This is a genomic window from Hazenella coriacea, from assembly GCF_004341825.1.
Taxonomy (GTDB): domain Bacteria; phylum Bacillota; class Bacilli; order Thermoactinomycetales; family Thermoactinomycetaceae; genus Hazenella; species Hazenella coriacea.
In genome coordinates, this window is sequence record NZ_SMAG01000003.1 from 230,687 (window position 1) to 288,357 (window position 57,671).

Genomic DNA, 57,671 nt, shown 5'->3' on the forward strand with positions numbered 1-57,671 from the left:
ACAAGTAAATAAATCAATAGAAATTAAGTAAGCTAATTGTTCTGTAGTCAAACCTAACTCTGCTCCAACAATTAAAGGCACAATCACAGCACCTGCGTACATCGCCAACACATGTTGAAGTCCTAGAAATCCCACTTTCCATTTTCCTAATTGATTCATTTTCGTTCCCCTCCTTTAAAAAATAATCATAGATCACTGTAATCAACTGAATTCTTAGCGAAATACATAATAAAAAACGAACGATATAAACATAATAAAAGATATCGTTCGGATACAATGAATAATTTAAGCTCTATTGTATATCATCATTAAGATTTTTTAAACATGTTTTTATTGGGAATCTATTTTCTTTATAAAAACAAAAAATCTGAACCCAACCTGAGTTGGAGAACAGATTTATGTCACTTTAATCGGAGAGATGTTTCCTCTGCTTCACTCTCGTAGCGTGTTCGCAAAAGTCGTTTACCCGAGAAACATCTCCCCACCTTTTTGATTTTGCTTAAATCGAGTTTAAAATTAAGATTGGATTAAATCACGAACCTCCATTAACACTTTACCTAACAGATTTAAACCTCTCCATTTAGTAGGGTCTTCAACATCAGGATCGTTTTCTCCCATACCAATTCCCCAGATTCGATCAAATGGGCTTGCTTCAACTAAGTGCTTTTCTCTTGTTGCTATTATCTGCATCTTTAAAGATGGAAGAGAAAATTTATCAAGCAAGACTTCTCGATAGACCAACTCCCTATGTTCTTTCCACACACTTTCGGAAAAAGGGATTTCCCTACTCCTCCCCAGCGCTTTACACTCTTTGGGTGTACTTGCCATCAATATTTTTTCTGCAATCTGATCTGCTCCAAATAACTTTGCTTTTCGATACATAATCGCTTGTTCAGACCACTGAAACATCCTACCTTGATGTTTAAATGGAGAATAGTAGAAGTTAGAATAAATATCATTATTTCCCCAAAAGAATATAAATTGATCTGTTTCTCTCATATGATCACCTAATTTAATTTTAAATAATTGATCTGAGTCCTTTTCGACACATGAAACCAAATCTGGTTAGGTCCTCATTTCTCTGCTCGTTCTATAGCTTGTTCACAAAAGTTGTTCGTTAGTGAAACTCTTTCCTCCTAGGTGGATTGGATAAAAAATATTCCAATTACTCCTTACATCGTCTGACGGATCAAAATCACCCTAAAAACCTTGATCTAATTCTTATTTCTTAGATCAAGGTTTTTAGGGCTGCAAATCTAATCTAAAAGTTAAAGTTGTCTGGATCTGGACCGAATCGTTGATTTCGATTTAGGCTATCCAACAGTTCCATATCCTGTGTCGTTAACTCAAAGTCAAATACATCCGCATTCTCTTTGATCCGATGCTCTTTGATCGATTTCGGAATGGTGACAACCCCATGTTGTAAATCCCAGCGGATCACAATTTGCGCTGGTGTTTTCCCATACTTTTCAGCCAATTGGACAATCGTTGGTTCCTCTACCACTTTTCCTTGCATCAATGGACTCCAAGCTTCCAATTGAATTTGTTGTTGCTGGCAATAATCCCGAAGCTCTTTTTGGATCAAGTAAGGATGAAATTCCACTTGGTTCACCATCGGCTTCCATTCGCTATCTTCGATCAGATCTTGAAGATGATGAACTTGAAAGTTACTTACACCAATCGCCCGAACCCATCCCTCTTTATATAATTTTTCAAGAGCTTTCCACGTCTCTTTATACTTTCCTCTCACTGGCCAATGAACTAAGTAAAGATCGATTATCTCAACATCTAACTTTTTTCGACTCTCTTCAAAAGCAGCTAATGTAGATTCAAATCCTTGCTCTGCATTCCACACTTTTGTAGTGAGAAAAATCTCCTCACGAGGAATCTCAGAATTTTGGATTGCTTTACCTACGCCGACTTCATTCCCATAAATCGCCGCTGTATCAATACTCCGGTAACCAGCATGAAGCGCTGATCGAACCGCTTGCTCCACTTCTGCGCCATCCTCAGCCTTCCAGACACCCAGTCCAAGCCATGGCATCTTTACTCCATTCGCAAGTATTGTACAATCAGATCGATGTTGAGCCACTAGTAAAACCTCCTTTAATCATCGCCATTTCCTTTACCCAATAGCCTTGTTAAATAAACATATCTCCCAGTAGCGACTTAAAGACTTTTCCATCTCTTATCCAATCTCCATGAGAAAGAGGCACTCTTATATTTCTCAGTTATACATATACCCATCCAAGCTTACAATCGGGACTAGATATTTTCGGAGTCTTCCAAAATTTATCGTTCCATTTCTACCTCTTTTCCTTGATCGATCAGCTTATTCAAATCTGATGAGTTAAACCCGAACTCTTTACCATTATGTAAATCCATCTTTCCCCCAGTTAAATGATTATGTTTCATTATATCGATCGCTGTTTTACTCGTACTCAGATAAAACGGCTTTAATTGAACATCAGAGTACTGCTTTTAAAACTCAGCTTGCACCTTTTTGTTGAAGTCTTGAAGTTTTTCGTTCAGTCTTTGATTGATCTCCGTTCCACCTAACGGATCAATCTGTTTCCGCAAATGGGTGAGTTTCTCATGTGCCTGCTCCAACGTTTCAATCAACTTCCTCTCACGGGACAACGGTGGAGGGAGAATCGTTTCATGTATCTTAATTTCTCTGTAATAATTTTTGTATGAGCCTTTTAACTCCTCTTGATTTATATATTTTTCTAGATCTTTAAAACCTTTTTCTTTTAGATATTGAGGAAGGTACTCTTTAAAGTCGTTAAATACGACCTCTTTTCGATGGGTTTTATGAACAAAATCCTCAACTGGATCATTTAAGTAACGAATTTGTTTTTCAGGGAATTCTTTTGCGACCTCTTGCATAAGTACATACTTTTTATAAACTTTATCTTCAACAGTTTGTAAGTAGTTTTTGCCGTAACCCAACCTTAACATATAATTAGTCATCTTAAGCTTTCTATCCGATATTTTTTTATACTTTTTATATCCTGAATTCTTCCCATAAATTGATTCCAATTGACTATATACCTTTTCTGTTTCAGATAAAGCATAACTAAATGCATCCCTTTCAGTTGGTTGCATAAAGTAATCTAGACCTTGTCTTAAGTAACCCCCATTCAAGTTTATTTTCCATTTATTTAAGTCATCATGAGAAATAGAGGATACTTTTTGTTCTAAATTATTACTTATAGAGTGATCTTGAAAAGCATGTCTACTTTCGTGAAGGACTGTATCTACCGCTTCATAACAAGCATTATCTTCTAATAATTTATCGTAATTTAAATATATTTTTCCTTGTTTATAATAACCAAAGGAATTATCACCCATTTTTTTGATTCTTCAAACCCACAAGTGATTCTTCCTTGCAGTTGAGCATAATGCCGTTCTAATAGTAAGAGTGCTTCTGCTCTTAAAAGCTTTGGAGTCTTATTCCAATTATTAACATGGAGCTTTTCGAAAAAAGAGTCCATCTAGTCAACTCCTTATTTTCTAGCTGTAAAATAAAAAGGATCTCTTAAAAAATCCTTAGCTATTTCTTCATCTTCCGCAAACATCTCCATACAAATTAATGCACTAAGAATATCATTTACCTCATAAAGTTTATATATCATATCCAAAGAAACACCATTAATCTTCTGATTGGGTATCATTCCATCTTTAAGCCACTGATCTAACAATGGTTGTAAGCTGTCATCTAGTTCTAACAGTATGTCAATTCCACGTTCTATTTTATCCTCGGCAAATCCATATTCCTTATGTAATTTTTCACGAACTTCATCTTTGTTAAATTTCAACATGACAACGCCTCCTTTTAATATTTACAACGATTCTAGAATAGTTTAAGACATTTGTCGAGTAATATTGAAAAACATAAATTTTGTTTAGAAGTTTAAACTATTGATGATTGAGGGCTAAAAAAACAGCCAAAGCCAACAATGAAGGTTCTTATAGACGAATAGGATTGATTGAAAGAAGTTACAAAACCACAAACTACTCTTTTTCTTATCATAAATGATATTCTAACGATTGAAGAGCTTCCAGTCTCAAATCTTTAGAGAGTTTGTTCCATTGTATGATATGTAATCTTTCCATTATAAACTCTCTCCTAGAGCCTACCTACGCCTACTAATTTATATGGATTTTCCAAAAACCTTTTAGCCATTCCTTCATTTTCTGCGAACCCATCAATATAAATCAATGCACCAATAAAATCTTTTGCCTCATAATATTTATACATCATATCCAAAGACACACCATTAATCTTCTGATCTGAAATTGTTCGATCTTTAAGCCACTGATCTAACAACGGCTGTAAGCTATCGTTGAATTTTGAAAGTAGTTCAATAGAACGCTCAGTTACATCTTCTGCCAAGCCTTCTTCCTCCAGCAATATTTTACGAACTTCGTCTTTGTTAAATTTCAACATACGTATGTCTCCCTGTTATATATTTCATGAGGAATCTATATTTAAGCATAAAAGGAAAGGAGCGATTAGAATTTTCCAAACGCTCCGATAAATAGATGATAGATTTACAATCAATATCTTCAACCCTTATCAAGGAATTCAATCTGTATCATTCAGGTAAATCTATATATTAAGTACAACTACTAAATTCTAAGACTTATAGATAGTGGTTTCTAAGTTATCGTTCCATTTCCATCTCTTTTCCTTGGTCGATCAGCTTATTCAAATCTGATGATTTAAATCCGAACTCTTTACCATTATGTAAATCCATCTTTTCCCCAGTTAAATGATTATGTTTCATTATATCGATCGCTGTTTTACTCGTACTCAGATAAAACGGCTTTAATTGAACATCAGGGTACTGCTTTTGAAACTCAGCTTGCACCTTTTTGTTGAAGTCTTGAAGTTTTTCGTTCTGTCTTTGATTGATCTCCGTTCCACCTAACGGATCAATCTGTTTCCACAAATGGGTGAGTTTCTCATGTGCTTGCTCCAACTTTTCAATCAACTTCCCCTCACGGGACAACGGCGGAGGGAGAATCGTTTCATGTAACTCAAACTCTCCGTAAAATTCAGGTAAGTTTGGAGACTTGTTCTCTTCCTGATTCAAATACTCATGAAGCATTGTGTATCCTTTTTCTTGAAGATATGTTGGGAGATAGGCACTAAAGTCTTTATATAAGATCTCTTTGGGATAAGTCTGATGAACATATTGTTCAGCTGGATCATGCAACCGATAAGCTTTGTCTCCAAAATGACGTAAGGCTGTTTGCATAAGTATATACTTTTTATGAACCTTGTCTTCGATTGTTTGTAAGTAGTTTTTGCCATAAGTTCTTAATAATTTGTTCTCTTCAATCATAAAATTTATTTCTAGATCTTTTTTATATTCCTTATATCCATTATTTTTCCCATGAAGAGGTTCCAATTGACTATAAATCTTCTCCATTTCAGTTAAAGCATAATCATTTGCATCTTTTTCGACCGGTTGAAACCAGTAATCTGGCTGTTGTTTTAAATATCCCCCAGACTTACTTACTCTCCAAGTATATATTTCTTTATCAGAAATAGGGGCTAATCTATTATTTGCAGATAGGTCAATTGTCTGAGATTGAAAAGCATGTCTGCCTTCATGTAGAACAGTAAATACTGCTTCATAACAATTATCATTCAGCAAAAGGTCATGGTTTAGATATATTTTTCCTTGTTTATAACGGCCGAAATGTTCCTTATCTTTCATCCCTTCAAACTTACAAGCGTCCCTTCCTTGTAATTGAGCATAATGACGTTCTAACGATTGAAGAGCTTCTAGTCTGGAATCTTTAGAGAGTTTATTCCATTGTGTGATATGTAGTTTTTCAAAAAAAGAGTCCATATAACTTCTCTCCTCAACGCCTTCCTACTAGTCTATATGGATTTTCTAAAAACCTTTTAGCCACTCCTTCATTTTCCGCAAACGCATCAATACAAATCAATGCCTCAATAAAATCTTTTGCCTTATAATATTTATACATCATATCCAAAGACACACCATTGATCTTTTGATCTGAAATTGTTCGATCTTTAAGCCACTGGTCTAATAATGGCTGTAAACTATCATTAAATTTTAAAAGCAGATCAATTGAACGTTCAGTGACATCTTCTACCAAGCCTTCCTCCTCTATCAATATTTTACGTACTTCGTCTTTGTTAAATTTCAACATGTAAACGCCTCCTTTTTATATTTACAACGATTTTAGAATAGTTTAAGACATTTGTCGAGTAATATTGATACACAAGGGTTTTGTTTAGAAGTTTAAGCTAATAGTAATTGAGAGTTAAAAATAACCGAAGTGAACAAAGGAGGTTAATAATGAAGAATAGGATTGATTGAAAAAAAGCTAAACTGCTATTAACTCTTTTTCTTATCATAATTGATGTTCTAATGATCGAAGTGCCTCTAATCTTGAATCTTTAGAGAGTTTGTTCCATTGTGTGATATGTAGTCTTTCCATTATAAATTCTCTCCTTAGCGCCTACCCACTAGAAGATATGGATCTTCCAAAAACGTTTCAGCCATTCCTTTGCCTTCATCTCCCGTAAACATTCCTATATAGATTAATGCTCCTATAAAATCTCTTGCTTCAAAATATTTATACATCATTTCCAAAGAAACACCATTAATCTTGTGATCTGATATAGATCTATCTTTAAGCCACTGATCTAGCAAAGGTTGTAAGCCCTCATCAAGTTCTAAAAGTAGTTCAATAGAACGCTCAGTTACATCTTCTGCCAAACCTTCCTCCTCTATCAATATTTTACGAACTTCATCTTTGTCAAATTTCAACATGTAAACGCCTCCTTTTTGTATTTACAACTTTGTATTTACAACGATTTTAGAATAGTTTGAGACATTTGTCGAGTAATTATATCATCCTATGTGATGACATAGTGCCTAACTGCTCGCAGTTAGGAGTCAACCTTACACATGAATTAACTTTATCCCGCTCCTAAACGGAGCCCTTCAATGAAGGAAATACAAGATTAACTCTTTTTTAAGATTCTTCAACCTTTCCCCATTCCCAAATCGAAGGGCGGAGCGAACTTCTCCTTTTGTCACAAATCATAAGCTTAAATAAAATAAACATTAAGCCCTTCAAACTTCAATAAAGCAGAATTTTTGTCCCATCGCTACAACTGATAACTCTCCACTCATAAATTCCCCGAGTTCGTATATTCATCACTCACAACGTAAAAATGATTCATTCGGATCTGTAACGATTTTAAATGTCCCTTGGGATAGATGAATGAAATGTTCTATGGGTTCTAAAGTAGGTTCTTGTTCTTTCACGTCGTAGTATGAGTGAAATTTCCTTTCGATACTATTGATGTAATTAAATAGTTTGGTACTTAAAATGATCGTTTCTGGATCTTTCCCCATCACTTTTTTATAGAAATAAACGGTATATTCCAGAAATTGAATATACTCTTCCCGGTCTTTAAAGATGGTTCCCCGAAACTCTGAATCTCTTGCTAGTTTTTCTAAAAACTCCATACTTACGCCTCCTTTAGAATTCACCTTAGATCTCTCCAATCCTTAGCAAGTTTTATTCAAATCACTTCATTTGCTATTCTCTAATTCATCTATTCTACCACAGCTATGTCGATTTACCAGGAGTTAGGAGTTAGTGTTTTGTATGAATGGATTTAGAGCTTCTGTATTAGAGGTGAATCCCCCCTTTTGTCGAAGTAGAACAAGAACTATTTATATCTAATAGAGTTTGTTGCATAAATAGAGTTTAATTTAAACACAATCGCATCAAATAATCCGGTTTGGATTTGCGGGAACCTTGTATGCACCAAGCTCTATCATGACTAGGAGGGGCATGATGAGTTTTCATTCTGACTTGATTCATTTAGGTGCAAAAGTAGCTGAAAGAAAGCCTCATATTGTAAACGAAGAGATGACTAAACAATCTTTAATCATCCCTCTTTTACAACAACTGGGGTATGATGTCTTTGATCCTTTAGAAGTTAGACCGGAATACGTAGCTGACTTCAGCTTTAAAAAAGGTGAAAAAGTGGACTATGCTATTTTCCAAGATGGCTCGCCAATTATTTTTATCGAGGCGAAAGCAGCAACTGAAGATCTGGGAAAGCATAGTGGACAATTGGCTCGTTATTTTAATGCTACTCCAGAAGTAAAAGTAGGAATCTTGACGAATGGCGTAGAGTATAAGTTTTACACAGATCTTACTCAGGATAACATTATGGACTATGATCCTTTTTTTAGCTTCCAAATGGAATCGATCTCCCATCAAGAGATTGAGACCTTAGAACAATTTACAAAAGAAAACTTTGATTCAGAGCGAATTGTCAATTATGCCGAAGAGTTATCATATATGTCGCATCTTGATAAGACTTTAAAGGAACTAGTTACGAACCCTTCTGATGAATTCTTACGTTTTTTAATTAAAGATTTTATTAACATTCGCATTACATCAGCTGTTTTGGATCGCTTTCGTCCTTTGGTTAAAAAGGCAGTGCACAACACTCTATTGGATCTGATCCGTGAAGGGCTAGACGCCAAAGAGTTTAAAGAATTAAAAGAGTTGCAAGTAGCTGTTTCGACAGAACCTACTACAGAACCCAGTCCCAAGAGCGGAACTTCACAGAAAAAGGGGATTGTGACTACTGAAGAAGAGCTCATGAGTTTCGAGCTGGTCAAAGGAGCGTTGATGAGAACAAGTCGTGATATCTCTGAGCTCCAATATAAAGACACCATGAGTTATTTTACCATCTACAATGAAACGATCACCAAATGGCTATTCCGCTTAAAATTAGATGGTTCCAATCCTTGTATCATCACTCGGCTCCCCATGGAGACTTGTATCGAACTTTGTCCTGGATTTACAGTCGAACCTGCTCCTAAAAGCATCGGAGAGACACGGATTCGGATCGAAGATTTGATGCAAATCAGCCAATTAACTGAGTTGATTACTACTTGTTATGATAACACCCTTTAAGATTCCTTCCCCGAGATCATCATCTTGGGGATTTTATTTTTGTACAAACCTCTGATTAATTAATTTGGATATGTTTATTCTCATCGTTTTTGTTCTTGTCATAAAACTGAATCATCTCCGTCAATGTCTCTTTGAAACTAGGGCAAATGATACCTGAGTCCTTTAGATCCGTTTGTGCTTGTGTGCAATCGTATTGAGCTAGGCAATTAAAATAATCAAGAGCCTCCTTTTCTACTCGTAGCCATTTGCGAATCATCGGGATCGATAAAAAGCCTTTTGCTAAGGGAATGGGAATGGTACCTACGGGTTCTTTTTTTATATAATTTTTCATCACTACCTGATACACTTCTTTCATTGGTTCAGGATGTGGGTCTGTCAGGTGGTAGGTTTTCCCCACCCCTTTTTCTGAATGGGCTAAGTAGAGGGTAGCCTCTATAATATAGTCTACGGGGACAAAGTTCCCTTCTGCTTCTCCTCGACCCAGATACGGAATAAACGGCAGAAAACGCAATCGGTCGAAAAAGTTGAGCATAAAATAGGGACCATCAAATTTAGTCGTTTCACCTGTGACTGAATGACCTCTCACGATCCCAGGGCGAATAATCGTTGTTGGTGCCTGTTTTGCCAACTCTTGAACTAAAAGTTCAGCCTCATATTTGGTTTGTTCATAGTCATTCTTAAATGTCTGGTTCATCGCTAACTCTGTCTCAAAGATTCGCCCACTTCGAGTCCCAGATACATAAGCTGTACTAAAATAAACATACCTCACTAAACGAGGAAGTGAACGTACCCATTGATTAACATGGTTCGTCCCCTTCACATTAACACGATATGCAATTTCCTTAGATACAGCTAAGTCATAAATCGCTGCGAGATGAAATACATGGGTAACCTGACTTCTTAATATCGCTTGTACTTCATCGTTTAAATTCATATAGGGTTGTGTAAGATCCCCTTGTAAAATCGAGATCCTCTGAAATTGGGTAGTGCTTTCGATTTTGGCTATCTCTTTTTCTGCTTGTCTCCTCATACTTGGTAGAACCAGCACATAAATTCTCTCCACCTGAATACTCGATTGAATTAGTTGACGAAGAATCGATGTGGCAAGAAAACCAGGAAATCCAGTAAAAAAATACGTGCTCCCCATGTAATCTCACTCCTCTACAAATATCAATATACTATTTGTACACTATTAAATAATTCTCTGACTTCTTTCCTTCCCCTCTAAATCTGTACTTCATAAACCAATAAATAACCACTTCCTTTCACCCTCACGACAAGACTGTAAGATTCATAGATTAATAGAGAATACAGTCGAAGGGAGGGTAATCACTTGAAAAGGGAAAAAAATTTAGAATCATTAGTCGGCCAGTTTGTAGTTGTTCGCACACGGTTAAGAACATTTATCGGATGTTTAGTTCAAGTCACCCCCAAACGAATAGTTCTACGTATTTGGAATGGACGATCTTTTGTGCTGATTCGAATCCCTCGCATAACCATTAAAGAAGTTTTCAGATTTCCTTGTGGACCGCTAGGTGCAAGATTTGTGGTTGTAAAACTAAAAAATGGCATCTCTCTTGTTGGATGTCAGATCATTACAGCACCAAGCCGCACCATTTTATTAACTGTTTTTGTTAGAGGTAGATTCGTAACCATTAGAATTCGAAAGAGTGCTATTAGAAGTATCATTCCATTTCCATGTCCCTAATAAGAATTAAATAAAAATAAGCCAGCCTTTCCTTTGATGGAAAGGCTGGCTTATTCTATTTCGATGACCCATTACTTACCTTTGGTTTCTTTCATCAAACTTTCTTCAATCTTTCCATTTACTATTTATATCAAACGGAAAGAATCAAGAACCTTCATTCTCACAACTCTTTTACCTAGTACCATTGATTCTTATGAGGAGGAGAAATCATGTTTAAGCAAAAACGGGTTTCGATGAGTATTATTTTGTTGTTAGGATTATCTGCCTGTACCCCACTAAATGAATCAATTGATGAAAATAAAGAAGTCCAACTACCTGAAAAAACTTATACTCAAAAAATCGTTCACTCCCCACAAGTGAAAGAAAATGGAATTTTTTATGAGATTACAGCACAACAGTCTGAGCTAGAAGTGGCTCCAGGTGTAAAAATACCTGTTTATACTTACAACAACCAAGTCCCAGGACAAGAAATCCGCGTCAAACAAGGTCAAATAGTAAACATTCGCTTAAAAAATCAGTTACCTGAACCCGTTACCATTCATTGGCATGGTTATCCTGTTCCCAATGCCATGGACGGTGTTCCTGGAATGACACAAAACAGTATTCAACCCAGTGAATATTTTACGTATCAATTTAAAGCAACAGTTCCAGGAACTTATTGGTACCATTCTCATCATAAAAGCGCTGAACAGGTAGATAAAGGGTTATATGGAGCATTAATTGTAGAAGGTAACCAAGAAGAGAAAGCAGACCGTGACTACACGATGATTTTAGATGAAATGAAAAGTGATGGATCTCATGGTGGTCATGGTATGGGTGGAGGACACATGGGTGGCATGGATTACGATTTATTTACGGTTAATGGTCAATCTGGTAAGCAAATACCTGCTTATATCATGAAAACGGGGGAAAAAGTTCGGCTCCGTTTGATCAATGCTGGTTACTTTACTCATTATATCAACTTCGGTTCATTAGATTATAAAGTCGTGGCTTTAGATGGACAGAAACTTACCAAGCCCCTGTCTGGGAAAGATGAACTCCTTCCCATTGGTCCTGGAGAACGATATGAGATTGAGTTTACAGCTCCAGACCAAAGTTTGATCGCTAAAGATCAATTGGATCATTCCGCAGCCTCAGGACTGCAGATCCCCTTAAAAAACTTATCTTCGAAAAAAGTAGAACAACCGATAAAATGGAACAAAATCTTTACCATTGGGGAAAAAACAACACAAACCAAACGCTCTTCTCTGAAAAAAGAACGTTATGACAAAGAATATGTAATGTCTCTTAACCACGGTATGAGTCAAAATGGAGTTGTATATACCATCAATGGTAAAACTTATCCCAATACAGATCCCTTAACAGTAAAAAAGGGAGATTTGGTTAAAGTTACTCTCCAAAATGATGATCCTATGCATGACCATCCCATGCATTTACACGGGCATGAGTTCCAAATATTAAGTAAGGATGGGAAAGATTTAGCCGATCAGTCCATCTATAAAGACACATTATTACTGAAACCAAGGGAAAAATATGAGGTGGCCTTTATTGCAAACAATACTGGAGATTGGATGTTCCATTGTCATGAACTTCATCATGCTGCAAGTGGAATGACAACCACAGTTCACTATGAAGGCTACCAAATACCGTCTGGAATTGATCCAAACGTTCAAGCTGAGTAAATTATCAAAAAGGGGAACAAAGATATGATGCATTATGGATTTGGTGGTTTCGGGATGTTTCTATGGATGATCCTTCAATGGGGCATTCTTCTTGGTGGTATTTATCTTATCATTCGTTGGGTACGAGCAGAGTCTCCGCATTCGAAAAAAAAAGAGAAAGCCATTGAAATTATTCGTGAACGATATGCCAAAGGAGAACTTTCCGAAGAAGAATACCTAAAGATGCATGACATTTTAAGTAAAGGGATGGATCATGAAAAATAATGTACGAATATTAATCGTAGATGATGAAGAACCGATGCGGCGTCTTCTATCCTATCATCTTCAACAAGCGGGCTATGAAACCGAAGAAGCTGATTCAGGAAAAGAAGCCATCTTAAAAGTTAGTCAACATCAATATCAATGTATTCTTTTAGATATTATGATGCCTGTCATTGATGGCTGGCAAACATGTTATCAAATTAGAGAAATTTCTTCAGTTCCTGTCATTATGCTGACAGCAAGAGACCATCTTACTGACAAGGTGAAAGGTCTACAAATCGGGGCAGATGATTATATTACCAAGCCTTTTAATAAAGAAGAACTATTAGCGAGGGTCCATGCCGTACTTCGCCGTAATCAACAAGTGCTGACTGCTCACATTGAGAGCCAAACGGGGGTTCTTTCTCATCGCGGAATCCACTTACACCCTAAGCAGCGTGAGGTATTTTTTCAAGAACAATTGCTGATGTTAACTCGTACTGAATATGAGATGTTACATCTTTTTTTGAAACACCCTGGACGAGTATTTAGTCGTGAGGATCTACTTGCCCTTATTTGGTCAGACCTTGAGATTGAAGATTTTAGAACCGTAGACTCTCATATCAAAAATTTACGTGAAAAATTACGAATTGCAGGGGCTCTCGCTCACGATATTATTAAAACTATTTGGGGAGTAGGGTATAAACTGCAATGAAGAAAATATCTTTACTAAAGCGTTTGAGAACACGGGTTTCTTTCCAACTGGGGCTCTTATTAATTTCTGTTTTTACCCTAGTTCTATTTTCCATCGGAAATATTATATACTCATTGTTCCTCAATTTTTATCTATCTCATATCACCACTGAGTTACTCAAACAAAGTCATAATCATGCCTTTGTTCTTAGTGATCATTTTACAACAACGACCATTGATCATGTGATATTGATGGAAAAAGATGCAAAGAATATGGTAGTTGTTTTAGACCACCAAGGGAACATTTTAGGTACTTCAAAAGAAGTCACACCTGTACACCAAAACTACTTGACTACAGCCCAACAAAAAGGGAATGAAGAGCAAACACTAGAGACAAATTGGGATAAAGAACCTTTCTTAGTGGTGAGCTCTCCAATTTTACAAAAAGACCAACGTCTAGGAACTGTCATGATGTTTAGCCCGACTGAACCGATTCGAGAGGCAGTTCTCATTTTACGCTGGATGTTGTTGGTGACTGGGATCATCACCTTATTACTAGTAGCTGGAATTTTAGGGATCATTTCTCGTATGATTGTTCGTCCGTTAATTGAAATGAAGCAAATGACTGAGGAAATCGCTCAAGGAAATTACTCGAGAAATTTACCTGTAAAGGGACAAGATGAAGTAGCACAACTCGCTCGATCCATTAACCATATGTCGCGTGAAATTCAATATTATCAGCAGCAACGGAATGAGTTTCTTGCAGATATCAGTCATGAACTCCGCACCCCTTTAACCTATTTAAAAGGGTATTCTGAGATTCTACTTCATCCCATGAAGTCTGAGAGTGAACGACATCAATATGCTCAAATTATCTTTGAGCAAACTAACCGTCTGCAACGATTGGTTCAAGACTTATTTGATTTAGCTCGTATTGAGCGTGGAGATTTTTCACTACACCTTGAAAAAATTCAGCTTGTAGATGTCATGACTCAAACATTATCTTTGGTTGAGATTTCTATGGAAGACAAAGAGATTCAACTAAATTTCTATCTTTCTAATTCTGAGGAGTCCATCTATATCAAAGGTGATCAGGAACGATTGGGTCAAGTTTTTCTTAACATTTTAGAAAATGCTCGTAAATATACTCCTAGAGGCGGGAAAATTTCGGTCTATATCAAACGACAGAATGGGCATGCAGTTGTAGAAATTGCGGATACAGGCCCAGGCATTCCACAAGCGGACCTTCCTCGTTTAACAGAACGATTATATCGAGTAGAAAAATCACGCTCCCTCAAAACAGGTGGAACCGGATTGGGTTTAACAATCGTTAAAGAAATAGTGACATTGCATCAAGGTACATTTCAAATTCACAGCATAGAAGGAGAGGGAAGTGTATTCACTATACAATTTCCCATCCTCGATTCTTAACTGTAATCTCTTTGAAAGACGGTGAATGCCGAATTTCAAAGAGACTTTCTTTTTTCTTTAGATACTTCCGATCTGCTTGATCTGGAGCTAATTTTCATCCTATATATACTATCCTATCCGGTTATTAGGGACATACCTAACTGGTATACCATACAGCAATCTTCTCCATCATTTCTCCATATTCAATCTTTATTCTAATCATAAGCTTGACTAATACAAATAGACTTCATCATGGAGTCCACACTGGATATAATCACTGATCTGAAAGGAGATATTATGCAAGATCTCACTATTTTCTTTGCTTTTGCAGCGGGTCTCATCTCCTTTTTTTCACCTTGTATTTTTCCCCTCATCCCTGTCTATGTCTCGCAATTGACAGGTGGGGAGTTCTCTGAAGGTAAAATCAATGTTGAAAAAAAGGTTATACTTAGCCGCTCCATATTTTTCGTTCTCGGATTTAGCTTCATCTTTATCCTACTAGGTGCTTCTGCAAGTGCAATGGGACAATTTTTATCCAATCAACGTGAGGTGATCGAAAAGTTCGGGGGAATTCTCGTCATCATCTTCGGATTACAAATGACAGGATTGATTCAACTTCGCTTTTTGATGAAAGAAAAGCGCTGGCTTCCCCAAATGAAACAAAAAGGGGGAATCACTTCTCTTCTAATGGGAATCGCTTTTGGTGCTGGTTGGACTCCCTGTGTAGGACTTGCTTTATCCTCCATCTTACTGATGGCTAGCTCGAGTGAAACTGTTTATTCTGGTATGTTGTACTTACTGATCTATTCCTTAGGGTTAGCCATTCCTTTTATAGCCCTTTCGTTCCTCCTTACTTACACTCTGACTACAGTTAAAAAAATGAATCGCTATCTTCCAGTTGTCTCTAAAGTCGGTGGATGGATCTTAATCATCATGGGATTCCTTCTATTTACAGATCAAATGACTCAAATCACCGCTTGGTTAGCTAAATACTCTTATACATGGTAGGTGGAAGAAATGAAAAAAATCTTAATCAGTCTGGTATTATTGGGTTTGATTGGCTGGGGTGTGTATGACCTTTACTTTCAGGAAAAAAAGGCTCCATCTAAGCCCACACAAGTACAACAAAAACAACCAGCTCCAGCTACAACTGAGTTCCCTAACGAACAACTCCCTTTAGCTCCTGACTTCACTTTGAAAACATTAGAAGGCAAAGAAGTGACACTCTCTGAATTACGTGGTAAAAAAGTCATGCTTAACTTCTGGGCGACATGGTGTCCCCCTTGCCGAGCTGAAATGCCTGATATGGAAAAGTTTTATAAAGAGTACAAAGGGAAAAATGTAGAAATCCTTGCGATTAATTTTACGACCGCAGAAAAGAGCCACAAAGATGTGGAGAAGTTCGTCAAGGAATTCGGACTTACATTTCCTGTTGTGTTAGACGAAAAAAATATAGTTAATGACATTTATCAACCTCAGGGCATTCCAAATAGTTTCTTCATTGACAGCAAAGGAGTCGCTCAATACCACATCATCGGTCCAATGACCTACGATTCGCTTGTAGAAAGGATCAACTCCATCGACTAGGAGGTTGAGATGAATACCACCGGAAAGTCTATCTTGATTGTTGAAGATGATGAAAAGATTCGACAGCTCATCAAAATCTATCTTGAAAGAGAGGGTTATGAAGTTTTTGAAGCTGAGGATGGAAAACAAGCACTCCATGCTTTTCAGAAAATCGATCCTTGCTTTGCCATTCTAGATATTATGCTACCTGAGAAAAGTGGTTGGGAAGTTTGTCAAGCCATCCGGAAAGATTTTAAAAGTGATATCCCGATCATTATGGTCACTGCTTTAGTTAATGAAGAAGACCGGATCAAAGGGTTAAAAGAAGGAGCTGACGATTACGTCACCAAACCATTTAGCCCACAAGAATTGGTCGCTCGCGTCGAAACTGTTTTACGTCGAACCGCCCATCGTTGTAGTAAAATTACGTATCGAGGGCTGACATTGAAACCATTTAAAAAAATCGCTTCACTTCATGGAGAAGCATTAGCACTCACCCAAAATGAATTTACTTTGTTGTATGCTTTCATGCGTCATCCTAATCAGATTCTTACAAGAGATCAATTACTCATCGAACTTTATCCACATGATGAAAAAATGGTCTCTGAGCGTACCATCGATACTCACATCAAAAATCTGCGGTCTAAAATAGAGGGAGAAGCCAATGATCATCCGTTCATTGAGACAATTCGCGGAATGGGCTACCGTTTTCAAGCCTTTTAAAAAGCGGGCCAACCATCAGCCTGATCGGCTTCTGATTGTTCATTTTCTAATGATCAGTTTCGTTCTTTTCATTTTTGGTATCTCTCTAAAAGAAATGGCCTGTTCTCTCGTCGCACATGGATTGGGGCAAGAGAGTCCCTTTTTTATTAAGTTTCAACAGACATTAAACGTTTATCTATTTCATCTCTTGACCATCACTTTTCTAGTCATAGGTGTTCCTTATTATTTCTGGGTGCGGAAGTCGATCAAAAAAAGTCCACCACCACCAGATCATCCCCCAGATCCCAAACAATCCAAGTGGTTGCAGTCCTTTTCCCATGAATTACGAACACCCATCACGACGATTCATGGGTACTTAGAAGCTCTTCATGATGGTGTGATTGAAGCAAATCCCCAGCTATACGAATCACTTCATCAAGAGTCCAAAAGGGTTGTTCAACTGATCGAAAAGATGAATCAATTACAATTGTGGCAAACTAAAGGCGTTCCTATTCATGAAAACAGTAATATCCATGATATACTGGTACAGGTATATCACCAACTAGCAGAATCAGCTAGAAAAAAAGGGGTATCTATCACTCTTCGCATGGAACAAGGAGTCGTCACAGGAGCTAAAGAAAGTTGGACCATGGTATTTGAAGAGTTAATCCAGAATGCAATTCAATTTCATCGGGGAAAAAAGATATGGGTGACGGGTAAAATAGAAGATAAGTTTTATGTGATGAATATAAAAGGGAAGGGAAAATATATCCCCCAAGAAGAGCTTAACCTGATTTTCGATGAATTTTATCGTCCTGATCCATCGAGAAATCGAAAAACAGGTGGATTAGGACTGGGCTTAGCCATTGTAGAGCAAGTAGTTATCGCTCATGGTGGAAACATAACGGTTCAATCAGATGGTGAGTTTCACCAATTCCGTGTTTTCATTCCACATCATCATTAATAGAGAAATGGAGTTTTATCCTACCATGAGGAAATATCGTTTTGTAATTTTGGCTGGGTTATTGGTTCTTCTTGTCCTTTCATTTGTTTATCGACAAGAAAGCCAATCCAATACACCCACAATTCCTGAGAAGGGATATCAGGCACCCTTGTTTCAACTTGAAGACCTGAATGGTAAAACCTATGATCTATCTTCTTTGAAAGGCAAAATCGTATTCATTAACTTTTGGGCTACGTGGTGTCCTCCATGTCGTGCCGAGACTCCTGATCTGGTACAGCTCCATGGAAAGTATAAAGATCAAGTCGTTTTTCTCGGCATCAATGCAACAAAGGTAGATGATCCTGATCAGGTACAAAAATTTGTTGAGCAATATAAAGTCAACTATCCAGTTTTACTCGATCCATCTGGAAAAGTGGTAAATCAATATCGAGTTCACTCCTATCCAACTAGCTATATCATTGATTCACAAGGTGTCATCGTATACAAAAAAACAGGTGTGATCCCCCCATCCGAGTTCGAAAAAATGATTGAACCCCTGATCAAAAAGTAAAAGGAAGGTTAGAGATGTTTGAACCCACAGAAGGTCTTTATATAGGGATTACAACAGTTCCAATCTCGATCGTTAGCTATATCATAGCTTTTATAGCACTATCTTTGATCCTGTCTCGCTCTGAAGACGGGAAACAGTTTGTAGACAAAATGGTCTCCGTCCTCCTCATCGGAATCTTAACCTATAAATTTTGGTTTATCATCGAGCAACCTAGTATTTTGTTTAAGCAACCTCTAGAAATTCTCATGTATAGTGGAGGTGCTTACGCTTGGGAAGCCACTATCCTCTTATGCGGGGCTTGGCTCTCTTATCAAATTTGGAAAGAAGCACCTTCAAATCGATGGAGATTGATCCAACGCATACTCTTCGCCTTTATCATTGTTCGAGTTAGTTATTCTTTGTTAATTAAAGATTATGGGTCTCCTAGTAGCGGGTGGGGATGGAGGTTGGATGATCAAACCTATCTTCCTACCAATCTCTTTTTACTCGTTGGATACCTATTACTCCTCCTTAGCTTTTATGTATTGCGTAAAAAACTAAGCTTTAACAAAGATCAAATAAGCTTCTGGTTGATTGGAATTAGCATCATCGAACTAGTCGTGAGGGGTTTCAAGCCACAATTAGATCACCTATGGATGAATATAGGGACTCTTGATATCCTCTATATTGTAACTTTACTGATCGGTGTTTACTTCCTTCTATTTCGTCAACCTGATCCCATCCATAAAACATGAACATAATTAAAGCCACAATAGGATCTCCATTCTAATTGTGGCTTCTCTTTATACCTGCTTCTCTGGGAATATGCCAGGTATTTATATTCATTTTGTTAGTTGCTAACCCTTTTGTTGAGACAAAGCCATACTAGTCATAAATGTTGGAGATACTCATTAGGCTCATCTACTCATTAGACATTGGCAACATGTTTCTGACTTAAAAAGACTTTACTTTCTTTCGCTTACCTGAAGGACGTTGATTTTTGTTGTTATTTACAAAGCGTTTGGAAGCACCTGTCCTACCTGCTCCCCCTCGATTCGATTTTTTCCCTCGACCTCGATCTTCCTTATAGTCTTTGTGGTCTCGACCACCTCTACTACCTCTACCTCCTCTACCGCCACCGAAAAATCCACCACGATCCTCACTGATTTGTACAGGAGTTTTATCTGGTTCTTTCGTAATCATTTTTAGGGCAGCGGCTAATAGAGTTACAGAGTCAGTTTGCGCCAACAATTCTTCCGCTAATTCGATATAATCCCGATGCTCATTTTCCTCAACCACAGTTAATAGCTTTTCAATAGCGATCCGTTGCTGACCTTCCATCGCTTCATTAAGACTCGGTGTCGCTTGGCGAATCATTTTCCGTTTGGTCACCCGTTCAATATTGCGTAGATGATCCATCTCTCTATAAGTAACAAAAGTCATCGCCACTCCTGTCTTGCCTGCACGACCCGTACGACCAATCCGATGAACATAGCTTTCCGGATCTTGTGGAATATCAAAGTTAAATACGTGTGTCACTCCTGAAATATCTAACCCTCGAGCTGCAACATCCGTTGCCACCATAATATCAACGGTTCCTTCTTTAAACCGACGAATCACAGTGTCCCGACGAGCTTGAGTCAAGTCCCCATGGATTCCTTCAGCTGAATAACCACGTTTGTTAAGACCTTCTGTCAATTCATCGACACGTTTTTTAGTACGACCAAAAACAATTGCCAGCTCTGGAGACTGAATATCTAAAAGGTTACAGAGGATATCAAATTTTTGTTTAGGTGACATCTCAATATAAAACTGTTCAATGTTAGGCATGGTCACTTCTTTTGTCTTAATTTTAACCTCTGTAGGGTCTTTCATAAACTTTTGTGCCAGTGCTCGAATATCTTTGGGCATCGTAGCAGAGAATAACAACGTTTGTCTTTCAGATGGAATCTCTGATAGAATCGCTTCAATCTCTTCAACAAAGCCCATTTGTAGCATCTCATCCGCTTCATCAAGAACAACTAAATTGATATTGTTCAGACGAATCGTGCGACGACGCATATGATCTTGTAGACGACCTGGTGTTCCTACAATAATTTGGGGTCTTTTTTTCAAAGAACGGATTTGTCGGTTAATATCCTGTCCACCATAGATCGGTAAAGAGCGAACCTTTTTATATTGACCAATTCGATTTAATTCTTCAGCCACCTGAATCGCCAATTCACGAGTTGGTGTGATGACGATTCCTTGTATCTCATCTGTATCTACAGATACTTTCTCGATCATCGGAATTCCAAACGCAGCAGTTTTACCCGTTCCAGTCTGTGCTTGTCCAAGCACATCCCGACCTTCCATCGCAATTGGAATGGTCCGTTCTTGTATAGGTGTTGCTTCTTCAAAACCCATATGACTTATGGATTGTAATAATGAGGAACTAAGTCCCAGTTCACTAAATGTAGCCAAGAGTGTGAGTCCACCTTTCATTTTTCCCTAATAACAAAATAATGAGCCTGCGGCATGATTCAACTATTCCTGCACAACCAAATCAAAAGCCTATGGTTGTAAGATTTTATCTGATTTTATGCGACAACCTCAACCGGCAAAAATAGCCTAAGTTACTATTATACCATTAGTCTTGTATATTGACTGCTACAATATACTTTTTTCTACGTAAAAAAACATCCCCTTTGCTTAAGGAGATGCTTCATTATGTGAGCCATTAAGCTTTCATTATATATCCTAAATAAAGATTATGTGTTAATCAAATATCTGGAAATTCAATTTGGTACCGCTTTCCAACCTCAACCATTTTCTTTAGCCATTGCTCTTTTGTATAAGATTGCATTTCAGATGCACTTAATTCTCTCGCATAATACTCAAAATGGGCAGGACATGACACTACCTGAATGGTTGCCTCTTCACTATCAATCCGGAAAGTGTGGGAAATTCCTCTTGGTAAAAACACTGTCGCACCCTCTGTAGCTGAAAAAGACTGATCTCCCAAATAGACCGTCAGTTCTCCACGAATGACATTAAATACCTCATCCTCTTGATGATGAATATGCCGTGGAGGACCCTCTCCTTTTTGCTCCGTAGATTGTAAAACCGCATACCGATCCTGTGTCTCTTTTCCACTAATCATCACAGACATAGGTCTTCCTAAAAATAAGATCTCTTCTTGACTGTTTGGGTAACGTACAGGCGATTGATTCAAGATCCAACACCTCCTGTCACTATTATAACCTATAAAACTAAATATTTGTTGTATTCATTCATTTATGTATAGTATAAACTTTAATAACTCGCCCATTTCGGTCTACCATCTTGTTGTATACTAATTCTAGAATCGATGGAACAATAGGGGCAGTGATCAAAAGGTTATCCCTAGTTCACCAATTTTCTAGCTATAAAGCATTTGGAGTTTTTATATTGAGTACAGCAATTATTCTAGGTATCATTTGTGTGTTTATCCTAATCACTAATCTGATCATGTGAAATGAATGAACGACATCTTGAGAGGTATTTAACATGCTAATATCTCAACCCAAAAGTGAAATCATCAATGTAGACTTATATATTCCACTCCACGTTGAATAGGATTACCCCAAGAAGTTAGGAGCTACGACATATTAGATGATATAACCACTTCGGATCGTGAAATATTAGAAGGATTTTAGTTAAATAAAAGGGAGAGTCAGAAGTGGATTTTCGAATACAAGCAGGAGCTCCCAGAGTTACAGGACAATTCGATGAAGAGGATGAAAATCTTGCAGAAGCGATCGAAACCATCTTCCCTCTTTATACGGAAGATGCCATTCTAGTTTGGAAAAACATCTACATTCCTCTAAGTTATAAATACGAAATCAGTATCATGACCTGGGATCTCCTTGACATGCTCGAAAAACTTCGAAAGCATTCTTCTGGTGAATGGAAGATTCAGTGGGCTTCCGATTCATTTCGTAATAGCTGGTACTTGCGATGGGAGGAAGATACCCTGACCATCAATGCAGAATGGGGCTCTGTCATCGGAAACACTGAAAATCAGCTGAAAGAAAAAAGAGAAATCAAGGTTCCCATCCTTGCATTTACAGCTGAATGGAGAAAATTACTAGGTAATCTGATTACAGGATTGCAAAAGTCAGGATACACAGAAGAACGACTTCCTGGAATGGATCGTTTAATTCATGAATATCATACAATTCCCTTTGACGGGATTCTTTATGCAAAGCCCCACCATCAATGATTTTTATTATCTAATAATACACTTCCATTTACTTGAGCTTATGATCAGACAAGGCTTCTTCTTTTGGAAAAATCACAAAAGAAGAAACCCTGTCTTTTTCATTTAATTCAAATATGGAGAAATCGATTATAAATATACTAGCCTTTCATGTTTCATTAAACCAATTTCTCTAGTTCCTTTTTAAAATAACTAGCCATTGACTTAGGACATGGAGCAGATAAAATTCCCGAGATAATAGCAACTCCATCTGGAATATAAGGTGCAAGAGCTGGTAAAGTTTTTTGGTTGATTCCACCAATCAGCACAATCGGCAATGATACAGCTTCTCGAATTGAAGATAATGTTTTAATAGAAACTATTGTGGCATCATCTTTAGAACTAGTCGGAAACATACTCCCAACTCCTAAATACGAAGCTCCATCTTGTTTTGCTTGAACTGCTTCTTCCACTGAATGGACAGAGACTCCAATTGGCATGTCAAGTCCAACAATCTGTCTGGCCTCTTGTATGGATAAATCATTTTGACCGATATGGAGCATATCTGCTTGGGCAAGTAGGGCAACATCAGCACGATCATTAATAACAAGAGGAATCTGGTATTTTTGGCATAGCTCTTTAAAACGCTTTCCTGTTTCTAAAAACTGCCGGGAACTAGCCTTTTTCATACGCAATTGAACACAAGTAACGCCACCACGAATGGCAGCTTCTGTTCTTTGATACAAATCTTCCTGATCATCTGTAACCAAGTAGAGTTGTAAACGATCTCTTAATTTACCGAGCATCGATCTTCCCTTCTTTTGCTAACCATTGGTTATTCATTTGTGATACGCTATCCATTAAATACATCCGAAAAGTTCCCAATCCTGCATTCCCCTTCATTCGCTCTGCCCATTCCCCTGCCAAACCAACAGCCACATAAGCAGTTACTGCACTTGAAAGAGCTTCCAAACCAGCCCCTAAACAACAACCGATCACAGATGTAGACATACACCCTGTTCCAGTTACTTGCGATAACAATGGAGTTCCATTATAGATTCTGACCTCTCGTTCTCCATCCGTCACATAATCAACGGAACCACTTACGGCAATTACAGTGTTCAATCGCTTTGCCAACTTTTGAATATCAGGGAGAATGGTCTCAAACTCAGTATCTGCGTCAACCCCTTTCCCTGCGCGACTACCACATAAGGTGGAAATTTCAGAAGCGTTTCCACGAATGACTGCAAATTTCACTTCAGCAAGTAAACGCTCCACAGATTGAAAGCGAAAAGATGTCGCTCCTACACCAACGGGATCCAAAACTACCGGAACCTGCTGTTGATTAGCAGCTTTTCCCGCTTTGATCATTCGATCGATATATGATTTTGAAAGGGTTCCCATATTTAAAACGAGTGATTGGCTTTGTACTACCATTTCTTCGACTTCTTCTTCAGCGTCAGCCATGACGGGGCTAGCTCCACAAGCAAGTGTCATATTGGCACAATCATTAATGGTCACTGAGTTAGTGATGTGGTGGATCAGTGGCTGAATTTCCCTGATTTTTTCCCAATTGTATTCAAAGCTCATACAAGGATCTCCTTTTACTTAGGAAATTTTTTCACTCAGCTCTCCATAACGAATGAAAATGATGAATGGGTCCAGAACCTTGTCCCACTGGAAATGAGAGGCGAATCCCCTCTTCGACATAGTTTTTAGCTAAACAAATGGCCTGGGTCATTGAATAATCTTGAGCTAATAACGCAGCAATCGCAGATGATAAACTACATCCTGTTCCATGAGTATTGTTAGACTCAATCCATTTACCAATAAACTTTTCTCCTGTAGAAAGAAAATCAATCACTTGGTCACCCAAGGGGAGATGTCCGCCCTTCACTAATATCTCACCATGAGTCCACTTTTTTAGATTTTCAATTGCTTTTTGGATGTCTGCTTCTGAAAGCAACTTTTCTCCCACTAATACTTCTGCTTCATGAAGATTTGGAGTAATCAAAGTCGCCAATGGAAATAGTTTAGTTTTTAAAGCTTCAATCGCATCTTCTTGTAAAAGAACACTTCCTGTTGTCGATACCATCACTGGATCCATGATGATAATTTTAGGTTGATACTGAATCAATGCATTTTCGATCACCTCGATGAGGGAACACTCCGAAACCATACCAATTTTTACTGCATTGATTGGAATATCTGTGAATACTGCTTTTAGCTGTTCTTCTACAATCGAAGGACTCAATGTTTCTACCGCATAGACACCTTGTGTGTTTTGAGCAGTTATCGCTGTAATCACGCTTAGACCATACGTACCTAAAGCTGCCATCGTTTTCAGATCCGCTTGGATTCCTGCTCCTCCACTAGAGTCACTTCCAGCAATGGTTAACACTTTTTTGATCAATCTTTTATCCTCACTTTCCAAATGAATAAGACTCTAGTGTATAGGCCATATTCCAAAAATTAAATTCATGGATACAACTCAATTGGAAAGCTTCTTTTAATTTTTCATGTTCTGAAGAAGTCATCGACTTTGCAAGATGATCCAGTCGACTTCGTAACTCTTGATTTAGCGTTTTAAAATCATCACCAGCATAAAATTGGATCCAATCATAAAAAGGATGATCTTCTGTTGGTGAATTTTCTTCCATGATTCTCTCAGCAATATAGATATACGTCCATGGACAAGGCAAAATCACTGCATATAAATCAGCCAATGTCCCTGTTTGAGCCGTACACAACATATGGTTCATATAGTTTCGAGCACTGGGTGCAAGTGATTTTACTTGTTGTAGAGATGTAAAGTCTACACCCGCTTCTCGACAAAAGTTTTGATGCGGATGAGCTTCAGAATGTAAAGTCACCCCAATTTGCTGATGGAAAAATTCCATATCTTCTCTATTTTTCGTCTTCATAATCCCCAACGCATACATTTGAACAAATACGCTTAAGTATTGAAAATCTTGTTCCACATAATGAATTAATTGTTCAGGTTTAAGTTTCCCCTTAGATATTCCTTGAACAAATGGGTGATCATAGATTTTTTGAAATAACTCATCAGATTCTTGACGTAATTGTGCTGTAAAGGTCATCACAATTCCTCCTTATAATTAAAAAAATAAGAAAGGCCGCTCCTAAAATGGAGCGACCTTTATAAACACACCAAAGATAGCTCCACTTCCCTACGCTGGTATAAACCAGATCAGGTTCTAAGGGTTTGCACACTGCGCATCTCAATCTTTCGATACCCCTAGTGGATGTCTTCATTCATATTCAATTAACCCCAATCTAACATATTACTCTCTACTTAACAACCTTCAAAGATAAACAATATATTTTAATCATCCGATGGAGGCTACATCCAGATCATCTGTTATGTTATATATAATTAAATAGTAGCATATGTATAACCCCTCAGAAGAAAAAAGTCTCCAAGGGGGGATTACTTGATTGGAAAAACCAAAATATTGTATGTATTGCTATTCGAAAATGGATCTCCGTTTTTGTTGCTACAATTCTTTGTACGTTGGACTTGGTAAATGATCATATGCACTCTCATTAATACCAGCATGGTCCATCATTTTACGTAAATCAGTTACAAACTTCATAAAATAATCTTCATAATTTTGGCTACCAGCATATTTTTTCAAAAAATAATCATTGGACAATGAATGATATAAGCTACTTAAATCATCTACAAGTACCTTTTTTATATCAGTTTTTGTAATAGATTGATCCAGACTACATTCATTGATAAGGGTTTGTAGTGTTTCTTTAAGAACATGATTATTGTATGCTGGATGAGATATTAAATATTTTAAATCATAAAGATCTTTAAACCTTGGTCTTACAATTGTTTGATGTAATTTCCAAGCAACCTGAATCGAGAGTGGTACGGAGTATGGAACAATGAAACGATCACCAAAAACAGGTTGATACTCTAATGAAACGGGTTCTACTTCCATTTCTAAGTTAAACGAAATATCCAGATAAGTCTCATGATCGTAAGTTGCTTCCCTTGATTCATCTGTGAAATAGTAAGCAAGATCCGTATTTATAGTTGGAAAGTCGTCTGCCATGGCATAGTCAATACGTCTCCAAAATGCATTTTCTCGAAAACTTCTAAACTTTATTCCATCATGTAGATCCATTTCTGTCACTTGGATCATCCAATTGGTAAAGATTTTATGTGCATGCTCTTCATTTTTAATTTTCCCCATATACAAAAAGTCGATATCGTCCACATACCGTATATCTGGATGATCCAAGTATTGTCTCGTTAATAGACTGCCTTTTAATATAAATGGCATATTCACAAGTGATATTCTTCTCAAAAGCGCCTCTAGAACAACAAGTTCTCTGACATCATAATTCATATCTTTTAAATCTTCTCGTTTAATCATGATTATCTCCCATTTATAGTTTATGAAAGCCATCCACGATCCAATTCTTCTTTGCTATCATAAATACATAGTTCATATTGCTCTTTCAAAATTTCTATCTTATTTACTTGCAAAATTGAACGTATCTCCTCTACTCTCTCATAGAATTTCTTCTTACTTTCGTATTCTCTAACCGTTATAAATCTCACTTTTCCGTTAACATTTAAGGAGTTCCTGGAAATATGTCCACCTAACCCCTCACATAGATTCTTTACCATGGTAATATCATCAACCTCTACTTTTCCATGCCATTCAAAATAAGGTTTGAAATTCTGAGTAAGTGGCTGATGAAAATACTTTTCTTCCTTTGGAGAAGTCTCTACTTTTTTTCTCATGATAGTAAATCCGTTTTCTTGAAACATATTTACAATCTTTTCGATTCCTTTATCAGCGTCGTGGAAATCAGTACTTTTAATAACTCCTGTACACATGGGCTGATTGATGTAATTCCCTTGATCTAAGACGATCATAAGAGGTTTTAACTGCTCCGATTTACAAAGCTTTACAAAAGCCTCCTTGTCAGCCATCTTTAAATCATTGACTGTAATGTGAAATTCAAATTCCATTGTCTCACTCCTGAACATTTCTTTCATTTAGATTAGATCGATTATAAAACTTGCTACAATTCATGCTTCTCACATTTTAGCATTTATTTTCATGACATCGAAATTATTTTTCAGGTATTACACCAGCTCAACTACTTTTAACTCACCTAACTATGATAAAGAAAAATAACATAGACAAAAAAGATAGGATAAAAAAAGAGTAGTCCTCTTCTTGGACTACTCTTTTTTACTTTACCTCTTCTCCATACTTCTCTAATACTAATCTCATACCTTCCTCAAGCAGATCATTCGCATTTTTATCTAATTTTGCTGCTAATACTTTTATTTGTCTGTACAATTCTATGTCGATCGTTGTGTTAATGTTTTTTCGTGCCATTCTCGCTATCACCTCCAGATCATCTTAGCACATAATTGACTATGGTTTCTATGGTATCTTATAATGTACATATACATAGATATCATAGAAATCATAGATAAATAGTCGATCGAATTGAAAAAGGAAGGCGATATCGTGAGAAGGCTGAACATCATAGGATCATTCCTAATTCTTGTAGTCAGTATTGTAGTTTCATTTCAACATAATATAGAACTCTTTTCACAAAATGGATTTCAAGGGTGGAATGCTATTCTTACAGTCATCGGGGTAGAATTAACGTTTATCATAGCTAGTATCAATATCGTATACTCGAGGATTAAAAGGATGAAGGTTGGGGCACCAACGATTATATCTGCACTAATCGGAACTGCACTAGTTGGTTGGAGTAACATCAATGCAGGAATGGCCCATGGGATCGAGGGTATCATTCTTGGGTTAGTGACGCCAACACTCTTAATTTGTTCGGAAGCTATGTTATCCCATACAATCTTAAACTTATCAGATCATCGCAAAGCTCAAAAGGAAGAATTAAATTCACCAGAGATAGTCTTTCAAAGTCAATCAAATGTCCCGTCGGATGGATCACCAAAATCTTTCACTCAAGAGAAATCTCCAGATACCCATGAAGCCTATGAAACCCAAAACCCTATAAACGATGTTAATCTTCACCAAATGAGTGAAAAAACTGAGCCGCCAACAAACCCATTCATAGAGGATGAAGCTTTCAGAGATTCCCCCATTACTAATAGCTCATCCAACAAACAAACCGATAAAGGGAAAAATACCAAAAACGAAAAACCAATCATTGTAACACGAGAAAATCAGTCACCAACACCAGCCGAAACTCACCAGATAGCTTTGCCATTAAATTCACAAGGGCAAAAAAGTAATGTTGTCCAATTGGAGAAAAAAACAACATCTTCACCATTAGAATTTGCCACCACCTACTATGAAAAGAACGGCAAACACATTAGTCGCCGCGGATTGGCAGAAGAATTTGGAATCACAGAATACAGAGCCAGAAAGATCTTAGAACAGTTAAAGAAGCAGATTAGTTAAGAAAGAATGACATGGAGACCAACGATACATATCATATACATAAAAAAGCTGATCCAGATTTGATCCGGACCAGCTTTTTTTATTTATAAATAATTAATTTCAAATCTTCTTTTACAGAAAATCCACCCTAAATGCCATAAGACAAAATGAATCCCACATAAGTTAAATAGATGAATCAAAGATGAAGGATTCACACATTTGCCTATCACATCATAAAGTGATAATGGCTTTTTTTAGAACGGATGGAGGTGTCGGGATTAATGCCAGGTCTCTTGACGGCTATCGCTTTAATGTTAAAAGAGATGTTTGTCTTTGTCTCCTACATTAAAAACAATGCATTCCCTCAACCATTATCTGAACAAGAAGAAGAACGTAATCTCAAATTAATGAGTGAGGGAGATTCCACCGCCCGAAACACCCTAATTGAACATAATTTACGCCTTGTCGCACATATTGTCAAAAAGTTCGAGAATACGGGTGAAGATTCTGAAGACCTTATTTCCATTGGAACAATCGGCTTAATTAAAGCGATCGAATCTTATCAACCGAATAAGGGAACAAAGTTAGCCACCTACGCCGCAAGATGCATTGAAAATGAAATCCTCATGCATCTTCGTTCACTCAAAAAAGCACGAAAAGATGTTTCTCTTCATGACCCCATCGGGACAGATAAAGAAGGGAATGAAATAACACTAATCGACGTTCTAGGAACAGAGCGAGATGAGATTGTTGACACAGTGCAAATGAAAATTGAAAAGAAAAAAATCTACAACCATATACACATATTGGATGAACGAGAACAAGAAGTGATTCGCTGCCGTTTCGGTTTAAGTGGTGGAAAAGAAAAAACCCAGCGAGAGATCGCTAAAGAATTGGGAATTTCTCGCTCCTACGTATCTAGAATTGAAAAAAGAGCATTAATAAAGCTTTTCCATGAGTTTTATCGGGTGGGTAAAAATCAAGGAGGCGCCAGCATCTAATAGTGAAGCTTTATTTTTATGGCACTCGCTAAAGTTGCTTCTTTAGTGAAGTGTCTTTTTTTGTTTAGTTTTTAAATCGGCTTGAACATTATTTAATCTAGTCCATTCTTTTAAGTTTTTGAACGGTGGATCAGCATTTCCAGATTCATTATAGTCTTCCGCATATATAGGTCCTTTAAAGATAATCAAAAAACATAGAAAGTAACTATATATCAACCGCCTATTCCCATATTCGGAATAGCCACTCCCTTTACGCCCCTATTTTATATCTTAAAGGTTAATACCCATCTTTGGTTCAATCAATAAAATATAAGCCTACATTAATTAAATTTTCCGGTATGCCCATTTTGGAATCCCTTCTTATTTACTATAATCATAACTTGTCTACTCATTTATTATGTAAAAGATCACTTTTATCATCCAAGAATATAAAAAGATGTTAAATTTTCGATTTTAATATATAGAAATATATTTACACAATTTTGTTATTTGTTTATAATATAAAAATCACACAAATTTAGAGGTGAATCATTTTGTGGATGAGTATTTTTTTAGCAAAAGGTAATAATCCATTTGACCAGTTTGAGAATTTTTTAACGAACGATGTTATTAAGGGTTTGCTTTCTATTGTCACTCCCCTAGCAGTAATCGGGATCTTAGTGACAGCAGCTGGTATGTATTTATCCCAAGAAGAACATTCTCGAGATCGCTTTAAGAAGGCCTTGATCTCTATTGTAGTGATTACTATTGTCTGCTTTATGGCTCAAGGTATTATCACTTGGATTGGTCAAAGTTTTAAGGGGTGATGATGTTGCAAGAGCGCAAAAAGTTTAAAATTCCTAATCAGATTGACTCAAGTCTTCATATTTGGCGGTTTATTCGCATGAAAGACTTGGTCATCCTTGTACCACCGGTGATTCTATCGGTGGTTTTATTCCAATGGATCATACCAGATTTTCTTCATTTTCAAGTTCGCTTTTTCTTTAGTATATTGCCTACTATTATTGTGGCTTGTCTCATATTTATTCGCCCGATTCGCGAGCGTAAGAATATTACACTGTTTGATATTTTTCGTTATCGAATTGAATATAACAACCGGCAAAGAATTTACTATTTCAAAAAATTAATTCGTAAGTAAGGAGGGATTATATTGTCCAAAAAACAACAAACACCCGAAAAAACAGTCCAAGACTTGATTCCTGTTCACAGTATTTATGATTCCATGATCGAGACGACAGACCAGCGGCTCATTAAAGTATTGTCTGTAACGGCGATTAACACCCATCTTATGAGTTATCAAGAAGAGAAAGAGGTCTTGGAAAGCTACGAAAACTTCCTTCGTTCTTTAAAAAAACCGATTCAAATCGCTCGTGTCTCAGAACCGATTAACTTAAAAAGCTATATTGTTACCTTAACCAAACGTCTAAAAAAGACCGAAAATCCCCATAAACGACGGATGCTCAAAAGTTACATCGCATATTCACAAGAATTACAAAAAGACCGAGATATGATTAAGCGTAATCGTTATGTGGTGATTGATGAATCTTTCACCAATAAATCTAGTAAAGAAAAAGCAATCGCTGAACTTCGAAGAAGAGTAGATGATTTACGTTTAAATCTAGAAGATATGTTGTACCGTCAAAAGTTAGAGGTTCATGAATTAAATGATATGGAACTACAGAAGTATCTACATATGTTTTTTGATTACGAGAATTCTCAACTCTACCAAATCGACGATCCTAAAGAGTATGCCTATGTCATCGGGCAAAGAAACCTTCTTACTACCGCAGAGAACATCAAGAAGAAAGAGGATGAGTACTTACTATAAAAATGGAGGGAAAACACCATGTTTGGATTTTTCAACAAGAAGAAAGAGCCTCCGGCACCCAAAACATTAGAAAGTATGGTTGGTGAAAATCGTGGTTTTCTAGATATTATTTCACCTGATAGCATAGAGGAACAAGCTGATCATATTCGTCTAGGGGGAAATTACTGTCGTACCCTATGTGTCAGTCATTTCACCAATGATATACAGGCTAATTTCCTACAAAATCTACATAATATCCCTTATAATGTCTCCATTGTTCATCATATTGAACCAAGTGACAGTCATGATATGATCAAGTCTCTAAACCGTGCGATCATTGAATATCGCTCTCGACTTAATGAAACAGGCTTAAGACCGATGGATGAGATCCGGATCAGTAATGACCTGAAAGATGCCGAAATTCTATTGGACAACCTCACCTCTGGTCAAGCAGAAATGTTTAATGAACATATGTATATCCATATTCAAGCGACTTCAATCAAAGAGTTAAATGAAGTCACTCAAGCGGTAAAATCTCATGTTTCTAAAACTCTAAAGCTCATGGTACCCCACTATCGGTCACTGCCAGGGCTTTATTGTATTTTACCTTTGCGGAAAAACGAACTGAAAGATCTTACATATCGTAACTTCGATACAGAAGCATTATCTTCGTTATTTCCTTTTGACGAATGCGAGATTTTCGCCGAGCAAGGCATCATCAAAGGAAAAAACCTAAAAACCAATAGTATCGTCATCGTCGATCATGACACCCTATTAAATCGAAATGAGATTGTGATCGCTACCAGTGGTGGAGGAAAATCCACCTATTTATTTGGCGATATGATTCGGCGTTGGATGCAAGGAACAGTCACTCGGGTGATCTGCCCTAAAGGAGAGTTTGGCTCCAAAGCAAAACAACTAGGAGGCGAATGGGTAAAGGTTTCTCCACTTAATGGAAATATCATCAATCCATTTGAGGTGATGCACTCCCTAATCCCTTCTGATGATAATGGTGAAAAAGTAGCCTCTTCCCTGTTACATCAGAAGATCAGCCGCTTAAAAACCATGTTTACTCTTATTTATAAAGATTTGAAAAGCAAACAGGTAGAGTTGGCTCTCTTGGAAAAAATTTTGGTGGAACTATATGAAGACCAAGGTATTCACTGGGAAACAGATTTCTCCACCAAACGTTCTGAAGACTTTCCTACAATCGAAGATTTATATCACAAAATTGAACAAAAAATGAAAGTGGATGAGCAATTTCAACTACTTAAGGGATTTTACCAAGTACTCTACCCTTATGTAGAAGGTTCCTATTCCAAGTGTTTTAATGGTCACACCAATGTAGATTTATCCAATGATTTTATTGTGTTCGATATCTCAGACTTACGGGATGAGTCAGACCTTCAACAGGTAGCGATGTACAACATCCTCACCTTTATGCAGGATGATGCCTTACGTGATATGACAACCGTAACACAAATCTATGTAGATGAAGCGCATGTGCTGTCTGATCCTAATAACCCCCTAGCTATGAAATTTTTGGCCAATATGTACAAGCTGATTCGCTCTTTCTCAGGAGGAGTTACCAGTGCAACTCAGCAAATCGGGGACTTCTTATCAGCCGTCGAAGGCAGTCGTAACTATGGAGAAGCAGTCATTCTGAACTCCATCTCCAAGCTATATCTTCCCATGTTGCGTGAAGAGATCCATACCATTATGGAAAGAACCTCAGAAAACTTTTCTGAAGAAGAACAACGACTTCTCATCGTCAACGAAGAAGAAAAAGAAAAAAGTGCCGGTCGTGGCATCTACGTCGTCGGCTCCAAAAAAGTTAATATCTATATTGATCTTACTGCCGAAGAGTTAAAAATTTGGAATCCAGCTTGGTATAAACGGAAATATGGTGAGCATATATGAAGTTTTTAGGTGCAGCCTTGACCACCTTGATTTCCATGTTTGGCAAAGAAATTTTGAAATATAGTTTTTATGGATTGATTGCCTTTCTATTCTTGATGTTTGTAGCCCTTTTAGGTGCTCCACCAGAAGAAGAGAGTGAAATCCCTCCAGATGGAGTAGCTTTTAACGGAGGTACTATTACCTGTCGACCAACAGGAAACGTGATTACTGTTCAAGAACTGGATGAGAAGTTAAAAGGGAAAGGCGTTTTTGATGGGAAAGCAGATGTGTTTATTAACACTGGGAAAAAGTATGGTGTGGATCCTGTATTAATTGTAGCTATTGCATTACAGGAGACAAAGAATGGAACCTCTCCAATGGTTAGAAAAAAAAATAATCCGGGTGGACTGTATAGTTCAACGAAAAAGGCTTTTATGGAGTTTGATACCTTAGATCAAGGAATCGATTATATGGCGATGACTTTGTATAACAAATGGATTAGTAAAGGATTAAAAACACCTGATCTAATTGGAGAAGGTATTCCCCCATTGATCCCGGGTTACGCACCTACAAGGGGTGCAACAAATGACCCTAATCTCATGAATCTTAGCTGGAGACCAGGAGTAAAACATTTTATCAATTATCTCGGTGGTCTTTCTTATGAATGTACTGTTGAAGAAATAAAAAACATAGGTCCAATATCTTCGAGTGGCTTTTTACGTCCACTAGATAAAAAATATCGGGTTACTAGTTACTTTGGGCCACGATGGGGGAAGCCGCATGAAGGTTTAGACTATGGATGTCCAGTGGGAACCCCTATTGTTGCTAGTAAAAGTGGAGTAGTAGAAGTATCGAAATTTGGCTATCCCGGTTCTGGATTTGGCGGGTATGGAAATGTCGTGTTAGTTAATCATGGTGGTGGCGTGAAAACCCTTTATGCCCATTTAGCCTCGCAGAGTGTTCGAGTGGGGCAAACTGTATCACAAGGACAACAGATTGGGCTCTGTGGATCCACTGGACGTAGTACTGGTCCTCATTTACATTTTGAGATCCGGACAAGTAAGGGGAAAGTAAACCCACTTAAATATGTAGGGAGATGAGGTGAAAATGTGGATAAAAAAGTGGTTTACATAGGGCTTCTATCTTTTGTCCTAGTTCTATCTTTGATGGGAAACCTTACTCTGTATTCTGAGATCAATGAACTGAATGACAAAATAATAAAGTTAACTGAACAAGATAAAGCAACTGACATAGCGAAACAATTTGTCCAATTATTTATGATGAACCCTACAAAGGAAAATGAAGCTAAATTAAAAAAAATCACTACTGATCAAGCACAGAAAGATATATTTTCCTCTGAAGAAGATCACGAACCTTTGGAAGGAGAAATTCAACAAGAAGTTGTTATTGATAACACCTATTTTAATCGAAAGTCTCTAAAAGAAGTGAATGTGATTGTCAAATATCGCATTAACTATCAAATTGGTGATACAGCTACGAGTGGTGAGTATGAAATCAATGTAGATTTAATTCGAATAGCTGACACTTGGAAAGTTGATACATTTAAGTTTGAGCAAGCCGATACAGACTTAGATCCAGTTTCTTCTGAAAAGGAGGAGGAGACAAAATGAGGCTTCAAAAGTGGATCCCTATAATCCTACTTCTCAGTTTAATCTTTACTTTCACTTTCGCTACAGTGGTAAATGCAGAAGAAAAACAAGAACCATCTGAAGATTATAAGAAGATAGAGGATAAATTTGATTGCGACAGTTTTGATCCTGTTTGTCATGTGAAGCTTTGGATGATTAGTATAACTATGGATATTTTTGACTCTGTAGCATTATTTGTAAAACTGGCTGTTATAGCAACCAATACAATTATCTATAAACCAAAAGTCATAGAGTATTTGGGTTACTTCAAAGAAACTTCACAAGTTTTAATTTCGGCTTTTTTCCTTTTCCATCTTGTCAAAGTCCTATCTTATTATTGGATTGAACAGGATACACAACGTTTTAAAACTATGATAAACAAGTTGCTTATCACAACCGTTATGATTGCTGGATATCAGTGGGCTTTTTCAAAATTAGTGTTAGTAATGATTGAAAGTGTAGTAAAATTTGAACCTGATTTAGGGGAATTTGAAGCAATGTTTCTTACTCTACTAACTCCATATGCTAGTCTGGTCACTTTATTGTTTTTACTGATGGGACTTCTTGTGCTAATTGTTAGCTTTCAGGTCTTAATTCGGTCAGCAGAGCTTGCATTCATGTATATGGTTGGTCCCTTTGCGATTGCAACAAACTTAAATGAAGAATTTAATTTATTTACTCCATGGTGGCGAACATTGTTATCTATTATGATCACCCAGTTTGTACAGGTTTTTCTGGTGATGTTTACTATAGATTTAGTTTCAAATTCGGAGGCAACTATAAGTGGGATCCATAATTACTATCTAGCCATCGCCATGATGATTTTAGTCATCAAAAGTCCTGCGTTTATCAAAGAATTTATGTATAGTACAGGGGCAGGACAAACAGTAGTGGGGATGACGACGAAAACAGCTGGAGCCGTCAGTAAGCAGTTGATCAGATTTGCTATGAAAAAATAAGGGGGAATCCAACATTGCGAAAAATGTACATAGTATGGGGAGTCGTGGGGATTTTAATTATTGGAATCATTACTACTTGGTTATTAAGTAGTAATGAAAATGAATTCGTCGGAAAATGGATTAATGATGGAAAATGCGGGATTGATGTAATGGATATTAAAGAAGATATGACAGCTGACTTTAGTTATCATGGAAGAACTATACCAGGAAAGTTAGAAAAGCAAGGAGAGAACCTTTATAAATTTGATGGGGGAAAGGTATGGATATTTCGTGTAGACATAAAAGATGATGAGATGACAACAATTTATCAGGATGGAGTCACCTGTAAATATAAGAGAAGTGAATAGGAAATATTCAAACGAAAGTTTCAAATTGTAGAAAAATCCTCTATGAAAAAATCATAACCTTGAAAGCTTATTCTATTTAAAAGACGACTGCTTCACGGTTCTCTATTAATGAACGGTCGTCAAGTCATTTACAAAACCCTTCACCAGTCAAAAGGAAAAAATAAGGGGGAATCCAACATTGCGAAAAATGTACATAGTATGGGGTGCCGTGGGAATTTTAACTATTGGAATTATTACTACTTGGTTATTAAGTAGTAATGAAAATGAATTCGTCGGAAAATGGATTAATGATGGAAAATGTGGGATTGATGTAATGGATATTAAAGAAGATATGACAGCTGACTTTAGTTATCATGGAAGAACTATACCAGGAAAGTTAGAAAAGCAAGGAGAGAACCTTTATAAATTTGATGGGGGAAAGGTATGGATATTTCGTGTAGACATAAAAGATGATGAGATGACTACTATAAAAAATACCGGAGTCACCTGCAAATATAAGAGAAGTGAATAGGAAAGCCTTAATGATTAGTCTGTAGAAACCCCTCTTCTCAAGATACTAAATCCTAAATATGCGGCGACCACTTCAAGATATTCTTTCGTCGAACGGTCGCCTCTTTTTCAAAGATACGACATCAATCAACTTTATTTAAAATTCACTTATTAATCTTACTAGACCTATCAATCCAATAATAGTGCATTTCATTTTAAAAATACCTTGTGAAATAAAATTTTCTCCTAATCGCTCTGCGGACTTATTATTTTTAAAATATATATAGCTCTCCTTTTTTAACTGATATTGATTAATGTCAATATTAGGCCCCAATGCTTGTTCAAGTTCAGTAAATATTCCCTCTATTTTTGATCTGCATATTGATTAGCATCTCTTTCAATTGCTTGATAATAGTACATAAAATCGTACATGGGGCTTAAATATACTCCTCCCATGTGACGAGTATTTTTTCTCCATAACTCTAATTCTTTATGGTCAGGATGTATTTCAGGGTTTTCCAAGGCATAATGTTGGTAGGCATGTCTTCCTTCATGGATCACTGTTTCTACAATATTGTAACTTTGTTCGTCTGTTAATGAATTAAGAGCCACATATATCTCTTTTTTCTTATGATTATAGTAACCCAAGCCGTTACCCAGCTCTTCTTTTTCATCCTATGTAAAAGACCTAGGATCTTTGATATTGATCGCTTTTCTCCCTTGTTCAAGTGCTAAATTGTTTTCCAAATCCTGAAGAGCATTTAACTTTTCATCTACGGATAATTGGCTCCATCTAGATGAGTGAAATAGATGAGTGTTTATCAAATCAAAACCTTCCCCTTTCGAAATAGTCTAATAGAGATTCAGCTGTTCCAGGTACTCTCAAAACAGTATCCAATCTCAATAGAGTACCTATAAAATCAGAGTTTAAGTTTTCTTCGATCATTTTATAAGTTACTCCTTTTACTTCAAGATCTTCAGGGATCGTTCGATCTTCCAACCATTGGTCCAAAGCACCTTGAAAATATTCATCCATATTTTTTAAAAGGAGCTTAACAGTAGCATAAGCATGCTCATCATCATAGCCCAACTCTTTCATTAAAATCTCTTTCACCTGTTCTTCATTAAATTTCAGTGCCAATTTATTAACCCTCCTATTGTTTTTTACATCTATTCATTATAACTTAATTGTATGTAATTTTTCATATAATTTACTTCTTAAATTTCATTTTGTAATATATTTAAGTAGAAGTAGAATTTGAAAATCGAAATCCTATGGTATGAATCCTTCATCTATCTATTTACCTTTCTATTTCCAACAAATCCTTTTTATCAACCAATGAATGAACTTCTGACTCTTTGAGCCCAAGATCTTTAAACTGTTCTGGTTTGAGGATTGTTTTCGACTCTTCATTATGTTGTAAAATCTGTATGGCTATGTTGGATGTTTGAAGAGAGAAAGGTTTTAATTTTAGATCCGGATATTGTTCTTGAAATGACTTTTGTGCAAGCTCATTTAAAAACTTGATCTTTTTACTTACCTTGTTCGACTGGCTTTCAAGTGAATGCTTCTGGTTCAAGAACTTGTTTTCCTCCATCTTTCCTTCTCGAAAGGCTTTATTTAATCTTTGCATAAGCTGATCTATTTGATTTTTAGCCATTAGAAGTTGGCTATATTTTTTGTTGTTATCTGTCCATACCAATTTACCTATTTTGAGTCCATTTTCTGGTTGTTTGATTGGATCTTCGGTCGGCTTATTAGGTTGTTCTTTCTCTTTTTCTCTATTTTTTTGTTCATAATAATTCTTTTCAACTAAGTTATCTATTTGCGAAATAAAATCATTTCCAAAAAATTCAATACCCCTAGCTTTTACAATTTCAACATAACGTGTTTTTTCCTGTTGATATTGTTCGATACCAATATTGGATCCTAGTATCTTTTCAAGGTCTGCATACATTTCTTTCATTTTTTGCTCTGTATATTGATTAGCATCTCTTTCAGTTGCTTGATAATAGTACATAAAATCATACTTTGGAACTAAATATACTCCCTCCGTTTCAAAAGTGTTTTTCCTCCATAGCTCTAGCTCCATCTCATTTGGATGTACTTCTGGATTTTCCAAGGCATAATGTTGGTAGGCATGCCTTCCTTCATGGATTACTGTTTCCACAATATTGTAACTTTGTTGTTCTGTTAATGATCTTAGAACCACGTATATTTTTTGGTCCTCATGATCATAGTATCCTAAACCATTACCTAGTGCTTTTTGTTCTTCCATTGTAAGCAATCTAGGATCTTGAATCTTGACTGGCTTTCTCCCCTGTTCAAGTGCTGAATGATTTTCTAAATCCTGTAAAGCATTTAACTTTTCATCTATAGATAATTCGCTCCAGTTGGTTGAGTGAAATCGATGGGTGTCTATCGAAATCTTCTCCTTTCGATTTGTTTTAATACAGATTTAGCGGCCCCTGGCTTATGTAAAACGGTATCCAATCTTAAAAGAGTGCCGATGAAATCGGAGTTGAAACTTTCTTGAATCATTTTATAACTAACCCCTTTCACTTCAAGATCTTCAGGAACAGTTCGATCTTCTAACCATTGGTCTAAAGCATCTTGAAAATATTCATCCATATTTTTCAAAAGGAGTTTAACAGTAGCATAAGCATGCTCATCATCATAGCCCAACTCTTTCATTAAAATCTCTTTCACCTGTTCTTCATCAAATTTCAGTGCCAATTATTACCCCTCCTATTGTTTTTTACATCTATTGATTATAACTTAATTGTATGTGATATAATTTACTTCTTAGATTTCATTTTGTATTATATTTAAGTAGAAGCAGAATTTGAAAATCAAACTCTTAACCTATGAAGATTCATTTGGGAAAATCCTATTTTAAGTTTAATATCTATGACAATGTTTTTTATTATCTATCCATACCCATTTAGCTATTTAAGTCTATTTTCTGGTTTTGCAAGTTGTTTCTTTTTCTTTTTTTTTTTGAAATAGGTAATTGTACATTAAATCGTACTGAGGGTTTTAATATTGTCTTCAGTTGGTTGAGTGAAATCGATGGGTGTTTATTGAAACCTTCCCCTTTCGATTTGTTCTAATAGATCTTCGGCAATTCCAGGTGTTCGCAAAATACTATCCAATCTCAATAAAGTACCTATAAAATCAGTGTTTAAGTTTTCTTCGATGATTTTATAACTAACCTCTTTCACTTCAAGATCTTCAGGAATAGTTCGATCTTCCAACCATTGGTCCAAAACATCTTGAAAATATTTATCCATATTTTTTAAAATGAGTTTAACTACATCCCTAGCTAATGTTTCTTTATATCCCAACTCTTTCATTAAAATATCTTTCACCTGTTCTTCATCAAAGATCAGTGCCAATTTATTACCCCTCCTCGTGTGTTTTTCATCCATTTATTACAACTTAATTGTATGTAATTTTTCATATAATTTACTTCTAAAATTTCACTTTGCAATATGTTTAAGTAGAGGCAGAATTTGAAAATCGAAATCCTATGGTATGAATCCTTCATCTATCTATTTACCTTTCTATTTCCAATAGTTCTTTTTTATCAACCAACGAATGAGCTTCTGACTCCTTAAAACCAAGATCTTTAAACTGTTCTGGCTTAAGAGCGGTTTTCTACTCTTCATTATATTCTAAAGTCCGTTATGTCTTGGTTTTTGATCACCCTTATTATAAGGGTTCTATTGCTCTTTTGAGTACTCACAACCCTCAAAATACACTAAGTCACATGATTTCTTTATTTCAAATTCGAAGCTTGTTACGTACATATCGAAATTATAGATATCACTTTCCGCTGTCTTTTTTTAAAATACCTGTAATAAAGCTATTTGTATCACTAGTTAACGTTAAAGTTCTATCATCAAGAAAAGACGGTTCAATTGAAGGACACTTGTAGTTTGTGGAACCAAATCCCCTTCACTTGCCAAGATTTAAACCACTTCCCTTGTACTTACCTTCAGTCCAGTTAGTCTTTTTTCTAAGAATCTCAATTTGTATAGCCAATTCTTCTATTTCCCGCTTTGAAGAGCTATTTACTAAGGCATAAAATCCACCCAAATAAAGACTTCTCTCTATTTTTAATACTATAGTTGTAAGAACCATGCAACTGAAATATTGGCACCAGATATCACTCTAGTTAACACAATCTCCATCTTTTGCTCAACTGTAATTTCCTCTCCTTCCCATTAACATTAAAACGACTCCATAAAACCTCAGGTAAAAAACTAAGTTATAATGGGTTTTTACGGAGTCAGTATATCAAATTTAAATTAATCCATATGTGTAGTATGTAAAAAACCTTTACTCTCTTGAGAACTCACAGTCATCAATAGATAGTAGGTCAGGATCCAACTTCTTAAATTCTATGTCAAAGTCTTCTTTACTGTTATTAAATATATATTTATTTTCAACATCAGTCTTTTTCAGAATACCAGTTAAAATAGTATCAGCCTCTCCTGTCCCTTTAACATACACCGTTAAAGTTCTATCATCAATAAAATCAAGACGATTTGGGCATCGATCTTTAGTTCCCTTGCTCAAAGTCCAATACCCCTTATTTCCTTCTAGTGTACTGTCATTTTGAGAAACAATATGTTCATTCATTCCAACATTTTGATTTTGGACATTGTTGACATGACCAACCTCTTCACTCTTCTTTGTATCCTCGGTACTTTTCATATAGATCACAGTTCCAGATACTGAAACAATACAAACCAATAACATAAGGAGGGGTGTCTTTAATTTTATAAATATTTCTTTCAAAGCCCACTCAACCTTTCACACTAATATTTAAAATATACGGATATTCTATTATCTTTTAATATATGTAATATGTCAATTGTTGTTAATATGTAAATAACAAAGAAGAGTTACTTCCACTGATAATAAAAGTGGAGATAACACACTAATATATTTCCTACATCTCAACTTCCAACAAATCCTTTTTATCAACCAATGAATGAACTTCTGACTCTTTGAGCCCAAGATCTTTAAACTGTTCTGGCTTAAGAGTGGTTTTCGACTCTTCATTATGTTGTAAAATCCGTATGGCTATGTTGGATGTTTGAAGAGAGAAAGGTTTTAATTTTAGATCCGGATATTGTTCTTGAAATGACTTTTGTGCAAGCTCATTTAAAAACTTGATCTTTTTACTTACCTTGTTCGACTGGCTTTCAAGTGAATGCTTCTGGTTCAAGAACTTGTTTTCCTCCATCTTTCCTTCTCGAAAGGCTTTATTTAATCTTTGCATAAGCTGATCTATTTGATTTTTAGCCACTAGAAGTTGGCTATGTTTTTTGTTGTTTTCTGTCCATACCAATTTACCTATTTTGAGTCCATTTTCTGGTTGTTTGATTGGATTTTCGGTCGGCTTTGCAGGTTGTTCTTTCTCTTTTTCTTTATTTTTTAGTAGTTCATAAAATTCGTTGACTTTATTATCTACTTCTGAAATGAAATTATCACCTGAAAATTCTATAGCTCGATTTTTCATAGTTGCAACATAACTCGTTTTTTTTGATTGATATTGTTCGTAATCAATATTGGGTCCTAATTTTTTTTCAAGATCAGTATACAATGCTTCTACTTTTTGTTCTGTATACTGATTAGCATCTCTTTCAATTGCTTGATAATAGTACATGAAATCATACTCAGGCGGTAAGTAAACCCCACCTACTAATCCAGTATTTTTTCTCCATAACTCTAATTCTTTATGGTCAGGATGTATTTCAGGGTTTTCCAAGGCATAATGTTGGTAGGCATGCCTTCCTTCGTGGATGACGGTTTCCACAATATTGTAACTTTGTTCAGCTGTTAATGAATCTAGATTTACATATATTTTTTTGTTCTCATGATCATAGTACCCCAAACCATTACCAAGTTCCCTCTTTTCTTCTATTGTAAGCGATCTAGGATCTTTAATCTCAATTGGTTTTCTACCTTGTTCCAGTGCTAAATAATCTTCCAAGTCTTGAAGCGTGTTCAACTTTTCATCTATAGATAATTGGCCCCAGTTGGTTGAATGAAATCGATGGGTGTTTATCGAAACCTTCCCCTTTCGATTTGTTTTAATATAGCTTTAGCAGTTCCAGGTGTTCGCAAAATACTATCCAATCTCAATAAAGTACCTATAAAATCAGTGTTTAAGTTTTCTTCGATGATTTTATAAGTTACTCCTTTTACTTCAAGATCTTCAGGGATCGTTCGATCCTCCAACCATTGGTCCAAAGCACCTTGAAAATATTCATCCATATTTTTCAAAATGAGTTTAACTACATCTCTAGCTAATGTTTCTTTATATCCCAACTCTTTCATTAAAATCTCTTTCACCTGTTCTTCATTAAATTTCAGTGCCAATTTATTAACCCTCCTATTGTTTTTTACATCTATTCATTATAACTTAATTGTATGTAATTTTTCATATAATTTACTTCTTAGATTTCATTTTGTAATATATTTAAGTAGAAGTAGAATTTGAAAATCAAACTCTTAACCTATGAAGATTCATTTGGGAAAATCCTATTTTCAGTTTAATATCTATGACAATGTTTTTTATTATCTATCCATACCCATTTACCTATTTAAGTCTATTTTCTGGTTTTGCAAGTTGTTTCTTTTTCTTTTTTTTTTGAAATAGGTAATTGTACATTAAATCGTACTGAGGGTTTTAATATTGGCTCCAGTTTGTTGAGTGAAATCGATCGATGTCTATCGAAACTCTCCCCTTTCAAAGTAGTCTAATAGGGCTTCAGCGGCGCCTGGTTTATCCAAAATAGTATCCAATCTTAATAGAGTACCAATAAAGTCGGAATTTAGGTTTTCTTCGATCATTTTATAAGTTACCCCTTTTACTTCAAGATCTTCGGGCACCGTTCTGTCTATCAACCATTGATCCAAAACATCTTGAAACCGAGCATCCATATTTTTCAAAATGAGTTTAACCGTAGTATTAGCATGTTTCTCGTCGTATCCCAACTCTTTCATTAAAATCTCTTTCACCTGTTCTTCATCAAATTTCAGTGCCAATTTAAAACCCTCCTATTGTTTTTTACATCTATTCATTATAACTTAATTGTATGTAATTTTTCATATAATTTACTTCTTAGATTTCATTTTGTAATATATTTAAGTAGAAGTAAAATTTGAAAATCAAACTCTTAACCTATGAAGATTCATTTGGGAAAATCCTATTTTCAGTTTAATATCTATGACAATGTTTTTATTATCTATCCATACCCATTTACCTATTTAAGTCTATTTCCTGGTTTTGCAAGTTGTTTCTTTTTCTTTATTTTTCGAAATAAACTGGAGATAATATTTAAACCCTCGGTACGATTTTATGTACAATTACCGTGAAATAGATGGGTGTCTATTGAAATCCTTCCCTTTCAAAGTAGTCTAATAGAGATTCAGCAGCACCTGGTTTTCGTAAAGCAGTATCTAGTCTCAATAGAGTACCAATAAAGTCAGAATTTAGATTTTCCTCGATCATTTTATAAGTTACTCCTTTTACTTCAAGATCTTCAGGGATCGTTCGATCTTCCAACCATTGGTCCAAAGCACTTTGAAAATATTCATCCATATTTATTAAAATGAGTTTAACTACATCCCTAGCTAATGTTTCTTTATATCCCAACTCTTTTATTAAAATCTCTTTCACCTGTTCTTCATCAAAGATCAGTGCCAATTTTTCACCCCTCCTGATGTGTTTTTCATCCATTTATTTTAATTAATAGATACTTTCTGATCCTTTTCAACTACCGTTGACCCTTGAATGAGATCAGAATTCAATAATACAGAAAACCACCCAATAGGCGGTTTTCCTTATACAACATATGTATTGTCAAAATAGATTTACAAAGGGACATTACTCACTTTTTGTAAACTCACAGTCGTACCCAAATTGCATGTATAGCAAATCGCTTTTTAATTTTTTGAGTTCTATAGGTAGAGATACTGTTCTTGTGTTAAAAATATAAGTGTTATCTCCTGTTTTTTGAAGAGAGCCAGTGTCCTGTATTAATCCTCTTCTTCCATTTAAAGTAATAGTTAATGTTTCATCATCATGAAAGTTAAGAGCTGTCGGACACTCATTTTCAGGGCCAATGCTAAAAACCCAATCTCCTTCAAATGAATCTCCAGAATCTCCGAATATATAGATAGCAACTACAATAAAAATGGTTCCCAGTGCTAAAATCAAAGCGAGACCTATAGATCCAAGAATAATTGGATATTTCCATCTAATGAGTGTTTCTTTCAAAGTGAACCTAACCCCTCTTCCTCATTATTTAAAATAATCTATAGATGTTTTATTATCTTTCAAAATTAGTAAAACGTCAAATATTGTCTGTTTATTAAATTTATGTTTCTATCATGCAAAGGCATTCAATTCAATTCCCGCTGATTTCCCTTTCATATTCAAACCTTTTTCCAATTCTCTTGAAAGATTGGGGAAATTCTTTTCCTTAAGAAAGCCATTAAGTTCTTTGGCATTTTTAAACGGTTTCTTCTTTCCTGAAGCAGCTGCAGTAATTTCAAATGTACTTTTTAAATTTAAGTGGTTCACCTTCATTTCAGGAAACATCTTTTTCAATTCTCCTTGCAGACCTTTTTTCAGACGACCTTCTATCACCTGATATCTCCCCATATTCTGTGAAATCTGTCCTTTTTCTTTTAAAAGTTTGTTCTTTTCTTTTTCAAATTCACCTTTCCCTACTTTACCTTCATGATAATTATGATACAGTTTCCCAATTCGTTCGTTCACTGCCTTTTCTTTTAAGCGAATATCTTTCTTCACTTTGTCTAGTTTATTCATAGCATCCTTCGTTTGAGATAATAGAGCAAAACGATATTTCAAGACATTCTGTGCAACATCCTTCTTCATCTTTTCTGCATAGATTTGTTGTGCTGGTCTTCCTTCTCGCAATGCAGTTTTTTGAGCATCACGGATCTTCTCTATTGTTTTCTCTCTACCCTCATTCTTCATATATTGGTAGACATCGATCATTGCTTTGGTCTCTAGAGATAAAGGCAATTCCTTCTCATGAATTGAATAACGGTTTTGTTCTTCATCTCGAAAGTAGAATTGTTGACCATCAAACGAATCAAATGTTAATGACTTTCCATCGTTTTCAACGGAGGACACTTCTTTTGCCAAATGATCATTGCTTTCTGTCTCTAATGCTTCAGTTGCTTGGGTATGGATTTCATTTTCAGATGATGGTTTAGCTTGGAAAGCTTCTTGATCCAAGTCGTTATTTTGTTGGAGTTCTGGCTGCTTTTGTTCTGCTCCTTTTAAGTCCATCTCTATTTTTTGCTTAAGCTGAGCTTCGATCTGTTTCATCGCCTCTTCATACAGTTGTCTAGCCCTTGCTTCTTCAAGGTTCTTGTTTTGAATGTACTCTTCAAGCAATTCAAACATGATCTCGACCAATAGAGTTGTCGTTTCAGCCACATTATCGTTCACCTGACGGGTCAATTCGTCCCATGCACTCATCTAGCTGATTCCTCCATATTTTGTTATTCATTTATAAGCTATTATACATGATCCTATATTCACTCACTATTCATTTGTTATACAATTTTAGTAAAAAGGAGTTGGCAAAATAAATCGTCAAGGGGGAGAACCATTGGGTCGTAGAAAAGAACTGAAAGGGGATCTTGTCAGTTTTAAATTATACAAAGAGGATCTTCAACTGCTCGACTTGTATGCCAAACAACTCAAGTCGTCTCGGTCGAAGATTGTAAGTTATTTTCTTTATGAAATGTTCATTAAACAACAACCACTGAACTTTTATCGAATGAGCGAAATTGTGGAGGAGATGAATCTAACAGCCAAGAAACGACTTACAAGTAACATCAATCTATATGTTCGAAAGGAAACCAAAACATTGATTGATCAAGTTCGATCACAAATCTTTGAAACAACAGGCAAGAAAATCAATCGCAATATTTTCATTGGCGCTATCATCACATATGCGCTCTATCAACAGCTAAAAAAAAACCAACTGAAACAACTGAGTTTAGAGGATCTACAATCCAAACAAGTGGCGATCTATCTTAAAAACTCATTGTATACTAAAGTGATTCAACACATCGAATCTCATCGAATTAGTTTTCAATTACTCCTACTTGATTCACTAGAAGATCCTCAATTAGAAGAAGGATTGCCTTTATTTGAAATAAAGGATTCTCCGAACGAAACAGCCGGATCTAGTCGAGTGATTACACTTCTTCCCTATTATCTATATAAAAAAATCAAAAGGCTTCCTCTACATCTAAGTTTTATCGCATCGATTCAACTTCAAAAACATTTAAATCAATATGCATGATTAGTGTTGTCGAAAAGATAATGATCAGACTGGAGCTCAATTTTCCATCCTCTCTTACTTTGGGTAAATCGACACTACTGATATATGACCGAAGCAGATCAAAGAGAGGGTCTTTTTGACAAAGAGAGGGTCTTTTTGACAAAGAGATAACAAAGATATTGGAATTCATTCTTTTTTATCTTAAATATCATGGTATAGTAACTGCTATAATAGAGAGCATCAATAAAGGGAGGAGCGATATTTTATACCTATGATACAACTGAATATGCGACCAGTCGTTGGATCTATATTATTAACATTGATTCTTTTAGTCCCTAGTGAGTTACTTATAGCTGGAGTGATCGTTACTTTCCCCAATCTTAATACGATCGCTCAGGTATTACTAAGTGATCCCATCGGTGTCCTTCAGCAAGCAGCAAATGAAAGCATTTTTTCAACGATACAATTTGGGGTTCTGGCAGGTGCAGCTTGGTTAGCTTATAAATTTTATAAGCTTCTTTCAGGGGGCGGAAAATATAAAAATGCCGCTTTTCACGGAGCTCATGGAACAAGTCAAGAAGCGACGCCAAGTCAAATCTTTGATGGTCGACAGTTTGTCAAACACACATGGAACAAAAGTCCTCAACGCAATCTGGAGAACTCATCTGGGTTGATCTTTGGTCTTCTAGATGATCGACCTGTCATTTTACCCGAAGAGACTAAAATACCGAATCGAAATATATTTATCGTAGGACCTCCAGGATCAGCTAAAACCCAAGGTTATGTTCTTACCAATGTGATACATGAACGAGAAAGGTCCATTGTCCTTACAGATCCTAAAGGTGAGTTATTTGAGGCCACCTATCAGTTAAAAAAACAACAAGGCTATCAAGTTCATCTAGTCAATTTTAAGGAGATGAGTGTTTCTGATCGCTATAATCCCATTGACTATATTGGGAAAGAGATTGATGCTGAACAGGTAGCGACCACCATTGTGATGAACTCACAACAAGATCAGAAGCCAGATTTCTGGACGACTGCTGCTGTCGCTCTCTTAAAAACGTTACTTCTCTATGTGAAATATGAATGTCCAGAGAACGCCACTATGGCAAAAGTTCAAGAGATTTTAACTGTTTATGGACAAACACCTGAAGAAATGGATGAATTTTTCAATCGACTAGAACCAGATCATCCCGCTTACCGCTCCTATCAAATTGTACGATTGGCTGAAGGGAAAACAAGGGCTTCTATTTTTATTATATTAGGAACTATGCTTAGTAAATATAATAGTAGTGAAGTGCGAGAATTTACAAAGAAAAGTGATTTTAACTTTGACGATATTGGGAAGCAAAAAACCATCCTTTATGTCATCCTACCTGTTGCAGACCAGACGTGGGAGCCTTTGATTTCAACATTCTTTAATCAGCTGTTTCAACGACTCTATGATGTTGCTGATCGTAATTTCAACCGTCTTCCTGTATCGGTCAATCTCTTACTTGATGAGTTTCCAAACTTAGGTAAGATTCCTGGATATGAAGAGATTTTAGCCACTTGTAGATCATACGGGATTAGTTGTAGTACCATTGTTCAATCTTTTGGTCAGCTCATCGACAAATATAATAAGGAAAAAGCAGAAGCAATCCTCGCAAACTGCTCACTTCGTTATCTTTTAGGGGTTAATGATAAATTAACAGCTGAGTATTTCAGTGAACTAATCGGCAAAACAACTGTTCAATCATCTTCAAAGTCTGTTTCTAAAAGTAAAGGTGGAGCAAGCGATTCCAGCTCGGAAAACTATGTTCAACGAAATCTATACACTCCTGATGAATTAATGCGCTTAGATCGTGAAATGGCAATCTTACTCATTACAGGCATGAATCCAGCTCGCTTAAAGAAAATCTTCCAGTTTGAATTTTTTAAGGGTTTGCTTAACGATGAGAATAAAACAAGTCGCTTCGATTTTCTAAAGTTAGAACGTTCTGCATCAGACGCTTCGGAAATACCTCAAGAAGAGGATCAACAATCCGAAGAGCTGAATGACATTGAATCCGATTTAGATGCGTTGGAAGAATTTATGGATGGCATAGAGTTTTTACACGATGCTAATGAGGAACTGGGTGATTCAGAACAACAGAGGGAGAAACCAGACCAAAAGAAAAAAGCCTAATAAAGTAAGGAAATCTGGTTGATACTGATGTACATACTAGTGATTACCCCTCCATCGATTTTATTGGAACTCAAAAAGGTAGTTCATATACTACCTTTTTCTTCACCATAACAATTTTGTAATGAGAAGATTAACTACCTCTTGTATCCAGTCAAACCAGATAATACAATAGATTTATTAATATTTAAAAGTTAATCCACGATGATGTATTATATTATATGTTTATAATACATAAATTTTATAATTTACGACGTGGAGGTGTGAAGATTGAAAAAAATCCCTATGGGAGATGGAACCCTTATTTTCAATCACAATGATGTGTCTTATGAATTACCTATACATAGTTGCTCTGCAACTTTAAGTGAACTCGACCAACTTCGCAGTTTATTAGGAATCGGATTCCAATGTGATTTCTATAAAACCAAAGACCAAACAAAACTTGTCACACAGTTCCATATTGAAGATGGATTTATCATTTATGATCGAGTTCGAGTCGAGCTAAATCCCCCACCAAAACTACGACTCTCAATCGCTCAAAAGCTTCTCATCATCGCTGAATACTTTATAGAAAATGAAGATCTAGTGACTCTTTTTCATCCTCTCAATCTATTTGTACATAAAGAAGATGGAACAATCTTAATTTTGTATAGAGGTTTAAAAGGTCAAATGCCTGCAAAAGGCTACGAAGAGGAGCCCATCGTGGAACAAATTAAGCGATTGCTCCTTTTATTATTTAGCTCTGCACGCTATGAGGAATTATTACTCAATGGAAACACATTTGCTAATCGTCGATCCTTGGAGGAGTATCGACGTGTAACCAAGCGCTTGTTACAAGCAAAGAGTATCGGAGAGATTCAAACCATACTAGCTAAAGAACAAGAAGAATTGCAATTCAAAGAAACGCAACAAAAAAGTGACCAAGCTGATCATCGCAAGCCCATTCCAGATCGGAAACTCATTGAGCAAAAAGCCATTTGGATCGGAGGATGGGCCATTTCACTTTTGGTTGCTTCGGGGATCACCTTTGCTATCGCAGATGATTCTGAGCCCAATAGTAGCTCCATTCACTTTATCCAAGGACTACAAGCTGCTGCAATTCACAACTATCCTGAAGCCGTAAAAGCCTTTGATCAGTTAGATTTCAACTCATTAACTCCAGAAGAACGGAAAACAATTTTGGAGTTTTATGTCATTTCAGGAGAGATCGATAAAGTCAATCGACTAGACTCCACCTTTATCCCTAAGCTAAGTAAAAGCATCCCTACTCTTCCGGGGCTGCGATTTGAAAAAGCAGTCTTTCTGAAAGATTATCGAACGATGACTGAATTAGAGAATAAAGTATACTTAGATCAAAGACGTTATCAATTAATTGTAGATGCCTATTTAGAACAAAATGAATTAGACAACGCAGAGCGTGTAGCTGAAGAAAGTAAAAATAAAGAGTTGATCGAGCGTATACGAAAACTAATCTATAAATAAAAATACCAAAACCTTTTCATTAAAGACGTATCTACTTGGGATACGTCTTTTTTAATCTTATGATCCATGAATAGCTTCTTATGAACTATGGAGCACCAAAATCCTTTTCCTCATTAAAAAAGGCAGGGAACCTATACTATTCCCAACCTTTTATTCCAACCTTATTACATTTGCACATTCTCTTTAACCTCTTCCAATACCACTTGCTGTCTTGTTCCCCACAACATTTTTTGAAATACCAAAGTAAAACACCCTAAAGCCACTAGTACACACCCAACTCCAAAATAGACTTGGCTAACCCCAAGCCATTCCACTAAGCCTCCACCTATGATCGGTGGGATAATCATCGTTACACTAATGACAGTATTACTCAAACCAAATACCCGACCTGTATTCTCTTTGTCCGATTCTTTTTGCAGAATAATATTATACGAAATTAAAAACAAACCGGCTCCAATCCCAGCTAGAATGATGAGAGGAACCACGATGAGAAATGAAGTATCTTGGGTAAAAAGTCCAATTCCTCCAAACCCCAATCCGATCAATACCATGCCCCCACCGATCAACCATTCATAACGATTGTTTTTTAATTGGCTCACGATGAAAACTCCAACGCCGCCACCGATTCCCGTCACTGCAATCGCCCAACCCATCAAACTAGGAGACTGGGGGAATAACTCTCGGAAGAGGGTCCCGATCTGTGCTTCTACTATATTCAAGACGGACAATGTCACAAATGCAGATAAAACCGCTACAAAGAGAACCCTCTTTTTCGTGACCACTTGAATTCCCTCAAGCCATAGGCTCCACATACCCTTTTTTTCGCTTAATGTCTGGTTTCTTTCTCTAACTTCCCTTCCGACCTTTCCTAAACGGAAAAAGATCCAAGCAGATACTAGATTAGCTACAATTTTGATGATTAACAGCGATGTAGTCGAAAAATAGAGTAAAAGAGCTCCACCTGCTAAGGGTCCGACAATCTTTCCTAACTGACCGACCATCCCATTCCAAGTAACCGCCTGATCCAGATACTCTTCTTCTACCACTTCTTTGGTCAATGCTTGTTGTGCAGGCATAAAGAGCTCATTAAATATGTTTCTCAGAAATAACAATGGCAACAATAAATAGATCGAATTAATAAAAATAATCAAACCTGTAAAGATCGCGATAGACAGATCTGCGATGATTAACAAGTTCCTCTTTGGCCAACGATCTGCTAAAACCCCAGCCCAAGAGCCAAATAAAATTCCTGGTAAAGCTTGCACCACAGGCACTAAACCAATCAGAAAAGGAGCTGTTTTCCAATCATAGGCCACAAGCACACTCATCGCAATAAAATCGAAGTATCCTCCCATCACAGATACCGAATAAGCAGCAAACATTCTCCTATATATTCGATTCCTCCATAAACCACTCTTTCTAGATTTCATATTTTTCTCCTTACACCATTTTTATCAGATGATTAGTTGTTACATCATTTAAAACCCATCTCTTCATCCACGCACAATGACTCAAACAAGGCATTTGCATGATTTATGCCAGATCTCAAAATCAGTATAATTGAATAACTATACTGATCATACACTTTTTTGAGAAAAATATAATTAACTATCATTAAATTATGCCATTTAACAATAAAAAGTGGTCAAATCCTAGAGTCTTGGAGCTTGATGTTTATCTTCCATCAGAATATAACCATTTCTACATGTGGGACACTTGATAACTTTTCGGTCCAAAGAGTTCCACACCTCACCACAACGGGAACATAGAACCCAATCACTTTAATATAACTTCGCTATGATAATCCCAAATTCCGGACCAATCCCAATCAATTAGTCATTACCTTACTTTTTCAAAATGTTAAACGATATTTCCTGTGCCGAAATAAAACAGCCAAAATCACTAGGGTAATCTTCGGGTGTAAATTTAAAAAGGTGATATCCAACCTCCACCTGAAATTTCCGATTAATCTTACCCGCAGTTTCATCATCAATCAGAGTTAAAACTGTCCCATTCTCAATGGTTTCCGTTGCCGTTTTCCACAACATGGGAAGAGAGATTAAAAAAACACCTTTGAATTTAATTTCAATATCTGGATAACTAAAACTGAGTCCACCATATACAGTTAACTCATCAGCAACATATTTTCCTACACAAAAATCAAACCATAACTCTCCTTTTAAATAGTTGTTAATTTCTTCTACTACAAATCTAGTTTTTTCTAGATCCAACGATTCTAATTGCATCTTTGATTCCTCACTTTAGCTGAATCTGTGTTGCCTTTCCATCTTCCTGATATTATTCATGTTGTCTCCTAGCTACTCTTTTAAAAAAGAGGACAGGGCTTACCCAATATGTAAAATATAAGAGGTATTTCAGAGATAAGCTGATATAACAACATAACATTTTATACTGACCCCATAAAACCCCAGACAAAAACTAAGTTATACTGAGGTTAAAGGAGTGGTTACATCAGAAAAGGCTATGAATGTATGAAATACTCTTGAAACATATTAGATAAATTTCGGAGGATTTAAACATGAAGATACTTAAGGAATGGTCTTTATTTGAAATTTCATGGTTACTAACATTTACAATTGTAAACATTTATTTGTTTTTTGCTTTCGATGATACACTTATTGGTCTAGTGGCATCTCTAACAGGAATGTTATGTGTTGTGCTTGTGGCAAAAGGTAAGATTTCTAACTATTTCTTTGGAGCCATCAATACAGCACTATATGCATACTTATCTTATAAACAGCAATTGTTTGGTGAAGTAATGTTAAACGGGCTGTTTTACTTTCCAATTCAATTTATTGGGTTTTATCTTTGGAGTAAAAAGAAAACAAAAACAAATGGAGCTATAACCATTGAGGTTAAAAGATTAACAAAGAATGGTTGGCTTATTACTATTTCAATTGCAGTTACTGCTATCATCTCATATGCTCTTCTCTTAAAATATCTTGGTGGTAAACAAGTGTGGCTAGATTCAAGCACGAATGTATTATCAATCATTGCGCAGATTTTAATGCTTAAACGGTTTGCAGAACAGTGGGTCATTTGGATTGTGATCAATATGCTTTCGATCACCATGTGGTCGATCGCATTCATGACAAGTGGTGAAAGCATAACTGTATTAGTCATGTGGTCTGCATATCTTGTGAATAGTATTTATGGATATATAAATTGGAGTAAGTTGGCAAAAGAGCAGGAGGCTTCATGATGAAAAAGCAAATAAAGACTGTAGGAATGTATGGTGGTAAGTTTTATCCCATACATCTCGGTCATGTATACGCTATGATCGTTGCATCTACTTTAGTAGACGAATTACATATTATTATTTCATATGACGATGAGTATGAGAAAAATATATTATCAAATGGTAGTAGACTACCACACATTGATTATCAACTGCGAATGAGATGGTGGAAAGAAATAACTAAAGATCTGCCATATGTACATGTACATGCTGTATATGAAAAGAATGACGGTATGTTTGAATCATGGAAATTAGGCTCAGCAGGTATTAAAAAAGTAGTTGGCAAGCCCATAACCCATGTATTCTCTTCTGAAAGTGCTTATGGAGCTATTTTTGAAAAGCTATATCCAGAAGCTAACCACATGGTAATTGATGAAAATCGTAAGAAATACCCTATATCTGCAACTCAACTTCGCAATGAAGGAGTTTATAAACATTGGGATATGTTACCCGATGTTGTTAGGAGAAATTATGTCAAAAAGGTTGCCATAGTAGGAACTGAATCATGTGGGAAATCAACATTAGTTAAAAACTTAGCAACTCTTTACAATACTAATTTCGTTGAAGAGCATGGTCGGTCATTTTATGAAGAACTAGGTTCTTACGATACTTTTGAAGAAGATTACTTGAAAATTGCTTATCGACATAAATACTTTGAAGAACGCGCCTTATACAATACTAATAAAGTAGTATTTATTGATACAGAGGCTACTGTGACACATATGTTTTTAAAAGAATATCATAATATCTCCAATGAAACATTGCGTATGATTTCAAAAGAGCAAAAATATGATCTATGGCTGCTCCTTGAACCTGATGTTGAATGGGTAGATGATGGCACTCGAGCATTTGGCAAATACGAACAGAGATTAAGTGGCAATGATTTGATCAAAAGAATGTTGGATGAAAATGGGGTTGATTACACTTCTATAAAAGGAAATTATCATGATCGACTCACAGTCTCTATGAAACTTATTGATTCGATTATTAAATAGTAATCAGAAGGCTTCAGCTACAAAATTTAAAAGTCGTGGGATCTGTTTAATCAAAGAAGGGGTAGAAGCCTCACTCTCTATTCCCTTCTTTGATTTAAAAATTCTTGCATCAGTTTTTCTACATTAGGATCAGGACGATAATCATCAATTAATTTTGCTAAAGCTCCTTCTTTCATCTACCTGATCCACTTCCATTTTATAATAATATTATAAAATGGAATAAAAAGAAAAATATTCACTCTATTAACCTTTTTATACCAATAAATTGACGTATCATCACAAATCTGTCATAATGCATTAAACCATATAATTCATTTTCATTTGACAGACTAGTTTAAAGAAGCCTAGTTGATTGGATTCAATGCAAAAAGCTAGGTGGTCAAAAGCACTTTTATTTGTTCATTCGTTTCATCGGAATTGAAAGCGTTAACAATATTGTCCATTACTGTTAAAAGGAGTGAAGCTTATGGAGCAATACGGAGTCTTTATAGCGATCGCGATTTATATGATTGGTATGCTAGTGCTTGGTTATTTAGCTTACCGGAAGACCAACAATATTTCAGATTATATGTTGGGTGGACGTACACTGGGCCCAGCTGTTACGGCATTGAGTGCAGGGGCTTCAGATATGAGTGGCTGGTTACTGATGGGGCTTCCTGGAGCGATGTTTGCCACTGGGTTAAGTAGTGGTTGGATTGTCGTAGGACTTACTTTGGGAGCTTATCTAAACTGGATCTATGTGGCACCCCGTTTACGGACGTATACGGAAGTGGCTAATAACTCCATCACTATTCCAGACTATTTTGAATATCGTTTTAAAGATGGAACCAGACTGTTACGAATCACTTCAGCATTGGTGATTTTTGTATTCTTCATCTTCTACACTTCATCAGGAATGGTTGCTGGTGGGGAGTTATTTAAAAGTTCCTTTCAGCTTGATTATACTTTAGGAGTCTTGATTACAGCTGGCGTTGTCATTGCCTACTCGTTGTTTGGAGGTTTTATTGCTGTCAGTTGGACAGACTTTGCACAAGGTACGATTATGTTTATTGCCCTTATCCTTGTTCCTATTGTTACGATTCTTCATATAGGTGGATGGGGACCAACTTTTGATACGATTCATTCGATCAATCCGACTTATCTCGATGCTTTTAAAGGAACTACCACGATTGGTATTATTTCCTTATTAGCATGGGGATTAGGATACTTTGGACAACCCCATATTATTGTTCGGTTTATGGCAATCTCTTCTGTCAAAGAGATTAAAAGTGCACGTCGGATTGGTATGGGATGGATGATCTTTTCGATCGTTGGTGCTATGTTCACCGGTTTAGTGGGGATTGCTTATTTTAACAAAGAAAATCTGGCGTTAAAAAACCCTGAAACGGTATTTATCGTGTTATCTGAAGTTCTCTTCCATCCGCTTATCGCTGGATTCCTTTTAGCTGCGATCTTGGCGGCGATCATGAGTACAATCTCTTCCCAGTTACTTGTAACGACAAGTGCGGTGACCCAAGACTTTTATAAAGCATTCTTGCGTCGCTCTGCTTCAGAGAAAGAGTTATTGTTAGTCGGACGTCTCTCTTTATTGGCCGTCTCGATCATCGCAATCCTCTTAGCTCTCAATCCTAACGAAACGATTCTTGACCTTGTTGGGTACGCTTGGGCCGGATTTGGAGCCGCCTTTGGACCTGTCGTCTTACTCAGCCTCTATTGGAAGCGGATGACCAAATGGGGGGCCTTAGCAGGAATTCTTCTGGGTTCAATCACAGTAATTGTCTGGGAACAGATCCAACGGTTTGATCCTGTGTATGAGATTATCCCCGGGTTTATCGCCTGTACGTTGGCAATTATCATCGTCAGCTTACTCACAAAGAAACCTGAGGAAGAAATTGAAAAAGAATTTGATGAAGCGGTTCAACATGTACGCTCAGCAAAGTAAATATGAATCAAAAAAGAGCTCCTACATTCGTGTAGGGCTCTTTTTTCGATGGGTATTTTTCGAAAAAAATCATTCATTTTCCATTACATAACAATCCTTGGGAACAGCCGAAAGCAATGGACTCAGCTGATCAGTAGCATAGATATGTAACTCATGCATGGCACGAGTACAAGCCGTGTAAAAAAGT

Annotated in this window: 66 protein-coding genes and 1 riboswitch (2 of these 67 running past the window's edge); of the genes, 30 read left to right on the forward strand and 36 right to left on the reverse strand. The window is 36.4% G+C overall.

All coding sequences use genetic code 11. From position 1 onward, the window contains the following. The 10 genes from EDD58_RS07260 to EDD58_RS07305 all read right to left on the reverse strand — a co-directional run. Nucleotides 1-159, reverse strand: partial view of a nucleobase:cation symporter-2 family protein gene (locus EDD58_RS07260; protein WP_131924193.1) — the 5' portion only. The gene continues 1,143 nt to the left of window position 1, outside the view; only the first 159 of its 1,302 coding nucleotides appear in the window; its start codon is at nucleotides 157-159; the stop codon falls past the left edge of the window. A 357-nt stretch (nucleotides 160-516) separates the two neighbouring features. After that, on the reverse strand, nucleotides 517-999 hold the full coding sequence (locus EDD58_RS07265) for an NADAR family protein (protein ID WP_131924194.1): 483 nt from the start codon (nucleotides 997-999) through the stop codon (nucleotides 517-519). 262 nt (nucleotides 1,000-1,261) lie between these two features. Then, complete coding sequence (locus EDD58_RS07270) at nucleotides 1,262-2,044, reverse strand: aldo/keto reductase (RefSeq protein WP_131924483.1); 783 nt, start codon at nucleotides 2,042-2,044, stop codon at nucleotides 1,262-1,264. Nucleotides 2,045-2,481: 437 nt separating this feature from the next. After that, the gene (locus tag EDD58_RS07275; protein WP_131924195.1) at nucleotides 2,482-3,354 is read right to left on the reverse strand and encodes a hypothetical protein; all 873 of its coding nucleotides are present in this window, start codon (nucleotides 3,352-3,354) and stop codon (nucleotides 2,482-2,484) included. A gap of 155 nt (nucleotides 3,355-3,509) precedes the next feature. Then, nucleotides 3,510-3,824 carry a hypothetical protein gene (locus tag EDD58_RS07280; protein ID WP_131924196.1) on the reverse strand — a complete coding sequence of 105 codons (315 nt, stop codon included), beginning with the start codon at nucleotides 3,822-3,824 and terminating at the stop codon, nucleotides 3,510-3,512. Nucleotides 3,825-4,132: 308 nt separating this feature from the next. Then, complete coding sequence (locus tag EDD58_RS07285) at nucleotides 4,133-4,453, reverse strand: hypothetical protein (protein ID WP_131924197.1); 321 nt, start codon at nucleotides 4,451-4,453, stop codon at nucleotides 4,133-4,135. A 217-nt stretch (nucleotides 4,454-4,670) separates the two neighbouring features. Then, entirely contained in the window at nucleotides 4,671-5,867 is a 1,197-nt protein-coding gene (locus tag EDD58_RS07290; RefSeq protein ID WP_131924198.1) for a PCI domain-containing protein, read from the reverse strand. 13 nt (nucleotides 5,868-5,880) lie between these two features. Continuing rightward, complete coding sequence (locus EDD58_RS07295) at nucleotides 5,881-6,195, reverse strand: hypothetical protein (protein WP_131924199.1); 315 nt, start codon at nucleotides 6,193-6,195, stop codon at nucleotides 5,881-5,883. Nucleotides 6,196-6,500: 305 nt separating this feature from the next. After that, a complete protein-coding gene (locus tag EDD58_RS07300; RefSeq protein WP_131924200.1) occupies nucleotides 6,501-6,821 on the reverse strand; it encodes a hypothetical protein in 321 nt (106 codons plus the stop codon). A 390-nt stretch (nucleotides 6,822-7,211) separates the two neighbouring features. After that, nucleotides 7,212-7,526 (reverse strand): hypothetical protein, encoded by a 315-nt coding sequence (locus EDD58_RS07305; RefSeq protein ID WP_131924201.1) that lies wholly within the window; start codon nucleotides 7,524-7,526, stop codon nucleotides 7,212-7,214. Nucleotides 7,527-7,860: 334 nt separating this feature from the next. Here EDD58_RS07305 and EDD58_RS07310 point away from each other — a divergent pair, with 334 nt between their 5' ends. Further along, entirely contained in the window at nucleotides 7,861-8,997 is a 1,137-nt protein-coding gene (locus tag EDD58_RS07310) for a type I restriction endonuclease (protein WP_131924202.1), read from the forward strand. Nucleotides 8,998-9,052: 55 nt separating this feature from the next. Here EDD58_RS07310 and EDD58_RS07315 read toward each other — a convergent pair whose 3' ends face one another. Continuing rightward, entirely contained in the window at nucleotides 9,053-10,144 is a 1,092-nt protein-coding gene (locus EDD58_RS07315; RefSeq protein WP_131924203.1) for an SDR family oxidoreductase, read from the reverse strand. A 186-nt stretch (nucleotides 10,145-10,330) separates the two neighbouring features. Between EDD58_RS07315 and EDD58_RS07320 the strand changes: the two genes are divergently transcribed. From EDD58_RS07320 to EDD58_RS07370, 11 genes are all read left to right on the forward strand, one after another. Further along, a complete protein-coding gene (locus EDD58_RS07320) occupies nucleotides 10,331-10,705 on the forward strand; it encodes a hypothetical protein (protein WP_131924204.1) in 375 nt (124 codons plus the stop codon). 209 nt (nucleotides 10,706-10,914) lie between these two features. Further along, nucleotides 10,915-12,387, forward strand: a complete 1,473-nt coding sequence (locus tag EDD58_RS07325; RefSeq protein WP_131924205.1) for a multicopper oxidase family protein — start codon at nucleotides 10,915-10,917, stop codon at nucleotides 12,385-12,387. A gap of 24 nt (nucleotides 12,388-12,411) precedes the next feature. Continuing rightward, the gene (locus EDD58_RS07330) at nucleotides 12,412-12,651 is read left to right on the forward strand and encodes an SHOCT domain-containing protein (RefSeq protein ID WP_131924206.1); all 240 of its coding nucleotides are present in this window, start codon (nucleotides 12,412-12,414) and stop codon (nucleotides 12,649-12,651) included. Then, nucleotides 12,641-13,342 (forward strand): response regulator transcription factor, encoded by a 702-nt coding sequence (locus EDD58_RS07335; RefSeq protein WP_131924207.1) that lies wholly within the window; start codon nucleotides 12,641-12,643, stop codon nucleotides 13,340-13,342. The genes EDD58_RS07330 and EDD58_RS07335 overlap by 11 nt, the downstream gene beginning before the upstream one ends. Then, nucleotides 13,339-14,751, forward strand: coding sequence for a sensor histidine kinase (locus tag EDD58_RS07340; protein ID WP_131924208.1), 1,413 nt, complete (start codon nucleotides 13,339-13,341; stop codon nucleotides 14,749-14,751). Before EDD58_RS07335 ends, EDD58_RS07340 begins: the two co-directional genes overlap by 4 nt. Before the next feature lie 231 nt (nucleotides 14,752-14,982). Further along, nucleotides 14,983-15,738: a cytochrome c biogenesis CcdA family protein gene (locus tag EDD58_RS07345; RefSeq protein WP_243648671.1), complete on the forward strand. Its 756-nt coding sequence runs from the start codon at nucleotides 14,983-14,985 to the stop codon at nucleotides 15,736-15,738. Nucleotides 15,739-15,747: 9 nt separating this feature from the next. Beyond that, nucleotides 15,748-16,317 (forward strand): TlpA disulfide reductase family protein, encoded by a 570-nt coding sequence (locus tag EDD58_RS07350; protein ID WP_131924210.1) that lies wholly within the window; start codon nucleotides 15,748-15,750, stop codon nucleotides 16,315-16,317. Nucleotides 16,318-16,326: 9 nt separating this feature from the next. Continuing rightward, a complete protein-coding gene (locus EDD58_RS07355) occupies nucleotides 16,327-17,019 on the forward strand; it encodes a response regulator transcription factor (RefSeq protein WP_131924211.1) in 693 nt (230 codons plus the stop codon). Beyond that, complete coding sequence (locus EDD58_RS07360) at nucleotides 16,976-17,962, forward strand: sensor histidine kinase (protein ID WP_165875857.1); 987 nt, start codon at nucleotides 16,976-16,978, stop codon at nucleotides 17,960-17,962. The genes EDD58_RS07355 and EDD58_RS07360 overlap by 44 nt, the downstream gene beginning before the upstream one ends. A gap of 25 nt (nucleotides 17,963-17,987) precedes the next feature. After that, nucleotides 17,988-18,512, forward strand: coding sequence for a TlpA family protein disulfide reductase (locus EDD58_RS07365; RefSeq protein ID WP_165875858.1), 525 nt, complete (start codon nucleotides 17,988-17,990; stop codon nucleotides 18,510-18,512). 14 nt (nucleotides 18,513-18,526) lie between these two features. After that, a complete protein-coding gene (locus tag EDD58_RS07370) occupies nucleotides 18,527-19,246 on the forward strand; it encodes a hypothetical protein (protein WP_131924214.1) in 720 nt (239 codons plus the stop codon). 199 nt (nucleotides 19,247-19,445) lie between these two features. On the opposite strand, the gene cshA is transcribed toward EDD58_RS07370, so the two are convergent. Both cshA and EDD58_RS07380 read right to left on the reverse strand, forming a co-directional pair. Beyond that, a complete protein-coding gene (cshA, locus tag EDD58_RS07375) occupies nucleotides 19,446-20,954 on the reverse strand; it encodes a degradosome RNA helicase CshA (protein ID WP_131924215.1) in 1,509 nt (502 codons plus the stop codon). Nucleotides 20,955-21,252: 298 nt separating this feature from the next. Continuing rightward, nucleotides 21,253-21,705: a cupin domain-containing protein gene (locus EDD58_RS07380; RefSeq protein ID WP_131924216.1), complete on the reverse strand. Its 453-nt coding sequence runs from the start codon at nucleotides 21,703-21,705 to the stop codon at nucleotides 21,253-21,255. 486 nt (nucleotides 21,706-22,191) lie between these two features. Here EDD58_RS07380 and EDD58_RS07385 point away from each other — a divergent pair, with 486 nt between their 5' ends. Next, on the forward strand, nucleotides 22,192-22,734 hold the full coding sequence (locus EDD58_RS07385) for a hypothetical protein (RefSeq protein ID WP_131924217.1): 543 nt from the start codon (nucleotides 22,192-22,194) through the stop codon (nucleotides 22,732-22,734). Between the two features lie 155 nt (nucleotides 22,735-22,889). Here EDD58_RS07385 and thiE read toward each other — a convergent pair whose 3' ends face one another. From thiE to EDD58_RS14810, 7 genes are all read right to left on the reverse strand, one after another. After that, entirely contained in the window at nucleotides 22,890-23,516 is a 627-nt protein-coding gene (thiE, locus tag EDD58_RS07390; protein ID WP_131924218.1) for a thiamine phosphate synthase, read from the reverse strand. Then, the gene (gene thiM / locus EDD58_RS07395; RefSeq protein WP_131924219.1) at nucleotides 23,506-24,300 is read right to left on the reverse strand and encodes a hydroxyethylthiazole kinase; all 795 of its coding nucleotides are present in this window, start codon (nucleotides 24,298-24,300) and stop codon (nucleotides 23,506-23,508) included. The genes thiE and thiM overlap by 11 nt, the downstream gene beginning before the upstream one ends. 31 nt (nucleotides 24,301-24,331) lie before the next feature. Then, on the reverse strand, nucleotides 24,332-25,123 hold the full coding sequence (gene thiD / locus EDD58_RS07400) for a bifunctional hydroxymethylpyrimidine kinase/phosphomethylpyrimidine kinase (protein ID WP_341539269.1): 792 nt from the start codon (nucleotides 25,121-25,123) through the stop codon (nucleotides 24,332-24,334). 10 nt (nucleotides 25,124-25,133) lie between these two features. Beyond that, on the reverse strand, nucleotides 25,134-25,811 hold the full coding sequence (gene tenA / locus EDD58_RS07405) for a thiaminase II (RefSeq protein WP_131924220.1): 678 nt from the start codon (nucleotides 25,809-25,811) through the stop codon (nucleotides 25,134-25,136). 70 nt (nucleotides 25,812-25,881) lie between these two features. Next, nucleotides 25,882-25,981: riboswitch (TPP riboswitch) on the reverse strand. A gap of 247 nt (nucleotides 25,982-26,228) precedes the next feature. Next, the gene (locus EDD58_RS07410) at nucleotides 26,229-27,122 is read right to left on the reverse strand and encodes a nucleotidyl transferase AbiEii/AbiGii toxin family protein (protein WP_131924221.1); all 894 of its coding nucleotides are present in this window, start codon (nucleotides 27,120-27,122) and stop codon (nucleotides 26,229-26,231) included. A 20-nt stretch (nucleotides 27,123-27,142) separates the two neighbouring features. Continuing rightward, nucleotides 27,143-27,727 (reverse strand): hypothetical protein, encoded by a 585-nt coding sequence (locus EDD58_RS07415; RefSeq protein WP_131924222.1) that lies wholly within the window; start codon nucleotides 27,725-27,727, stop codon nucleotides 27,143-27,145. 226 nt (nucleotides 27,728-27,953) lie between these two features. Beyond that, nucleotides 27,954-28,103 (reverse strand): hypothetical protein, encoded by a 150-nt coding sequence (locus EDD58_RS14810; protein ID WP_165875859.1) that lies wholly within the window; start codon nucleotides 28,101-28,103, stop codon nucleotides 27,954-27,956. Between the two features lie 324 nt (nucleotides 28,104-28,427). Between EDD58_RS14810 and EDD58_RS07420 the strand changes: the two genes are divergently transcribed. The 11 genes from EDD58_RS07420 to EDD58_RS07470 all read left to right on the forward strand — a co-directional run bounded on the left by EDD58_RS07420 (nucleotide 28,428) and on the right by EDD58_RS07470 (nucleotide 37,314). Further along, nucleotides 28,428-29,162 (forward strand): hypothetical protein, encoded by a 735-nt coding sequence (locus tag EDD58_RS07420; protein ID WP_131924223.1) that lies wholly within the window; start codon nucleotides 28,428-28,430, stop codon nucleotides 29,160-29,162. A 260-nt stretch (nucleotides 29,163-29,422) separates the two neighbouring features. After that, nucleotides 29,423-30,142, forward strand: coding sequence for an RNA polymerase sporulation sigma factor SigK (gene sigK, locus EDD58_RS07425; RefSeq protein WP_131924224.1), 720 nt, complete (start codon nucleotides 29,423-29,425; stop codon nucleotides 30,140-30,142). Between the two features lie 539 nt (nucleotides 30,143-30,681). Next, nucleotides 30,682-30,948 (forward strand): TrbC/VirB2 family protein, encoded by a 267-nt coding sequence (locus EDD58_RS07430; RefSeq protein ID WP_131924225.1) that lies wholly within the window; start codon nucleotides 30,682-30,684, stop codon nucleotides 30,946-30,948. Nucleotides 30,949-30,953: 5 nt separating this feature from the next. Further along, nucleotides 30,954-31,280: a hypothetical protein gene (locus EDD58_RS07435; RefSeq protein ID WP_131924226.1), complete on the forward strand. Its 327-nt coding sequence runs from the start codon at nucleotides 30,954-30,956 to the stop codon at nucleotides 31,278-31,280. Nucleotides 31,281-31,292: 12 nt separating this feature from the next. Beyond that, a complete protein-coding gene (locus EDD58_RS07440) occupies nucleotides 31,293-31,970 on the forward strand; it encodes a TraC-like domain-containing protein (protein WP_131924227.1) in 678 nt (225 codons plus the stop codon). Between the two features lie 18 nt (nucleotides 31,971-31,988). Then, nucleotides 31,989-33,869, forward strand: a complete 1,881-nt coding sequence (locus EDD58_RS07445; protein ID WP_131924228.1) for a VirB4 family type IV secretion system protein — start codon at nucleotides 31,989-31,991, stop codon at nucleotides 33,867-33,869. Further along, nucleotides 33,866-34,948 carry a M23 family metallopeptidase gene (locus tag EDD58_RS07450; RefSeq protein ID WP_131924229.1) on the forward strand — a complete coding sequence of 361 codons (1,083 nt, stop codon included), beginning with the start codon at nucleotides 33,866-33,868 and terminating at the stop codon, nucleotides 34,946-34,948. The genes EDD58_RS07445 and EDD58_RS07450 overlap by 4 nt, the downstream gene beginning before the upstream one ends. A 9-nt stretch (nucleotides 34,949-34,957) precedes the next feature. Then, complete coding sequence (locus tag EDD58_RS07455) at nucleotides 34,958-35,479, forward strand: hypothetical protein (RefSeq protein WP_131924230.1); 522 nt, start codon at nucleotides 34,958-34,960, stop codon at nucleotides 35,477-35,479. Beyond that, a complete protein-coding gene (locus EDD58_RS07460) occupies nucleotides 35,476-36,456 on the forward strand; it encodes a conjugal transfer protein TrbL family protein (RefSeq protein ID WP_131924231.1) in 981 nt (326 codons plus the stop codon). Before EDD58_RS07455 ends, EDD58_RS07460 begins: the two co-directional genes overlap by 4 nt. Before the next feature lie 23 nt (nucleotides 36,457-36,479). Continuing rightward, a complete protein-coding gene (locus EDD58_RS07465; RefSeq protein ID WP_207903272.1) occupies nucleotides 36,480-36,803 on the forward strand; it encodes a hypothetical protein in 324 nt (107 codons plus the stop codon). A 178-nt stretch (nucleotides 36,804-36,981) separates the two neighbouring features. Further along, on the forward strand, nucleotides 36,982-37,314 hold the full coding sequence (locus EDD58_RS07470; protein WP_131924233.1) for a hypothetical protein: 333 nt from the start codon (nucleotides 36,982-36,984) through the stop codon (nucleotides 37,312-37,314). Nucleotides 37,315-37,655: 341 nt separating this feature from the next. Here EDD58_RS07470 and EDD58_RS07475 read toward each other — a convergent pair whose 3' ends face one another. The 13 genes from EDD58_RS07475 to EDD58_RS07530 all read right to left on the reverse strand — a co-directional run bounded on the left by EDD58_RS07475 (nucleotide 37,656) and on the right by EDD58_RS07530 (nucleotide 46,828). After that, entirely contained in the window at nucleotides 37,656-37,940 is a 285-nt protein-coding gene (locus EDD58_RS07475) for a hypothetical protein (protein WP_131924234.1), read from the reverse strand. A gap of 27 nt (nucleotides 37,941-37,967) precedes the next feature. Continuing rightward, nucleotides 37,968-38,117 carry a hypothetical protein gene (locus EDD58_RS14815; protein ID WP_165875860.1) on the reverse strand — a complete coding sequence of 50 codons (150 nt, stop codon included), beginning with the start codon at nucleotides 38,115-38,117 and terminating at the stop codon, nucleotides 37,968-37,970. A gap of 1 nt (nucleotide 38,118) precedes the next feature. Continuing rightward, nucleotides 38,119-38,433, reverse strand: a complete 315-nt coding sequence (locus EDD58_RS07480; protein ID WP_131924235.1) for a hypothetical protein — start codon at nucleotides 38,431-38,433, stop codon at nucleotides 38,119-38,121. Between the two features lie 160 nt (nucleotides 38,434-38,593). Then, nucleotides 38,594-39,415, reverse strand: a complete 822-nt coding sequence (locus EDD58_RS07485) for a hypothetical protein (protein ID WP_131924236.1) — start codon at nucleotides 39,413-39,415, stop codon at nucleotides 38,594-38,596. Nucleotides 39,416-39,711: 296 nt separating this feature from the next. Next, entirely contained in the window at nucleotides 39,712-40,029 is a 318-nt protein-coding gene (locus tag EDD58_RS07490; protein ID WP_131924237.1) for a hypothetical protein, read from the reverse strand. A 344-nt stretch (nucleotides 40,030-40,373) separates the two neighbouring features. Further along, entirely contained in the window at nucleotides 40,374-40,691 is a 318-nt protein-coding gene (locus EDD58_RS07495; protein ID WP_131924238.1) for a hypothetical protein, read from the reverse strand. Nucleotides 40,692-41,637: 946 nt separating this feature from the next. Beyond that, a complete protein-coding gene (locus EDD58_RS07500) occupies nucleotides 41,638-42,099 on the reverse strand; it encodes a hypothetical protein (protein WP_207903273.1) in 462 nt (153 codons plus the stop codon). A 154-nt stretch (nucleotides 42,100-42,253) separates the two neighbouring features. Beyond that, on the reverse strand, nucleotides 42,254-43,318 hold the full coding sequence (locus EDD58_RS07505; protein WP_131924240.1) for a hypothetical protein: 1,065 nt from the start codon (nucleotides 43,316-43,318) through the stop codon (nucleotides 42,254-42,256). A gap of 53 nt (nucleotides 43,319-43,371) precedes the next feature. Continuing rightward, complete coding sequence (locus EDD58_RS07510) at nucleotides 43,372-43,689, reverse strand: hypothetical protein (RefSeq protein ID WP_131924241.1); 318 nt, start codon at nucleotides 43,687-43,689, stop codon at nucleotides 43,372-43,374. A 351-nt stretch (nucleotides 43,690-44,040) separates the two neighbouring features. Further along, nucleotides 44,041-44,358, reverse strand: a complete 318-nt coding sequence (locus EDD58_RS07515) for a hypothetical protein (protein WP_131924242.1) — start codon at nucleotides 44,356-44,358, stop codon at nucleotides 44,041-44,043. 343 nt (nucleotides 44,359-44,701) lie between these two features. Beyond that, a complete protein-coding gene (locus tag EDD58_RS07520) occupies nucleotides 44,702-45,019 on the reverse strand; it encodes a hypothetical protein (RefSeq protein WP_131924243.1) in 318 nt (105 codons plus the stop codon). Between the two features lie 180 nt (nucleotides 45,020-45,199). Further along, nucleotides 45,200-45,592: a hypothetical protein gene (locus EDD58_RS07525; protein WP_131924244.1), complete on the reverse strand. Its 393-nt coding sequence runs from the start codon at nucleotides 45,590-45,592 to the stop codon at nucleotides 45,200-45,202. Nucleotides 45,593-45,703: 111 nt separating this feature from the next. Then, nucleotides 45,704-46,828: a hypothetical protein gene (locus EDD58_RS07530; protein WP_131924245.1), complete on the reverse strand. Its 1,125-nt coding sequence runs from the start codon at nucleotides 46,826-46,828 to the stop codon at nucleotides 45,704-45,706. A 133-nt stretch (nucleotides 46,829-46,961) separates the two neighbouring features. Here EDD58_RS07530 and EDD58_RS07535 point away from each other — a divergent pair, with 133 nt between their 5' ends. The 3 genes from EDD58_RS07535 (at nucleotide 46,962) to EDD58_RS07545 (ending at nucleotide 51,288) form a co-directional block, all read left to right on the forward strand. Continuing rightward, the gene (locus tag EDD58_RS07535) at nucleotides 46,962-47,663 is read left to right on the forward strand and encodes a hypothetical protein (RefSeq protein WP_131924246.1); all 702 of its coding nucleotides are present in this window, start codon (nucleotides 46,962-46,964) and stop codon (nucleotides 47,661-47,663) included. Between the two features lie 250 nt (nucleotides 47,664-47,913). Beyond that, on the forward strand, nucleotides 47,914-49,809 hold the full coding sequence (locus tag EDD58_RS07540) for a VirD4-like conjugal transfer protein, CD1115 family (RefSeq protein ID WP_131924247.1): 1,896 nt from the start codon (nucleotides 47,914-47,916) through the stop codon (nucleotides 49,807-49,809). Between the two features lie 267 nt (nucleotides 49,810-50,076). Then, entirely contained in the window at nucleotides 50,077-51,288 is a 1,212-nt protein-coding gene (locus EDD58_RS07545) for a type VII secretion protein EssB/YukC (protein ID WP_131924248.1), read from the forward strand. 164 nt (nucleotides 51,289-51,452) lie between these two features. Here the strand turns inward: EDD58_RS07545 and EDD58_RS07550 are convergent, their stop codons facing one another. Continuing rightward, nucleotides 51,453-52,718 (reverse strand): MFS transporter, encoded by a 1,266-nt coding sequence (locus tag EDD58_RS07550; protein WP_131924249.1) that lies wholly within the window; start codon nucleotides 52,716-52,718, stop codon nucleotides 51,453-51,455. A gap of 414 nt (nucleotides 52,719-53,132) precedes the next feature. Beyond that, nucleotides 53,133-53,534, reverse strand: a complete 402-nt coding sequence (locus EDD58_RS07555; protein ID WP_165875862.1) for a hypothetical protein — start codon at nucleotides 53,532-53,534, stop codon at nucleotides 53,133-53,135. A 293-nt stretch (nucleotides 53,535-53,827) separates the two neighbouring features. Between EDD58_RS07555 and pnuC the strand changes: the two genes are divergently transcribed. The 3 genes from pnuC to putP all read left to right on the forward strand — a co-directional run bounded on the left by pnuC (nucleotide 53,828) and on the right by putP (nucleotide 57,484). Then, complete coding sequence (pnuC, locus tag EDD58_RS07560; protein ID WP_131924251.1) at nucleotides 53,828-54,511, forward strand: nicotinamide riboside transporter PnuC; 684 nt, start codon at nucleotides 53,828-53,830, stop codon at nucleotides 54,509-54,511. Beyond that, entirely contained in the window at nucleotides 54,511-55,542 is a 1,032-nt protein-coding gene (nadR, locus tag EDD58_RS07565) for a multifunctional transcriptional regulator/nicotinamide-nucleotide adenylyltransferase/ribosylnicotinamide kinase NadR (RefSeq protein WP_131924252.1), read from the forward strand. The genes pnuC and nadR overlap by 1 nt, the downstream gene beginning before the upstream one ends. A 466-nt stretch (nucleotides 55,543-56,008) precedes the next feature. Next, the gene (gene putP, locus EDD58_RS07570) at nucleotides 56,009-57,484 is read left to right on the forward strand and encodes a sodium/proline symporter PutP (protein ID WP_131924253.1); all 1,476 of its coding nucleotides are present in this window, start codon (nucleotides 56,009-56,011) and stop codon (nucleotides 57,482-57,484) included. A gap of 69 nt (nucleotides 57,485-57,553) precedes the next feature. Here the strand turns inward: putP and helD are convergent, their stop codons facing one another. Further along, on the reverse strand, nucleotides 57,554-57,671 hold the end of the coding sequence (helD, locus tag EDD58_RS07575) for an RNA polymerase recycling motor HelD (protein WP_131924254.1). Its footprint extends 2,237 nt past the window's final position; 118 of the gene's 2,355 nt are visible here — the last part of the coding sequence; its start codon lies off the right edge, out of view; it ends in the stop codon at nucleotides 57,554-57,556.

What these genes read in the sequence shown, in the direction of transcription:
- EDD58_RS07265 (WP_131924194.1), bottom strand. Translation starts at nt 999, where the DNA reads ATGAGAGAAACAGATCAATTTATATTCTTTTGGGGAAATAATGATATT.
- EDD58_RS07270 (WP_131924483.1), bottom strand. Translation starts at nt 2,044, where the DNA reads ATGCCATGGCTTGGACTGGGTGTCTGGAAGGCTGAGGATGGCGCAGAA.
- EDD58_RS07275 (WP_131924195.1), bottom strand. Translation starts at nt 3,354, where the DNA reads ATGGGTGATAATTCCTTTGGTTATTATAAACAAGGAAAAATATATTTA.
- EDD58_RS07280 (WP_131924196.1), bottom strand. Translation starts at nt 3,824, where the DNA reads ATGTTGAAATTTAACAAAGATGAAGTTCGTGAAAAATTACATAAGGAA.
- EDD58_RS07285 (WP_131924197.1), bottom strand. Translation starts at nt 4,453, where the DNA reads ATGTTGAAATTTAACAAAGACGAAGTTCGTAAAATATTGCTGGAGGAA.
- EDD58_RS07290 (WP_131924198.1), bottom strand. Translation starts at nt 5,867, where the DNA reads ATGGACTCTTTTTTTGAAAAACTACATATCACACAATGGAATAAACTC.
- EDD58_RS07295 (WP_131924199.1), bottom strand. Translation starts at nt 6,195, where the DNA reads ATGTTGAAATTTAACAAAGACGAAGTACGTAAAATATTGATAGAGGAG.
- EDD58_RS07300 (WP_131924200.1), bottom strand. Translation starts at nt 6,821, where the DNA reads ATGTTGAAATTTGACAAAGATGAAGTTCGTAAAATATTGATAGAGGAG.
- EDD58_RS07305 (WP_131924201.1), bottom strand. Translation starts at nt 7,526, where the DNA reads ATGGAGTTTTTAGAAAAACTAGCAAGAGATTCAGAGTTTCGGGGAACC.
- EDD58_RS07310 (WP_131924202.1), top strand. Translation starts at nt 7,861, where the DNA reads ATGAGTTTTCATTCTGACTTGATTCATTTAGGTGCAAAAGTAGCTGAA.
- EDD58_RS07315 (WP_131924203.1), bottom strand. Translation starts at nt 10,144, where the DNA reads ATGGGGAGCACGTATTTTTTTACTGGATTTCCTGGTTTTCTTGCCACA.
- EDD58_RS07325 (WP_131924205.1), top strand. Translation starts at nt 10,915, where the DNA reads ATGTTTAAGCAAAAACGGGTTTCGATGAGTATTATTTTGTTGTTAGGA.
- EDD58_RS07330 (WP_131924206.1), top strand. Translation starts at nt 12,412, where the DNA reads ATGATGCATTATGGATTTGGTGGTTTCGGGATGTTTCTATGGATGATC.
- EDD58_RS07335 (WP_131924207.1), top strand. Translation starts at nt 12,641, where the DNA reads ATGAAAAATAATGTACGAATATTAATCGTAGATGATGAAGAACCGATG.
- EDD58_RS07340 (WP_131924208.1), top strand. Translation starts at nt 13,339, where the DNA reads ATGAAGAAAATATCTTTACTAAAGCGTTTGAGAACACGGGTTTCTTTC.
- EDD58_RS07345 (WP_243648671.1), top strand. Translation starts at nt 14,983, where the DNA reads ATGGAGTCCACACTGGATATAATCACTGATCTGAAAGGAGATATTATG.
- EDD58_RS07350 (WP_131924210.1), top strand. Translation starts at nt 15,748, where the DNA reads ATGAAAAAAATCTTAATCAGTCTGGTATTATTGGGTTTGATTGGCTGG.
- EDD58_RS07355 (WP_131924211.1), top strand. Translation starts at nt 16,327, where the DNA reads ATGAATACCACCGGAAAGTCTATCTTGATTGTTGAAGATGATGAAAAG.
- EDD58_RS07365 (WP_165875858.1), top strand. Translation starts at nt 17,988, where the DNA reads ATGAGGAAATATCGTTTTGTAATTTTGGCTGGGTTATTGGTTCTTCTT.
- EDD58_RS07370 (WP_131924214.1), top strand. Translation starts at nt 18,527, where the DNA reads ATGTTTGAACCCACAGAAGGTCTTTATATAGGGATTACAACAGTTCCA.
- thiE (WP_131924218.1), bottom strand. Translation starts at nt 23,516, where the DNA reads ATGCTCGGTAAATTAAGAGATCGTTTACAACTCTACTTGGTTACAGAT.
- thiM (WP_131924219.1), bottom strand. Translation starts at nt 24,300, where the DNA reads ATGAGCTTTGAATACAATTGGGAAAAAATCAGGGAAATTCAGCCACTG.
- tenA (WP_131924220.1), bottom strand. Translation starts at nt 25,811, where the DNA reads ATGACCTTTACAGCACAATTACGTCAAGAATCTGATGAGTTATTTCAA.
- EDD58_RS07410 (WP_131924221.1), bottom strand. Translation starts at nt 27,122, where the DNA reads ATGATTAAACGAGAAGATTTAAAAGATATGAATTATGATGTCAGAGAA.
- EDD58_RS07415 (WP_131924222.1), bottom strand. Translation starts at nt 27,727, where the DNA reads ATGGAATTTGAATTTCACATTACAGTCAATGATTTAAAGATGGCTGAC.
- EDD58_RS14810 (WP_165875859.1), bottom strand. Translation starts at nt 28,103, where the DNA reads ATGGCACGAAAAAACATTAACACAACGATCGACATAGAATTGTACAGA.
- EDD58_RS07420 (WP_131924223.1), top strand. Translation starts at nt 28,428, where the DNA reads ATGAAGGTTGGGGCACCAACGATTATATCTGCACTAATCGGAACTGCA.
- sigK (WP_131924224.1), top strand. Translation starts at nt 29,423, where the DNA reads ATGCCAGGTCTCTTGACGGCTATCGCTTTAATGTTAAAAGAGATGTTT.
- EDD58_RS07430 (WP_131924225.1), top strand. Translation starts at nt 30,682, where the DNA reads ATGAGTATTTTTTTAGCAAAAGGTAATAATCCATTTGACCAGTTTGAG.
- EDD58_RS07445 (WP_131924228.1), top strand. Translation starts at nt 31,989, where the DNA reads ATGTTTGGATTTTTCAACAAGAAGAAAGAGCCTCCGGCACCCAAAACA.
- EDD58_RS07450 (WP_131924229.1), top strand. Translation starts at nt 33,866, where the DNA reads ATGAAGTTTTTAGGTGCAGCCTTGACCACCTTGATTTCCATGTTTGGC.
- EDD58_RS07460 (WP_131924231.1), top strand. Translation starts at nt 35,476, where the DNA reads ATGAGGCTTCAAAAGTGGATCCCTATAATCCTACTTCTCAGTTTAATC.
- EDD58_RS07465 (WP_207903272.1), top strand. Translation starts at nt 36,480, where the DNA reads ATGTACATAGTATGGGGAGTCGTGGGGATTTTAATTATTGGAATCATT.
- EDD58_RS07530 (WP_131924245.1), bottom strand. Translation starts at nt 46,828, where the DNA reads ATGAGTGCATGGGACGAATTGACCCGTCAGGTGAACGATAATGTGGCT.
- EDD58_RS07540 (WP_131924247.1), top strand. Translation starts at nt 47,914, where the DNA reads ATGATACAACTGAATATGCGACCAGTCGTTGGATCTATATTATTAACA.
- EDD58_RS07550 (WP_131924249.1), bottom strand. Translation starts at nt 52,718, where the DNA reads ATGAAATCTAGAAAGAGTGGTTTATGGAGGAATCGAATATATAGGAGA.
- EDD58_RS07555 (WP_165875862.1), bottom strand. Translation starts at nt 53,534, where the DNA reads ATGCAATTAGAATCGTTGGATCTAGAAAAAACTAGATTTGTAGTAGAA.
- pnuC (WP_131924251.1), top strand. Translation starts at nt 53,828, where the DNA reads ATGAAGATACTTAAGGAATGGTCTTTATTTGAAATTTCATGGTTACTA.
- nadR (WP_131924252.1), top strand. Translation starts at nt 54,511, where the DNA reads ATGAAAAAGCAAATAAAGACTGTAGGAATGTATGGTGGTAAGTTTTAT.
- putP (WP_131924253.1), top strand. Translation starts at nt 56,009, where the DNA reads ATGGAGCAATACGGAGTCTTTATAGCGATCGCGATTTATATGATTGGT.